The sequence below is a fragment of the Cryobacterium algoritolerans genome, from assembly GCF_004402785.1.
GTDB lineage: Bacteria > Actinomycetota > Actinomycetes > Actinomycetales > Microbacteriaceae > Cryobacterium > Cryobacterium algoritolerans.
This window is the reverse complement of sequence record NZ_SOFP01000027.1, coordinates 1-55,112: the sequence shown is the minus strand read 5'-3', so window position 1 is coordinate 55,112 and position 55,112 is coordinate 1. Positions and strand designations below refer to the sequence as shown.

The window sequence follows — 55,112 nt, the reverse complement described above, 5'->3', positions numbered from 1 at the left end:
TGATCGTGATGGAGAGATGCGGATGCAGGGCGAGCACGGCGCGTTGCGCGCTGACCTTCTGCACGAGGGCGAGGGTGATGCCGCCGTTCGGGAAACGCGTGGCGATCGCCGCGTTGGTCGGCGGCTTGACCTCCACGTTGAGCCGGTGGGTTGGCACGTCGAGCGCACCCTGCACCCGCTGGCCGGGCACCAGGGTCCAGTCCAACGGCACGGGTGGGTAGGTCAACTCCTGCCACACGGTGGCCATCCCGCCGTCGTCGAGTTCGACAAGGGCGCGGGAGCCGCGGAGCAGGAAACCCTTCACGGTGCCGGTGACCGTGATGACGGATGCCGGGGCGAGCGCGAAGAGGCCGGCCTGGTGGGCGTGGGCGAGGGCATCCGTAACCAGCTGGTCGGTGGCGTGCTGCGGGTCGCCGTGCGTGAAACGGAGGCGGGAACGGGAGAGGTCGGCAAAGGCGCCCGGGCCGATCGGGTAGGAGCGCCCCGCGCTGCCGTAGACCTGGAATTGTGGCGGCAACAGGTCGCCGAGCTGGCGGGTGAGTTCACCGGTCTGGATCAGGAAGACCTGGGCCACGTCGCCGATCTGGGTCGACAGCTGGTCGATCCCGATTTCGGGCGCAGCCGTGCCGAACGGTGACGAAACGACGACCCACGGCCGATCCCGGGCGGAATCGTGCAGTCCGATCGCTAACTTTTGTACGGCGGTACTTGACTCAACACGGGTGTACACCACTGTCTCCCCTCCCGGCGTTCGTGACGAACCGTATATCGAGGGTACGCCCGACGGCTGGGAGAACTGCCCCAGCCGTTAATATTCACGCTGTATACGGTGCATTCTGCTCTCCTTCGAGCCGTCCGGATACGGGATCCGACATCGCGCGGCGTGGGCGCTCCGGGGAACGGTCAGCCGCCGAGCAGGCTGCCGATCAGCCCGGCGGAGACGCCGATCACGCCGGCGAACACGGTGCCGCTCAGGGCGAGCTCGAGCGGGCATAGCACCCGGCGTTGGAGGTGGGCTGCGCGCACCTCCGCCTCCAGGGCGGTGAAGCGTTGCATCAGCCCAGCTCCGCTGTCGACGGGCAGGTCGCCCCACATGTCCGGGTTATCGAGAACCTCGATGATGCCGAGCCGCGCGGCCGGGCCGAGGGTGACGGGTAGATCGGTCAGCCACTCGACCAGATTGCGGGCGTCGACGACTTTCACATCGTCCGGCAGACTCCGGTAGTGCAGCGAGCGCGGGTTGACGAAGACGACCGCCGGGTGAACTGGGTGGGTCAACGGTCGGCGGTCCTGAAGCAGGAGCGTAAGGCGCTCGGCCTCGAACCTGGCGTGTCGAATGTAGGGAACCGAGCGTTCGCCGACGAGCACCGTGCGCCGCTCCACCGAGACGCGCTGTCCCCGGTGTTGCTTGGTGTTGATAGTGACGACCCCGCCGGGACCGACGAGCACGTGGTCGATGTCCCAGCCGTGACCGCCGATCGGGAGGGCGTGGAACACAGCCCACTCCGGCGGAAGCGTCGCCAGCCGCGCGCCGACCTCGATCTCGCCCTCTGCGCCGTCATACCAGCCCACGCTGGCGGGGGCCAACGGCGTGCGGCCGAGGAAGCGGTCCAGCCTGCCGCGCGGCGGCTTGGTTCCCTGCTCACGGAGAAGCTTCTCGATAATGAACTGTGCGGCGAATCGCTGCCGCATTCTGGTGCTGCTCAAGGCCATCACGGTATTCCCCCAGTGGCCAATATTACAGAGCAATCCCACAATCGCGGATAGGCCCGGGCGTGGCGGCTACCGGGGGCGAGCCGTCGCGAGCTGTTCGGGGGTGATAACCGTGATCGAAGAGGTGTCCTCCAGCGAGCGGCCTTTGGTCTCTTCCGCCCACGCGTACGTGACGACGAAGCCGATGACGGTCAGGACCGCCCCCACCAGCATGACACCGCCGACGCCCATGTGGGCAAGGCCGATCGGCATGAGAAACGTGCCAGTGGCCGCGCCGATGCGGCTGATCGCCACGACAATGCCGACGGCCGTGGCACGGATCTCGGTCGGGAACAGCTCATTGGGGTAAATCCACTCCATCAGGCTGGGGCCGCCGGAGACAAACGCGTAGAAGCAGAACGCGAGGATGACGAACCACACCGGCCCGCTGGGCAGCAGCCAGAGCGCAATCAGCGGCACGGACATGAGCGCGAACGGGATGACCGTCATCGGACGCCGGCCGAGCGTCTCGACCGGCCGCAACGCGGCGATGTTCCCGAGAACGAAGAGGAGGCTGATCACGGCGGTCCCGATGATGTCCAGGCTACCTCCCTCCAGACCGAAGGACATCAGAATCATCGGTCCGAAGATGTAGATCGCATACTGCGGTGTGATCTGGGCGAAATACAGCACGCCGCACATGATCACGCGCTTGCGGTACTTCCTGCCCAGCACCAGGCGGAGAGCCCGGAAGGTCGGCAGGGTCCTGTCCTCGGTGCTGGCCGCGCGGAGGGACATGTCCCGGTGTCCGTAGACCTGTTCAATGACGTCCTCGGCTTCCTTGATCCGACCCTTCTGGATCAGCCAGCGCGGAGACTCAGGGATACCCCGGCGGATGATCACGACGATGACCCCGAGGATGCCGCCGCTCAGGAGCATCCATCGCCACAGCTCGTAGCCGCCCGATGCCTCGACCATGATCCAGCCGACGAGGAATGCGGTCATGGCGCCCAGGCCCCAGGCAAGGGCTGAGAGACCGATCATGAAGCCGCGCTGCTTCACGGGCGTGAATTCGGTGAGCAGTGACGTTGCGATCGGATAGTCCGCCCCGATCGCGAGACCGATGATGAAGCGCAGCAGGATGAGCTGCCACGGTCCTTGCACGAAGGCCGTGAGGAAGCAGGCCCCGACCAGCACCATCAGGTCGACGGCGTACATCTTCTCCCGACCGATGCGGTCGGTGAGCGTACCGAAGATGATCGCACCGAAGAACATCCCGATCAGGGAGGCAGCTCCGATCAGGCCGACCTGCACTGGGCTGACGGGAAAGTCAGCGGCGAACCCGACCAGGGCTACCCCGATGAGACTGAGGATGTACCCGTCAAGAAACGGACCCCCACAACACGCGATGAGGAGCTTTCGGTGAAACTTCGAGGTGGGGGCCTCGTCCATGACAGCAAGCGAACTCATGTGATCTCCTTTGATGATGAGTTGGGTGTTCAGTGCAGGTACCGGTGGCCCAGAGTCAGCGGAACGCGGGAAGCCCGGTGATGTGGTTGCCGATGATCAGGGTGTGCACCTCGTCCGTGCCCTCATAGGTGCGCACGCTCTCGAGGTTGTTGGCGTGGCGCAGCGGAGAGTAGTCCAGGGTGATGCCGTTGCCGCCGAGCACGGTGCGTGCCTCCCGGCAGATCTTGATCGCCTCGCGGGTGTTGCCCAGTTTGCCGATGGAGATCTGGTGTGGCTTCAGCATTCCGGCGTCCTTGAGCCGGCCCAGGTGCAGGGCGAGCAGCGTGCCCTTGTTGATCTCCAATGCCATGTCGACGAGCTTCTGCTGGGTCAGCTGGTAGCCGGACAGGGGTTTGTCGAATTGCATCCGCTCGCCGGCATAGGCCAGGGCGGTGACATAGCTGTCTCGCGCCGCGCCCATGACACCCCAGACGATGCCGTAGCGCGCCTCGTTCAGGCAGGCGAACGGGCCGCTCAGCCCCCTGGCGTTCGGCAGCATCGCCGAGGCGGGCAGGCGCACGTTGTCCAGGTCGATCTCGCACTGGATGGAGGCCCGCATGGAGAGTTTCGGTCCGATCACCGTGGCCGTAAAACCGGCCGTGTCGGTGGGCACGACGAAACCGCGCACCCCGTCGTCGGTCATTGCCCAGATCACGGCCACCTGGGCGACAGCGGCCAGCCCGATCCACCGCTTCGTCCCGGAGATCAGCCAGTCGTCGCCGTCGCGGCGCGCGAACGTGGTCATGCTGCTGGGGTCGGAGCCCGAGTTCGGCTCGGTCAGCCCAAAGCATCCGATCGCCTCACCGGCCGCCATGCTCGGTAGCCACTCGCTCTTCTGCTCCTCCGAGCCATGCTTGTGGATGGCGCTCATGGCGAGGGATCCCTGCACACTCACGAAGGTGCGGAGACCGGAGTCCCCTGCCTCGAGCTCCAGGGCGGCCAGGCCGTACTCGACGCTGCTGCGGCCCGGGCAGCCATACCCCTTTAGGTGCATTCCGAGCAGGCCGAGCTTCGCCAGTTCGGGCACGATCTCCAAGGGGAAGACCCCGTTCTCGTACCAACCGGCGATGTTCGGCCTGATGGTCGTGTCGACGAAGGCGCGCACCGAAGCGCGCAGCGCCACCTCGTCGGCGCTGAGCAGCGACTCGATGTCGATCAGGTCTGAGGTGTCGATCAGGGGCGAGGCGACGATGCCGGCGGGAGTGTGCGTCACGGCCGGGTCGATGCGGGTTGAGAGGTCAGTCATGGTTTCGCTTTCGTCAGGTTGAGCCGGAAGTCAGGGGTGGGCAGGGTCAGCCGGCCGTCGATGCGCCGGGGAATTCGCCAGGGGTTGTCGGGGTGGAGGGCCGCCGGCAGGTGCGCGGGTTCGGCATTCTGTACCGCGACCGCTCGCACGAAGCGGCCCAGCGCGCCCGCGCCGACGCTCGTCGCGTCGGACCGGGACGTGGCCGGCCACGGTCCGCCGTGCTGCATGGACCAGCTGGTGGCCACCCCGGTCGGCCACGCGTTCACCGCCACCCGGCCGACCTGCCCGAGCAGCCGGCGCACAATCTCCGCCGACTCCGGGTCAGCAGGACCCCCGGTGAAAACGGATGCGACCAGGCTCGGCTGCAACCTGGTCAGGGCGTCAAGCGCCTGCCCGGCATTCTCGTACTCGCAGACCAGCGCGACCGGGCCGAAGCATTCCGCCAGCAGGCGCGAGCCGGGATGGAGGTCCTCCAACCGCACCAGGAAGACCTGCGGGTCGACCGCATAGTCATCGGCCGGCTCCGTCGCCGTTCCCGTGGCGGTCGCCGTGGCAGTGGCGGCCTCAGCGCTGGCATCGGCGGCCTCGGCGAGCCCTGCCAGGCCGGCCCGGTAGCCGCGCGCGATCCCGGCCGTCAGCAGCGGTGCCCGGGGGGCCTGCGGGAGCTGGGCCAGCACGGCGTCGAAGATCCCGGCGCCCGCAGGGGCGAAAAGCAGCCCGGGCTTGGTGCAGAACTGCCCGGCGCCGAGGGTGAATGAGCCGACGAAGCCTGCCGCGATCTCTGCGCTGTCCACCGCGGCAGCCGTCGTGACGAAGACCGGGTTCACCGTGCCCATTTCGGCGAACACCGGCACGCCGCGCGCGGCGGCACGTTCCACGAGCGCCATTCCGCCGCCCTGGCTGCCGGTGAAGGCGATCGCGGCGACTTCGGCGGCGTCGACGAGTTGCAGCCCCGCGTCGAAACCAACGACGAGGGCGTAGCTTTCGTCGGGCGCACCGGCGGCGGCGAGCGCGTCGGCGACCAGCTCCGCCAGCCGTACGCTGAGTCGCGGGTGGGCCGGGTGCGCCTTGACGATGACGGGGCAGCCGGCGCCGAGCGCCGAAGCCACGTCGTGGCCGATCACACCGAACCCGAACGGGAAGTTACTCGCCCCGAACACCGCGACCGGACCGATCGGGGTGTTCCATCTGGCCAGGGTGGAGTTGCCGCCGATGCCCTCTGTACTCGCGTCCAGGTAGCTGCCCTCGGCCGTGACCGCGCCGTAGAAGATCGTGCTGGTGGCGCATTTGGCGAGTTCGGCGCGCAGCCGGTCGGCACCGAGTCCGGTCTCCTCTCCGGCGAGCTGCACGAGTTCGTCGGCGTGGGTCCTGAGGGACTCCGCGATCATGGTGAGCCAGCCCTGCCGGGTCGCCGGGCTGGTCCCGGCAATGCGGGAAGCCACGTCCCGCGCCCGCCGCAGGATCTCACCGACACGCTCCGGCGTCGTGTGAGCAACGCCTCCGCGCCGCCCGCCAGTGTGCGGGTCGTAACTCGGGTCATATCCGAGGTTGACGCCTGCAGCGAAGGCCGTCACCCCAGGTGCGTTCACGCGCGCACCGCCCCGGTGCCGACAGGCCAGTCGGCGTAGACGGACAGGGCGGCTTCCCGCAGCACGGCAAGTCCGTCTTCGAGCAGGTCCTGGCCGATGACGAGCGGGGGAAGCAGACGGATGACGTTCCCGTACGTTCCGCAGACCAGCACGAGCACCCCTTGCTCGTGGCAGCGCGCGGCGACCGCGGCGGCGAGCTCGGGGCGCGGCCGGAGGGTTCCGCAATCGGCGAATTCGATCGCGAGCATGGCGCCACGACCACGGAAGTCGACGATTGGGGAGTCTGCGGCCACGAGCGGCTCCAGGACCCGGCGGGCGGTGCTCTCGATGCGCCGCGCTCCGGCGAGCAGATCACCGTTTTCGAATGCCTCGAAGACGCCGAGCGCGGCCGCGCAGGCCAGCGGGTTACCGGCATAGGTGCCGCCGAGTCCCCCGGTGTGCACGGCGTTCATCAGCAGGGCGCGGCCGGTCACGGCGGTGAGCGGCAGCCCCCCACCGAGTGCCTTCCCCGTGATGAGGAGGTCCCCGGCGACGCCCTCGTGTTCGCTGGCGAACATCGTGCCGGTGCGGCCCATGCCGGCCTGCACCTCGTCGAGCACGAAGACGATCCCGTGACGGGCCGCGATGTCGCGCAGCCCGGCCAGGAAGCCGGCGGCGGGAACGATGAAGCCGCCCTCTCCCTGGATTGGCTCGATCACCAGTGCGGCGAAGGTGTCCGGGCCCTGCTCGGCCAGGACCACCTCAACCCCCGCGAGCGCCTCGGCAGTGGCGTTCTCCGCTCCGCTCGGCCAGCGCAGCGGGGCCGCCATCGGCGCACGGACGATCTCGGTGGGGAAGGGCCCGAAACTGACCTTGTATGGCTTCTCCTTGGCAGTCATGGCCATGGTCAGCAGGGAGCGGCCATGATACGCGTCGTCGAAGACGAGGACCTTCGACCGGCCGGTCGCAGCCCGTGCAATCTTGATGGCGTTCTCCACGGCCTCCGACCCGGTGGAAAACAGTGCGGTGCGCTTCTCGAAGTCGCCGGGGGTGTGTGCGTTCAGCCAGGCGCAGACCGCAGTGAACGAGTCGTACTCGGTGACCATGAAACAGGTGTGGCTGAAACGGGCCAGTTGCTCCGTGACGCGGGCCTGCACGAGCGGGTTGGCGGCTCCGACGCTGGTGACCGCAATGCCCGAGGCGAAGTCGATGATGCGGTTGCCGTCGACGTCCTGCAGGATGCCGCCGCCGGCCCGGTCGATGAAAACCGGCAGCGCAATGCCGAACCCGCTGGAGACCTGCTGCACCCGTTCGGCATGCAGCGCCGCGGACCGCGGGCCCGGGATGGCGGTGCGGACGTGTCGAGATTGGGGAACGATCGCTGTATCCATCGCATAAATGTAGGCGAGAGCACGCCGCATGACATCGTATGAATCGTCCAAGACGATGCTGCAGTTTGGCTAGAATATCCAAGATATTGTCCGATTCAGAGTCGAAAAGGATCCCCATGGTGACGATCAGCCTGGCGCAGCTTCAGGAACGACTCGGACGCGACCTTCAGCCGCACGGCGAGCGACCGGCCCGCCGTGACCTCACCGGGGTCCACATCTCCGAGCTGGACGACCCGACGCCGTATCTGGGAGGCGGGGAACTCCTGCTGACCACCGGGATCCCCGTGGCCGGAACCGACGAGCATGTGCGCCGGTACGTCGGGCGGCTCGTCGACCACGGGGTGGCAGCCCTGGGCCTCGGCCTCGGCGCGGGTACCGACCACGTTCCGCCGCACCTCGCCGACGCGTGCCGGGAGGCAGGGCTGGCGCTGCTGATCGTTCCGGACGGGACCCCCTTCCTGCAGGTGTCGCGGTCCTACTGGGACCTCGTGAGCCGCACCGAACAGGCCGACTTCGCCGCGAACCTGGGACTGCAGACCTCACTCGCGCGCGCCGCCACACGGCCGGCAGCCGCGGCATCCGTGGTGAAGGCCCTGGCCGAGGCGCTGGGCGGCTGGGCCGCATACCTGCCGGCCGACGGCTCACCGGAGTCCCTCTGGCCGCCGACCGAGAGCCGGGTTCTGCCGAAGCTGCGAGAAGAGACGGCGAGGCTGAACCTGGCCGGCACGCACGCCGCGGCGACCTTCCCGCTGCTGGGAACGGATGTGGTCGAGTACTCCATCGTGGCCGGCCGGCGAACCGCCGGGTTCCTGGCGGTCGGGGCCGGGCGCTCGCTTCGCCCGTCCGACCGCCAGCTCATGCTGACCGGGTGCATGCTGCTCTCGATCACGGCGCAACAGGATTGGGAACTTCGCCGCGCCAACGCGATTCTGGGCGGAACCACCGCGACCATGCTCCTGCACGGTTACATCGATGCCGCGCGCCTCGCCGCGGCGGAACTGGGCCTGCCCCCGTTCACGGAACGGGTTCGGGTTCTGGCCGTCACCGGCGACCAGGTGGACCTGCTCTCGACCGAGGAGCTTGCCGACGTCATAGCCGCCATGGCGACTCGCGAGGACGCCGCGGAGCTGCGGCGGAGCATCCGACGCTCGAGCCTGCGGTGCACCTTCGACGGGCTCAGCTACCTGGTCTTGGCCGAGCAGAACGACGAGTCGAATGCGGAGCCGGACGGCTCGACTGGACAGGGATGGAGCGGGCGGGGTTCGGCCGCGGTTCCGGGGCCCGGACTACCGCCGACTGCCCGCCCTGCCCGGTTCGCGGCCGCGGTGAGCGGCCCGGTGCCGCTCGGTCAGGTCTCCGGCAGCGTGCTGGAGGTGGGAAGGGCGTGCCGGCGCGCTTCGCCCGGGCAACTGGTGCCGGTGGAGAACATGCTCGATCCGCGGGCCGAGGCCTGGGTCGACGCACTCAAGGGGTACCCCAGGGCGGATCTGTTGGAAACCGTGCGGTGCTACCTGCGCCATCGCGGCCAGTGGGAGACCACCGCCAGGGACCTGCAGCTGCACCGAAATTCCCTGAGACACCGGATTGAGATTGCCTCCCGGCTGATCGACGAGGACCTCGATGATCCGGATGTGGCCGCGAACCTGTGGCTGGCCATGCGCGGCGTGACCGCACAGCCGGTGCAGCCCGTCTAAGCTCCGGGGCCGGCGAGCCAGGCGCGGATCGCGTCGCTGTGCTCGCCGAGGGCCGGCGGCGCGCTGGTTCGTGGCGCCAACGGCGGCGTCCAGTTGACGGGATGTCGGATCTGGCGGCCCACGGTGGCGCCCGAGGCATTCTGCACCTCGATCGTGGGCTCCAGCCCCAGCGACTGGGCGAGCTCGATGCCCTCGGCGATGCTGGCCACCTGCCCGGCCGGCACGCCGACTGCGGTGAGCCGGTTCTGCCAGGACAGCGCCGGAGCCCCCGCGAGGCGCGTTTCCAGAAGGCCCACGAGCTCCTCCCGGTGATGCACGCGTGCCGAGTTGGTCGAGAAGCGCGGGTCGGTGGCCAGGCCCTCGTCGCCGAGCACCCCAACGAGCCTGGCGAATTGGCCGTCGTTGCCGCAGGCCACGGCCAGTGGGCCGTCCGCACAGGCGAGCAACTGGTACGGAACGATCGACGGATGCCGGTTGCCCATCCGGCCGGGCACGACGCCCGCGCCGAGGTACGCCTGGGCCTGGTTGGCCAGCGCGCCCTGCAGGCTCGACAGCAGGTTCATCTCCAGCCGCGCTCCGAGGCCGGTGGCCGCGCGGGCGGTCAGGGCGGCCAGGACTCCGATGGTCGCGTCCTTCGCCGTAAGCACGTCGACCAGGGCGACGCCGACCTTCATCGGACCGCTCTCATCCCCCGTCACGCTCATCAGCCCACCCAACGCCTGCACCATGAAGTCGTAGCCGAGCAGATCCGCCCCTCCGGCGCTTCCGAACCCGGTGATCGAGGCGTAGACGAGGCCGGGATTTTCCGCCCGGAGGCTGTCATAGCCGAGTCCGAGACGGTCCATCCCACCGGGTTTGAAGTTCTCGACCAGCACGTCGGCCTTGAGTGCGAGCGCCCGGGCGACGGCGAGGTCGGCGTCGTCGGCGAGGTCCAGGCAGAGGGATTCCTTGTTGCGGTTGACGCTCTCGAAATAGGTGGCCCCCGTGGCGGAAAAGGGCGGGCCCCAGCCGCGGGTGTCGTCGCCGCTGCCCGGTCGCTCCACCTTGATCACCCGGGCTCCCAGGTCGGCCAGCGTCACGGTGGCGAGCGGACCGGCCAGCACCCTGGAGAAGTCCGCGACCAGGATCCCGTCCAGTGGCCTCGAGGTCGCGGCCCGGCTGTGATCGACCTGGTTGTGCACTCGTGCTCCATTCGCTCGGCATCGGTATGCCCTGAATCTAGTGGCGACCCGGACCCGTGACATTGGACGGATCATCCACAGCCTGGATAAGTCAGGGTAAGGAGGTGAAGACATCCGCCCCGAACCGGGCCAGGCCAGGCGTGGCGGCGTAACCGAGATAGGGCAGGCCGAAGGCATCCTCGATGCTCGCGAGCAGGCTGTAGTGATTGTAGGGCGTGTTCGATTCGGTGCCGCCCGCGATGAACGGGGAGAGCACCAGGGCGCCGACCCGGCCGCCGCCGGGTCCGTCGATGCCGGGCCGGGCGGCACCCGGCCCGGCCGATTCACCGCAGCAGGCGGTCGAGTCGGATTCCACGCTGTCGGACTCGTCGAAGGTGATCACGAGCATGCCATCCTGCCGGAAGGCCGGTGAGGCCAGGATCCGCGGCACCCACTCCCGCAGCCACGCGTCGGCGCCGGCCAGGCCGCCAGGCTCCCCATCGACGCAGGGCGCATCGTGGCCGTCGTGGCAGAGATTCGGGGTGATGATCGCGAGGTTCGGCGTGGTGTCGACGGCGGCGAGGTCGGCGGGCAGTGCGCCGAGGTCCAGCACGTTCCGCGCGCAGTCCGGCGAGTCGGTGATGGCGGCGAAGTAGACGAACGGGTTGTGCCGGGCCGCGTACTGGTCGCCGGACCTGGCGCGCTGGGTGTCGTCATGGGCACCGGGCGACGGATGCCGGCACGCTTCCCCCGTGTCCTCTGAGTAGCCCTTCCAGGTGCGGCCGGTGTCGCTGAGCTGGCCGGCCACCGTGGGCACGCCGGCCGGGTAGACGCAGCCGTCGCCGATGGCCTGGCCGAACGCGGCCGTACCGGTCTGTTCGAACGAGGTGTAGGTCTGGCAGTCGGACTGGGTCTGCCGGTTCGGGCCCTGGCCGGAAATCTGCGCGAGGTAGTTCGGCAACGAGTGATGCGCCACCCCGAAGTACTGGCTGAGGAGCACTCCCTCGTCGCGCAGCGTCGACGAGAGGTAGGGAGCCGGCGAGCCGGCCCCCCAGGTCTGGTCGTAGCTCTTGTTCTCGAGGTTGATCACCGTGATGTGCTGCACACCGGGGTGGGCCGACGCGTCGGGGGCGCTCGTCGGTCCGGCCCGGTTCACCGGGGTTGCGCCCCGCGGCCCGGCGACCTGCCACAGCACCGCCGCGGCGAGCGCGACCAGCACCACTACGGCCGTGGCGATGACCCAGCGCCTGCGCGGTCTTCTCATGACACCATCATCCGTCTCCAGGCGCCGCCGGGTCACCGGGTCGACGACATTGTTCGCCCCGTCGGACGGCCGGCATCGACGCCCCGCCTACGCTGGGTTGATGGTTGACAACATGACGATCGTCCAGACCCAGCTCGGCCTGCTCGAGGGCCACATCAACACGATCGAGGAGGACGGCGCCGCCCCTCGGGGGGTTGAAGAGGCCCTCGTGAGCATCTGTCGGGCCTTGGACGCCCTGACCGATGAGGTTCACCGGTGGCTTCCCGCCGAGTCCTGATCCGCAAGTCGCTCTCCCCCAGTGCGTCAAAACCCGGCCGGATCTGCCGGCATGAAGGATTTGCGTAACGCTGTAGGTTGCTCGTGCGTGTCTCCGTCCTGGCAGCTCTGCGGTCGTGGTGCCGTCAGAGCGAGCGCAGCCGTCGGGGGCCGGGTCAGCCCGGTTGACGTTCTGGTCGGGGCTCTGACTGGCGAGCATCGCGGCTTCCGCGAATCGAGTCATTGCCTCTTCTGCGCGGGCCAGCTCGTCCTGGACACGGTCGCCGAGTGGGGCGGTGAGTAGTCCCCGGTACGGATTCTGCCGATCCAGATGCGGAACCGGGCCAGGTCGGCTTCGGATTCCTCGACCTCTTCACATGTGGTTCGGCCGCGGGCTGTATCCATGCTCAGTTCGGTGAAGAACGACGCGTCCGACTGCTCTCGCCGCGCGTCATCGTCTGCCGTTCATGCACTGGTCTCGACGGGTTGTCCGGCCGGGGCGACGTCCGGGTGAGCAGGCAGGTCGGAGGCGCATTCGTAAAGTTCTCCGCAGGGAAGCTGTCCAGCAGTTGCCCGCCGGGCTGGGCCACACTGTTGAACGATGACACCGCCTTCAAGGTAATCGCCGGTCAGGGGGAAAGCATCCCCATCACCCCTGACGTCTCTGCCATCCCGGAGCCTTCGGACACCGAGCCCTGAGTCCGCACCATAGCCGCGAGCGGACGCATTGGCATGCCGGCGGCGAACTCCTTTAGGCAGACACCTACTCTGCTACTCTTCATCTGAACGTTTAATCAGATGAGGAGTTGTGATGGCTGTGGAAATCGAGGCGATCGACGCCTGTGAACTGAAAATGGTGGACCCGGGAAAGGTCGCCTGGGTCCGAGACACCCTTCCCGGCGCGCACGCCGTGACAGAGTTGGCGGACGTGTTCTCCCTCCTCGGCGATCCCGGCCGGCTCCGATTGCTGATGTCGTTGCTCGGAGGCGGAGAAATGTGTGTCTGCGACCTCGCCGCGACCACTTCGATGAGCGAAAGCTCCGTCAGTCACGCCTTGCGCCTGCTTCGCGCGCACCGGGTCGTGTCCGTGTCTCGGCGGGGGCGGATGGCTTACTACCGTCTCGACGACGCTCACGTGCGGATGCTGCTGGATCTTGGTCTGACGCACACCGGGCATACCGTGGCGGCCCACCCCGAGCATGCCATCTCACGGACGGACAGGGAGTGACCGACACCACGAAGAAGGATGCACCCCACGCGCACGGCGCGACTGCGGGCGCGGACTCCCGCTATCTCATGGTCGCCCTGGCAATGCTCCTCGGATTTATGGTCATCGAGGTGATCGTCGCGATCATCTCCGGCTCCCTGGTGCTCCTGTCGGACGCCGGTCACATGCTCACGGACGCGGCCGCGATCGCCGGGTCTCTGCTCGCGATTCGCTTGGCCGCGCGGCCGACAAGCGCGAACTGGACCTTTGGTTTCAAGCGAGCCGAGATCCTCTCGGCCGCGGTGAACGGCATCACCCTCGTCGTGATCAGTGCGATCGTTGCGATCGAAGCTATTCGCCGCCTGATCGATCCGCCGCCCGTCCAGGGCGGCCCGGTCTTGTTCGTGGCCCTCCTCGGCGTCGCGGTGAACCTCGTTGCTGTTTGGGTTCTCGCGAAAGCGAACCGGACCAGCTTGAACGTCGAAGGGTCGTTCCAGCACATCCTGACTGACCTGTACGGGTTCATCGCCACCGTCATCGCGGGCCTGGTGATCCTTCTGACCGGGTTCAACCGTGCCGACGCGATCGCCTCCCTCGTCGTCGTGGGCCTGATGCTCTACGCCGCGTGGGGGCTCCTGCGTGACTCGGGTCGCATACTCCTGGAAGGGACACCCGAAAACGTTGACCTTGCCATGATCCGCGGCCACCTGTTGGAGCCCGCCCATGTCCTCGACGTCCACGACTTGCACGCCTGGACGGTGACATCGGATCTTCCGGCTCTGTCTGCGCACGTCATCCTGACCGACGAGTGCTTCCACGACGGTCACGCCCCCCGCGTCCTCGATGAACTGCAGGCCTGCCTCGTGGGCCACTTTGACGTCGAACACAGCACCTTCCAGCTTGAACCCGCCACGCATCTTGCGCACGAGCGAGGCGCCGACCACTCATGACTCAGGACACCTACCTTCACCAGGATGCGGCCCTGCCCACCCCCAGGACCCTCGTTCTTCGCCGCCGAATTCGGTGGATCGTGGCCGTGACGATCAGCTACAACGTCCTCGAAGCCATCATCGCGATCACCGCCGGCAGCGTGGCCTCCTCCGCCGCTCTGATCGGGTTCGGTTTGGACTCCATCGTCGAAGTGCTTTCCGCCGCCGCGATCGCCTGGCAATTCTCCGCGCCAGACCCCGAGACCCGTGAGAAAACGGCGTTGCGTCTGATCGCGGTGTCGTTCTTCGCCCTCGCCCTGTACGTCACTATTGACGCGGGCCTCTCCCTCGCCGGGATCAACACTGCAGCCCACAGCACCCTCGGAATCATCCTGACCGCGCTGAGCCTGCTGATCATGCCGTTCCTCAGCTTCATGGAACGGCGGACCGGAACCGAGCTCGGTTCAGCGTCCGCCGTTGCGGATTCCAAACAGACCTTGATCTGCGCCTATCTCTCGGCGGCCGTTCTCCTCGGCCTATTGCTCAACAGTCTCTTCGGCTGGGCCTGGGCCGACGCCATCGCGGCCCTCGTCGTGGTCTTCTTCGCCGTCCGCGAAGGCGTGGAAGCCTGGAAAGGCGAATCCTGCACGGTTCCCATCTCAGCCCTCACAGGCGAACTCGAAACAGCCGACGAGCACCAACACTGACTCGGATCGCCCCAACGACGAGAAAGGAACTATGCCTTCCGCACTGTCCACCGATGTCGCCGCCGATCTCTTGCGCAGGGGAAGGTCGCTGGAATGGATCACGCTGGGCTGGAACATCATTGGCGTCGGCATCCTCGCTCTGCTGGCGTTCGCAGCTTCCTCGGTGGCTCTTGCAGGGTTCGGCCTGGACAGCCTCATCGAGATCGGAGCCAGCACAGTTGTCCTGTGGGAGTTGTCCGGCACGGGTCAGGCTCGCCAGCAACAGGCGCTGAGACTGATTGGCGTTGCTTTTGTCGGTCTGGGTGCCTATCTTGCAGTCCAGTCAACGATTGCGCTGATCAGCACGCACCGCGCGATACCCAGTTGGGAAGGTGTCGTCTGGACCGCGGTGACAGCCGTGGTGATGTTTGTCCTGGCGGCCGGTAAACGTAGCACCGGTCGGGCACTGGGCAACCCCGTTCTGGAAACCGAAGGACGCGTGACCTTCATGGACGGTCTCCTTGCGCTGGCAGTCCTTCTGGGCCTTTCCCTCAATCTGGCATTGGGATGGTGGTGGGCAGACCCACTGGCTGGCTATGTGATCGTCTTCTATGCAATCCGTGAGGCAATACACATCTTCAGACCGCAGGCCAACTAAATTCTGCCCGCCGGCACGACCTGGAAGTGCTGGAACGCGGGTTTGACCGCTTTGACGATGGCTCCGTGCATTTCGGGTGCGACCTCGTGGGTGTAGTCGACGCTCACGTCGACGAACCCGGCCGCGGTGAGAGCACTGACGTATTCCTGATGGGAGAGCGCTCCGGCGATGCAGCCTGCGAAAGTGCCGCGCTGGATGCGGTCCTCCGCGCTGAGCTGGTTCTCGGCAACGACGTCAGAGATGCCGAGGCGGCCGCCTGGCTTCAGGGTGCGGAACATCTCGGAAATGACGCCGTTCTTATCGGCGGAGAGGTTGATGACGCAGTTGGAAGCGTTCCCGGACGTGCTCGATGATGTCGGACTTCTCGGTCATGGCTTCGCCCCTTTCTTCGATGTAGCGCTGCGCTCCGGCAACTTGGAGACCGGCGAGGTTGGCGACGCGGCGTTGTGGGTAGAGGACGCTCACGAGCAGGAGGCCGAGGGCGCTGCCGCGACCGCGGGCGCGGGTGTTCTGGCGCGGACCCGGAGGCGATGACAATCACGGCGAGCAGAGCGCTGCCGAGGAACTCACTCAGCGTGCGGCGAGCCGATGGTGCGTCGCTCACGCGCTGGTCAGCAGCCGTGCGACGGAGTCCAGAGCGCCCGGGACGAGGGCGAAGTGTGCCCAGGTGCCGCGCTGGCTTCGGCTGAGGAACCCGGCATCAGTCAGCACCTTGAGGTGGTGGGAGACGGTCGGCTGGCTCAGTCCGACCGGTGCGGTCAGGTCGCAGGCGCAGGCTTCCTGACCTTCGGAGGCCGCGACGATCGAGATCAGGCGCAGCCGCGTCGGGTCGGCCAGGGCCTTCAGCGACCGTGCAAGGCCGTCGGCTTGCGAGGCGCCCAGCGCCTCCCTGGTGAGCGGCGCACAGCAGGCTGCGGAATCGGTGATCGGAAGCGTGGTGGTCGACATGGGACCATCGTAGTACCGTATTGACATCCATCGATATAGCCTGACATGCTGAAGTATCGATAGAAATCGATATACCGAAGCGAGGAGAACCAAATGGCTGCCATTCGAATCTACGAGCCGGCCCTGTGTTGCGCGTCCGGTGTCTGCGGCACCGACAGTGACCCGTCGCTGGTCACAGTGACCGCCGCTGTACGCAACCTCAAGGATCTCGGCGTCGACATCGAGCGACACAACCTGGCGACCGACCCGATCGCGTTCACCACCGACGACACCGCGCGCGCATTCATGCACACAGTTGGTTCGACGGGGCTTCCCCTCACGGTCGTCGACGGCGTCACCGTCGCCACTGGCAGTTACCCGAGCCGCGCCCAACTGCTCGACTTCGCCGGCCTCGGCAGCGCCTCGAAGGGGGCCCCGGCTCCGGCTCGGGCAGAGTTGGGCTTGGCCGAGAAATCGGGCGGATGCTGCGGCGGCACGACCGGCTGCTGCTAGGCCCCTGATGAAATTCCTCAAGAACCCTCCCCGCTTTCTTTTCTTCACCGGCAAGGGCGGCGTCGGCAAGACGTCCGTGGCTTGCGCCACGGCCCTGAACCTCGCCCGTGACGGCCGGCAGGTGCTTCTGGTCAGCACCGATCCGGCCTCCAACGTCGCGCAGGTCTTCGGCATGACGATCGGCAATACGGTCACGCCCATCGACGAGGTTCCCGGGCTGTTCGCCCTCGAGATCGACCCGGAGCAGGCAGCAGCAGCATACCGGGAGCGCATCATCGCCCCCGTGCGCGGGCTGCTGCCCGACGACGAGCTGGCCGGCATCGCCGAGGGGCTCTCGGGCTCCTGCACGACTGAAATCGCGTCCTTTGATGAGTTCACCAGCCTGCTGGCCGACGAGAGCGTTTTCGGGCGATACGACCACATCGTCTTCGACACGGCCCCGACCGGGCACACCATTCGACTGTTGCGGCTTCCCGGGACCTGGACCGAGTTCCTCGACACAGGCAAGGGCGACCCGTCGTGCCTTGGCCCGCTCTCCGGACTGGATAAACACCGCTCGATGTACGCCGCAGCCGTCGACGCGCTGACCGACCCGGCGCTGACGCGCCTCATCCTGGTCAGCCGGCCCCAAACCTCTTCCCTGGCCGAAATCGAACGCACTTACCTGGAGCTGAACCAGATCGGGATATCCCGAGGCTATGTCGTTATCAACGGCGTTCTACCCGAGGCAGCCGGTGACGAGGAGCTCACCCGGGCCGTGCGTACACGGGAGGGTGCTGCGATGAGCGCCATTCCGGCAGCCATCGCTGGGCTTCCGCGCGACGTGCTGGAGCTGAAGGCGACCAACATGGTCGGCGTCCCCGCGCTGCAAACCCTGTTTGCGGCATCCGGGCAGGCCGGCATCCGTGACCGGAAATCGCTAGCACTGGACGTTATCGACGCCCCACTGTGCGCCCTGGTGGATGATTTGGACCTGGATGATCACGGACTTGTGTTGTGCATGGGCAAGGGCGGGGTCGGCAAGACGACGATCGCCGCGGCCATTGCGGTCGCCCTGGCCAAGAGAGGCCACGCCGTACACCTGACCACAACGGACCCGGCCGCGCACCTCACCGAGACGCTGCACGGCAGCGTCCCCGGGCTGGAGGTGTCCCGCATCGATCCGGTCGAGGCCGTCCGGACCTACCGCGACCATGTGATGGCCACCAAGGGCAAGAATCTCGACGCGGATGGCCGAGCTGCCCTTGCCGAAGACCTGCTGTCGCCGTGCACGGAAGAAGTCGCCGTTTTCCAGCAGTTCTCCCGGGTGGTCCACGAGTCCCGCCGTAAGTTCGTCGTCGTGGACACCGCTCCCACGGGGCACACGCTCCTGCTCCTGGACGCAACGGGGTCCTACCACCGCGAGATGGCCCGTCAGATCGAAGACTCCCTGTCGTTCACAACCCCGCTCATGCGTCTGCAAGACCCAGATCAGACCAAAGTCATCCTCGTCACCCTCGCCGAGACAACGCCGGTGCTCGAGGCTGAAATCCTGCAGGAAGACCTCAAGCGGGCGGGAATTCAGCCGTGGGCGTGGGTGGTGAATAGCTCTATCGCCGCAGCCCAGCCGGAGTCACCCTTCCTGCGTGAGCGCGCCGCGAGCGAACTCGAGCAGATCACCAGGGTGCGCTCCTTGTCGGGTCGCGTGGCTATTCTTCCCTTGCTGCCCACAGAGCCCATCGGGGAGGACCGGCTCGCCGCGCTCACTGCGCTCAGCCCGCAACCGGTCTAAAACCCGCCACCCACCTTGGTGGCCCGTGACGCGCGGTCGACGGTCAGGGACGTTCGCATAGACTCACGTCTATGCGTACCGATGCCGATGGCGAGGCGAGCCTGAGTGAGGCGCGCGCACTCGACCGTGCCGCCGCCGAGAACATCGCCCGGAGCCTTCGCGCGATGGCCGACCCCACGCGGGTTCAACTGCTGGGCCTGATCGTCGCCGGGCCGGGCGGCCGCGCCCTCGTGGGCGAACTCGCCACAACCCTCGGCTTGACCCAGCCGACCGTGAGTCACCACATGCGCATCATGGCCGAGGAAGGGCTGCTCGCCCGCGAGCAGATCGGGCGACAGGCCTGGTACTCCGTCGTTCCCGACCGCATCGCGGACGTAATCGAATCCACACGGCGCCAGCACGACCCGGTCGCCGCAGTCGTCGCGCCTCACGTTCTCGCACGGATCACCGAGGACCTGGCCATCCGATTCCACGGAGTCTTCTCGCCCGAGACGATCGGCCGCTACGTGCAGGAGAGCTACGAACTCCTTGACCGGCAGGCGAAGATCACCCGTTACCTGCCCTCGCTGACCGCCCGTTTCGCCGGCGACCGGCTGCGGGCGCTTTCCGCGGCGGACGGCAAACTCACCCACACCGTTCCTGAGGTGTTGTTCGTCTGTGTGCAGAATGCCGGCCGCTCCCAATTGGCTTCGGCCCTCCTCCGGTCCTTGGCCGGCGACCGGGTGCGCGTCCTCACGGCCGGTTCGGAACCCGCGGGAGCCGTCAACCCGTTGGTCGTCGCAGCGCTCGACGAGATCGGTGTGCCTCTTGCCGGGGAATACCCCAAACCCCTCACGCACGAGGTGGTGCGGGCCGCCGACTATGTGATCACCATGGGCTGCGGCGATGCCTGCCCCGTTTTTGCGGGCCGTACCTACCTTGACTGGGACCTGGCGGATCCGGTCGGGCTGCCGATGGAGGGTGTGCGCGTCATTCGCGACGAGATCGATGTCCGCGTGCGTGCGTTGCTGGTCGTGATGGGTATCCGAGCCGCTCCGGCGACGTGATTGCCGGGTGAACTCTCCCTCTCGAGATGGCCAATCCATAGATAAGCGTCTATGCTTTGGGTAATTCGAGAGTTAGGAAACCCGCATGTCTGAGAAGCCCACCGTCCTGTTCGTGTGCATCCACAACGCCGGCCGTTCACAGATGGCCGCCGGTTACCTGCGGGCCCTCTCCGGCGGCGAGGTCGAAGTGCGCTCTGGTGGCTCAGAGCCCGGAAACCAGATCAATCCGATGGCCGTCCGGGCGATGGCTGAAGAAGGCATCGACATCTCGCAGGCCGTTCCTCAGCTGATGACCACCGATCAGGTTCAAGCTTCCGAGGTCGTCATCACGATGGGCTGCGGCGACGTGTGCCCGATCTTCCCCGGAAAGCGCTACGAGGACTGGGAGCTGGCCGACCCGGCCGGCCAAGGTCTCGACGCTGTTCGGCCCATCCGGGACGATATTAAGGCGCGCGTCCAAGCCCTCCTCGCTGAGATCCTTCCCGCAACCGTTTAGGGCACCGACCATGACGGACGTGAAAGGCCGGCGCGGGCTCCCGGGCCTGACCTACCCGGAGGACTACCTCAAACGCCTCGCCGACGACCTGGCCCGCAGATTCGCCGGGATCTTCGGCCCAGAAACGGTCGAGCGGTACGTGCTCGAGTCCCACGCCGCACTCCTCCGCACAGCGACGGTCAAGGCGCACCTGACCAGCAACACCATCCGGTTCGCCACCGACCGACTGACCGCCCTCGCCCAGGTCAAGGGCGCAAGCGGGAGTCCCGTGCCAGAGGTTCTGTTCGTCTGCGAGCAGAATGCGGGCCGCTCCCAGATGGCGGCCGTGTTGACAAACGCCCTCTCCGGTGGGGCCGTGCACGCGCGCTCCGCCGGGTCCGCACCGGCGCACCAGTTGAACCCGGCCGTCGTGCAGGTCATGAACGAGCTCGGCCTCGATCTCAGCGAGGCCTTCCCCAAGCCACTCACGGATGACGTGGTTCAGGCGGCCGACGTCGTCATCACGATGGGCTGTGGCGATGCTTGTCCGATCTACCCCGGCAAGCACTATCAGGACTGGGCCCTCGCCGACCCGGTAAGCCTTCCCATCGAGGAAGTGCGAGTCGTGCGGGACCAGATCACAACCAAAGTCACGGAGATGCTCGAACTCCTCAGCGTCGAACCGAAAGGCCTCACCGCAACCGCAGCAGGGACCGGCTGCGCCGCAGCGGCCGACGCCGAACACCACCTGGCCATGACTGAGACCCCTGAACCGGCGCTGGTCCCCGAACTCTTGGTCGTCGACGTCGAGCGCAGCCTCGTCTTTTGGCGCGACGTGTGCGGTTTCGAAATCCGTCACTCGCGCCCCGAGGAGCGCTTCGCGTATATCGCGCTCGGCTCGGCCCACCTCATGCTGGAACAGATCGGAGTCGGTCGGAACTGGATCACTGGCCCACTCGAAGCCCCACTCGGTCGCGGAATCAACTTTCAGATCAATGTCCCGAGCATCACGCATCTGGTCTCCGCCCTCGCGCATGCCGGTATCGACCTCCTCATGCAGCCCGAAACGAAGTGGTACCGCGTCGGCAACGAAGACGCCGAAGTGGAACAGTTCCTCGTTACCGATCCTGACGGCTACCTCATCCGCTTCCAATCGCCTCGCGGCCGCCGACCTGTGTCCCCTCCGCCCAGCTAACTCGCAGGCACTTTCGACGGCGCTCAGGTATCCACGTGTGAGAAATTGCTTCGTTCATAACCAATCGTTCGATGATCTGGATCCGAGCCCAGTTGGTTGAATCATCGGCCTTGAGACTGACGGCACACGTGAATTCGAAGCCGATCTACCAGAGCCCGAGAAAGCACATGCGATGATCCGTGCTCGCCATTCCTGACAGCGCCACCCACAGCGCTGGCGGCTTGATGATAAAGGACCGGAGTATCACTCTCTGGATCATCCCGACGTTGCCGTTGGCCCGGCCGGACGCATCGTGGGCGACCCCATCACCGTATCCACGACGATGTCGATCACGACCCGGGTCGGATTTACGCGGGGCTGCTTGTAGCGCCCGGCATAGAGTGCCACCGCCCGGGCGACGGCATCCGGGTCGCGGATGATGCGCGCGGGGCCGGCGAACGAGATCCAGCGCCGCCCGTCGACCTGGGCGACCGTGGCCTGGCCGCCACGCTCCACGTTGCGCACCTTCTGGGTACCGTCGGAGGTGATGATCCGCACGACACCACCATCAAGGGTGAAACCGACCGGTACCGAGTGGATGCTGCCCCGCGGCCCGAGGGTTGACAGGACACCGAGGTGGCGTTCGGTCAGGAAGCCGGCCGCATCATCCGTCAGGTCGCTGTTCACCCTGCCCAACCTAGCCTGCCGCGAGAGGACTCGGCCGGTCGCGGCGCGGCCGGCCTTCGGTGCAGCCGGGTCAGCCTCCGTTGTAGACGTCGAGGCCGAACCGGTTGAGCCCCGGCGTGGCCGCGTAGCCGAGGTAGGGCAGCGCAAAGGTGTCTTCGATGCTCGCGAGCAGGCTGTAGTGGTTGTACGGCGTGGTCGACGTGGTTCCGCCGGCCACGAACGGCGACAGCACCAGGGCACCCACCCGGCCGCCACCGAGCCCGGTGATCCCGGGCAGCGGACTGTTTGGCCCCGGGCCTTCACCGCAGCAGGCGGACGAATCGGACTGCGGGCTGTCGGATTCGTCGAAGGTGATCACGAGCACGCCGTCTTTCTTGAACGCTGGTGACTCCGTGATCACCGGCACCCATTCCTTCAGCCAGTTGTCGGCGCTGGCCAGTCCGCCCGGCTCGCCGTCGACACAGGGCGCGTCGTGGCCGTCGTGGCAGAGGTTCGGGGTGATCATCGAGAGGTTCGGGGTGGTGGCAACCGTGGCCAGGTCGGTCTTCAGGGCGCCGAGGTCGACGTCGTTCCGGGCGCAGTCGCGCGAGCCGGTGATGCCCGCGAAGTAGACGAACGGGTTGTGCCTGACCGCGTATTGGTCGCCGACCCTGGCCTTCTGGGTATCGTCGACGGCTCCGGGCGACGGATGCCGGCACGCCGTGCCCATGTCCTCCTGGTAGCCCTTCCAGTTGCGCCCGGTGTCGCTGAGCTGGCCCGCGACCGTGGGCACGTCGGCCGGGTACACGCATCCGTCGCCGACGAACTGGCCCGGACTGGCTGTTCCTGTGCCGACGAACGGGGAGTAGGTCTGGCAGTCGGCCTGGGTCTGTGGGTTCGGCCCCTGCCCCGAAAGCTGTGCGATGTAATTGGGCAGGGAATTGTGTGCCACCCCGAAGTACTGGGTGAGCAACACGCCTTGGCCGCGGAGGGTCCCCGACAGGTAGAGGGCAGCCGAGTTCGCACCCCAGGCGCTGTCGTAGCCCTTGTTCTCCAGGTTGATCACGAAGACGTGCTTCGCCCCCGGGAGGTAGCCGGCCGCGGCCCGCGCGGGCGCCGCACCGGCCTGGGCCTGGCCGATCGTCTGGCCGGCCCCGGCGACGGCGAGCAGGATCAGCGCAGCGGCGGCCACCCACCGCAATCCGAAGAGCCGACGCAGTCCGAGGGCGAGCCGCAGAGAACCACGCTGCGGCCTCGCGTAGGTGGCCCGCTTCAGGCTCATCAGAGCACCCACCCATCTGCGACGGCCTTCTGCCGGAGGGCGGGCCACTCCTCGACGGAAGGGGTACCCACCGGAGTGCACGGCGCCCCGGCCACGAACGGGGGCACCTGGTAGCCGGGAGCGCTGAGGTTCACGGGTGTGTAGAAGTCGAGGACCTCGGCGATGTTACGGGCGGCGGCATCCCGGCTGGTCAGCGGTGCGAGGCCCCAGCGCCATTCGATCGCCTTGAGCACGGAAGTGTGGTCATACGTGTCATGGGCGATGTGGCCTCGCCTGGCGCGCGGCGAGATGACGATGGAGGGTACCCGGAAGCCGCGTAGGGCGTTGCCCGGGTCGGCATCCGGGGCCGTGGCCGGGGCGACATGGTCGAAGAAGCCGCCCCACTCGTCGTAGTTCACGACCAGCATCGTGCGGGCCCAGGCCGGGCTGCGGGTAACGGCCGCGTACACCTCGGCGAGGAAGAGCTCGCCCGAGCGGATGTCGGCGTGCGGGTGGTCGTCGCCCGACGTGCCGGACCCCTCGTCGCTGAACCGGGGGTCGACGAACGATACCTCCGGCAGGGCACCCGAGGCGCAGTCGGCCAGGAAATCGGCGTGCGGGTGGGAGATTCCCAGGTATTTCGTGCCCCACAGTGCGGTGAAGGGCACGTCGCCGAAGTAGTACTTGCCGCCCAGCCCGGCGTCGGCCAGGCGGTCCCAGATGGTCGGCAGCGTGCTGGTGACCGTGGAGTTGTGGGTGCGGTCGGTGGCGGCGGAGTGCTGGTAGAACCGGTTCGGGTAGGTCTCGGCCATGGTGGCGGCGAAGTAGCGGTCGCAGATGGTCCAGTCCGGTGCGGCCTGGCGCCAGAAATCGAGGTCGTCGGCGTCGTAGTAGCCCACGGCGAATTCGTCGCTCTCGCCGGCTTTCAGCCAACCGTCGCAGGCTCCCCCGTTGAACTGGATCCGCCCGCCCTCGTAGGAGTGGTCGGGGTCGGGATGACCGCAGCCCTGGAAGTCGGCGAGGTGATAGGTGGAACGCGGCAGCCCGTAGCGGTCGCGGTAATTCAACCCGGTCTGTTTGCCGTCGGCACCTGGCACCCAGCCCAGGAAGTGGTCGAAGGAGCGGTTCTCCATCATCAACACGATGATGTGGTCGATGCCGGAGTCGGCGGGGTTCGGCATGCTCGAGGCGGCCATAGCGCCTGCGGCACCGGTCGTGACACCGGTCACAGCCTGTGCGGCGATGGTGCCGCCGGCGACGAGCGCCCCGGCCGCCACGGTTCCCGCGGTCGTGATGAATTGTCTTCGTGTCGCATCCATTCGCCCGAGTAGATCATGCCCGAGTGACGAGAACGCCCCCGTTCAGGGGGTGTTATCCGATCGTTGGTGTGCCGTTCAGGCGCGCGGGCGCCGACTCAGCCGACGATCTGGCTGGCTTCGAGGGCGTGCAGCACGACGATGCTGACACCGATCGCGGTGGCGGCACCGACCAGCACCCAGAGCAGGCGGCGGATGCCGGCCGACCGCACCTGCGCATCGAGCGCGGTGAAGCGCTCCATCAGGTCGTCGTCGGCAGTGGGCAGGGGCAGCGGTCGCCAGGTGTTCGGACTGTCGACCAGGTCGGAGACCTCCTGCACCTCCCCGGCGCTCAACACAGGGTGGAGCTTCACCAACCATCGGCGCAGGTCCTGGGCATCGATCACCTTGACCTGCTCCGGCTTGTCCGCGATGGTCAGGCGCTTCGGGTCGACCAGCGCGATCACCGGTTGCACCGGCGTGAGCAGCGGCATCCTCTCCCGGACCAGGTGTGTGACCCGCTCGGCCTCGCACTCGGAATCACGCAAGTGAGAAACCTTCCGGCCGGCAACAAGCATGATGCGTTTGCCGACCCAGACATCGGCGCTGTGGCGTGTGGCGCCGACGTGGCACATCGAGGTGATGGTGAAGATGCCGCCCGGGCCCACCACGAGATGGTCGATGTCAGAATTGCGACCGGCGATGGGGATGGCGTGGAAGACGATCCATTCCGGCGGGAGCGTCTCCAGGAGGGCGCCGACGGTGATCTCGCCCTTCGCACCCAGGTACCGAGGCACCCCCTCGACGCCGAGCGGAGAACCACCGAAGAGACGGGCGAGCCAGGACAGGGGTGGCATGCTCCCCTGCTCATACAGCAACTGCTCGATGACCGACTGGGCCGGGAAGCGCTGCCGCACGGCCGAACTGTCTGTCGTCATCGTTCTCCCCAGCTGCTCAGTCGAATCTAGCGAGTCGCCGCCTGCCGGCAGCAGTCCCCCGAACGGGGAGATTCCGGTGAATCACCGGGCGTGCCGGGTTCGGGGATGCAGGTGGAGTGTCGTTCGCTTGACCCTGCCTCACTCGCCAGCGTGCGCAGGCTGAGAAGCGAGTAATTCTCGGCGCGGCTGTCATCCGAATGCGCGGTCTGTCCCCCACACTGGGGGGCATGAGTATCATCACGTCAACCCGGGTGCAGAAGCGAACGTGGATAGTCGCCGCCGTCGTGGGCGCGTCCGTCATCCTCGCGATGGCCGGAATCGCCACCGTTGGCAGCACCGACGACACACAACTCACCGGCACGGTGCTGGCGCACGCGAGCGACGCCGCACTGGCCGAACTGGGCCCCGGCACGGTGACGGATGCCCACCGCCGCACGGCCCCCGGCCCGCCCTATGCCGTGGAGACCCGGCTCGCGAACGGGGTCGAGGTGACCGTCGAACTCGACAGGTCATTCACCGTGGTCTGGGTGAGCGCGCCCGGCTGGCTCGGCGACGTCGCAGCAGGGCTCCCCGCACGCACCCTGGACAGCGCCGAACATGCCAGCCTCGAGCGCACCAGCGCCGGGCAGGTAGCCCTCGCCGAGGTGGGTGGCGGCACCGTGACCGGGTTCGGCCGCAGCAGCGCCGTCGATCACGCGTTCGAGGTGGAGGTCACCCTGGCGAACGGCACGAAGAAGGTCATCGAGCTCACCCAACGCGGCGAGGTCGTGCGGCCGTCCCGCGCGAACGGATGACCCGGGCGCCCTGCGCCTGCTGCTGCGGGCGCACGGCTATTCCCAGAGGGCCTGGTGGTCGATCGCGAATTGCCGGAACGAGGTCGCCGGCGTGCCGGTCAGCTTTCGGATGGCACGGTTCGGGAACGCGGACACCTGGAGTCGCACGATCCGGTAGATCATTTGCTGCACCGCGATGAAGTCCGCGGTGGCGCCGCGGGCCGCCAGCCGCGCGCTGTACTCCGAGGCGGTCGGTCGGGCGTAGGTGATCCGGCGTCCGAGCACCTCTGAGAGGACGCCCGCGACCTGGTCGTAGGTCAGCGACTGCTCGCCCGAGAGCGTGTAGGCCTTGCTCAGATGCCCGGGTTCCGTGAACACGCGAGCGGCGACCCGGCCGATGTCCCTGGCATCGATGAACGCCGTGTGAGCTCCGGCCGCCGGCAGGTAGATCTCGCTGTCGTCGCGAATCTCGTCCCGGTAAACGGTCGAAAGGTTTTGCATGAAAAAGTTCGGCCGCAGGAACGTGTAGGGCGCCTTCCGCTTCTTCAAGTGTCTCTCCACGGCGTGGTGCGGCGTCATGGTGTTGAATTGCACTCCCTGCATGGAGAGGAACACGATGTGACGGATTCCGTGCTCCAGCGCCCGGTCGATCACCGGAAGCAGAGTCTCCTCCACATTCGCGATCGCGGGAGGGCGCAGCAGGAACAGGCGGTCGACCCCGGTGAAGGCCTTCGCCCAGCCGGACGGACCGCTGAAGTCGAACCCGCGCGCCTCGCTGCCCGGCGTGATGGAGACCCCAGAGGCGTCGCCGCCGGACGCAGGATCACGCACCGCGGAAACGACGTGCTCACCGGCCGCCACAAGAGCGTCGGCCACCGCCCGCCCAACCGTTCCGGAGGCCCCGGTCACGAGGATGCTGCCCATCAGGTGCTCATTTCTCTTCGCCCGCCGGCTTTGGCCTCTCGCCCGCCGGCCCACGCCCCGGGATCCGTCGCTGGCCTCCCAGGTCGCGGACGTTGACCAGCCCGTCCACGGTGAGATTTCGAAAATGACTCTCGACTGTCACCTGCACACTCAACCACAGTGCTGCGACCAACGATGGACCCCAAGGCCATCGAAACCGAATTCGACTCCGGCGCGCGCAGCAGCTGTACCGAGACCACGACCCCACGAGGTAGACGGGGCAATCAGATAGCCCAGCTCGCGTTCCACCCGGCAGCTCCCCTACAGGTCCTGATGGCCGACCGGGTTAGGGCGTTTGAGCCCGAGTAACCGAATAAGTTGCGGGTCAGGATCAGATCTCTGGTCCTGCCACCAACCGGCCGCCTGTTGTCGGGATTCGCTTGGCCGCCGTCCCGCCTGTGCGCAGAAGAGCGCGTCCGTTGGGCGACCCAAGCCGGGCCGGGCCGGGTCAGCCCGAAGGCGTCGGCTTAGGTGTGGGGATCCGGGCCCCGTTGCTCGTGTAGAGGGAGATCGTGGCGCCGCGTGGCGCGGTGCCGGACGGACTCGTGGCCGAGACCAGTCCGGCGGGGAGCTCGGAATCCTGTTGTCCGGCATCCGTGACGCCGAAGCCGGCCGCCTCGAGAATGCGCCGAGCGTCTTCCGGTGCCTTGCCCACCACCTCCGGGATGCCTGCCCGCACGACGCGCAGGGCGGACGCATCGGGTTCAGCAAATGCGCCACCGCCCCAGGCATCGTCGGCGACCTTCATGATGCGCGGCCAGATCCGGTGGCGGGCGGTGGCCGCCTGGCCGCTGTCGAACCTCAGATTGCGCAGGTTGGCCTCGCCGGTGACGTTGCCGACCCACACCGCGGTCGCCGCCTTCGCGCTGGCCCCGATCATCCAGGTGTCTTTGGCGGAGTCGGTCGTTCCGGTCTTCCCGATGTGGGGCACGCCGGTTCCCGTGTTCGAGGCCGTGGCCGTTCCACCGCCCGCGAACGTCTGCTGCATCGCGTATGCCATGGCGTTGGCGACATTGGCCGGCACCGCCTGCGTGCAGTCACGGGCCGGAGGCGCAATTTCCTTGTCGAAACGGTCGACGATCCGGTCAATGGCGGTCGGCGAACAGGTCACGCCGCCGTTGGCAATTCCCGCGAACGCCTCGGCCATCGTGAGTGGAGCGACCTCCTGGGTGCCGAGCACGTCCGACGGGAACATTTGCAGTGGATCAGCGTCGGCCCGGTGCACCCCGAACGACTGCGCAAGCTCCTTGATCTTGCACAGGTCGAGCTTGCTCGCCATGGCCACGAAACTGGAGTTGACCGACCACTTCGTCGCGTCGACGGCATTGCTGGCGATGCGCCCATCGTCGTTGCGGGGTGCGAAATTGCCGCTCCAATCGCCGTCGCAACTGTTCGTGAAATGGGTGAAGGTGCGCCGGCGCCCGTCGAAGTTCTCGCGAAGTGAGTGGCCCGCGTTGACCCACTCTCCGAGGGTGAACGCCTTATAGGTGGAGCCTGGCTGGAACCCGCTGGATCCGCCGTAGTCGATGTCGGTGTTGTAGTTCACGGATGTCCATGACGGCCCGTTCGCCTTGAGCACCTCCGGATCGTTGCTGAACGTCTTGTTCTGGGCCATCGCCACGATGCGGCCGGTGCCCGGCTGCACGGTGACGGCCGTGGCACCGACGTCGAAGCGCGAGTCCGTGCTGGGCACATTCTCGTTGATGGCGGCTTCGGCGGCGGCCTGCAACCCGAGGTCAAGGGTTGTGTAGATGTCCAGCCCGCCGCGGCGTAGCTTCTCGACGCGTTCGTCTGCGGTGGCGCCGAAGGCCTCGTTGGTGCGGATGCTCCAGTAGACGTAGTCGCAGAAGAAGCCCGCCCCGCCGGCCGCCTCGCATCCGGTGGTCGGCGGCGTGATCGTCGGGACGACCGGTGCCGCGATCGCCGCCGCATACTGCTCCGCCCCGATCTTCTGGTAGGTGAGCATCTTGTGGAGGATGTAGTCGCGCCGGGACTTGTTGTCTGCGTAGCCGTTGGCCGCGCCGTTCTTCACACTGTCCGGACGGTCGAGCCGGAACTTCTCGGGATAGTTCACGATCGCCAGCAAACTCGCGACCTGCTCCAGCGTGAGGTCCTTGGCGCTGACGCCGCCGAAATAATACTTGCTGGCCGCTTCGATCCCGTAGACGGTTCCACCGAAGTAGGCGATGTTGAGGTAACCGGCGAGGATCTGCGTTTTCGTGTAGTTCTTCTCCACGCCGATCGCGAGGCGGATCTCCTTGAGCTTGCGATCCGGGGTCGGCTCGGTTGCCGCGTCAACGGCATCCTCTCGCTCCTTCGTCGTCTTGGCGTTCATCACCGCGTTCTGCACCTGCACGTTTTTCACGTATTGCTGGGTGATGGATGACCCGCCGCGACCGCCGCCGCGACCCAGTGCGAGTTGGACAGCAGCCTTCAACGTTCCCTGGGCGTCGACGCCGCCGTGCTCGAAGAAGCGAGGGTCTTCACCAGAGACTGCGGCATCCTTCGCAAATTGAGGAATGTCCTCCCACGCGATCTCCTCGCGATTCTGCTCGTAGAAGGTGGCCAGCTTATGCAACGACCCGTCGGCCGCGGTGGCGTAGATAGTGGACCCCTCGGCAAGCTCGCCGATCTTGAGGTAGTTCGGGAGATTATCAAACAGCGTGATTGCATTGGTCGCCGCAAGTCCCGAGACGGCCATGGCCGGGGTCACCGCCGCGGCGACAAGCACCCCCGCGACGACGCTCATCGCAATGAATCCTAGAAAGCCACCGGTCACACCGGCAGCGGCGCGCCCGGAGTCACTCATCGCGGTGGCAAGCTCGCCGTGCCAGGCGAAGCCCCAACACACTTCGCCGGCCAAGCCGATCCAGATCCGTCGTCACACTAATCCCCCCAGATTGACGAGCCGCCAGACGAGCACGGCCCCCGTGCTACGTGCTACGTGTTTCGTGATTTGCCTCTCCCGCGGAGCATAACAGAGGTCAGCTCTGAGTTTGACGGATGAAACTGTCGAGTTGATTTGGCCCCGGGTCGGCACTTCGGTTCCACCTGGGGCCAGGGTGCTCTGGCTGAGCGGGATCTGGTTTGGGATGCTTGTGAGGTGGTAGGACCGGGTGCCAGTGTTGATGATGGAACCCGGAAGGTGAGTCGGTCCTCGATCGCGGCGGCGAGTCGGGGGTCGGTGAAGGTGTGGCCCCGCCGTCGTCAGCGAGGTTTGGGGCTGACCGTCGGCGACGTGACCGACCGTGAGGTCGCTCGACCATACTGGTTCTATGTATTCGGGATTGCGAACGGAGCCGGTGGTTCTCGCACTTCCGTTTCGCGGCCGGTGGCGGGTTGAGAATAGTCCGGTGCGTCGTGTGCCCAGCCACGGTACGACCGCATTTGGGTCATCGTCTGCAATCGACTTCGTCAATGTCGACGAGAGTGGTCGCTCGGCACCATTCACCTGGCGAAGCACCGTGGCTGCTGAACCGCCGGAACGATTTCTGGGTTTCGGGGTGCCGATCCTTTCGCCTGTGACCGGGAGAGTGGTAGCGGCCCATGATCAAGAGCCCGACCATGCCGGGCGCCGTTCCCAGCTGGTTCTCTTGCCTTACATGTTGGGCCAGGCCAGACGGGCACGGGAAGGCGCTGCGGGCCTCGCCGGCAATCACGTTGTGATCGCAGTCAGTGACCGCGGCCCGTTCGTACTTGTGGCTCATCTCAAGAGCGAGAGTGTGCGGGTGCGTGTCGGCGACAAGGTCAGCGCACTCGACGCCATCGGCCGGTGCGGTAATTCGGGCAACAGCACGCAGCCGCACGTGCATGTGCAGGTTTCCGATTCGACGGACTGGGCGCGCTCGAATGGGGTACCGCTGGCGTTCCGTCGCGCCGACGGCGCCGTCTGGCTCCCCGAAGAATCCGAAATCGTCCGAGCCTGAACCCGCGGACGGCCTGCTGATTGTCCAGTGCGAGTACCTGTTCCGAAGGGGGCGTGACTTGCTCACGCGAAAAACCGGACAGCCGGGGCCACCTCAAACCGCTACCGTTGTTGCCCCCATCGGGCTGCTCACCCTGGAATGCTGTTGAAGAGGCTCCCCCCTGCCGGTCCCAGAATTCGCGATGCCAAAGAGAACAAGAATCACCTTCAACCCGACTTGGGCAGCGCATGCGCTGCGAAACCGTCGCCCGGGACCCGGCCATCGCCCCTGAGTCTCCCGCGACACGAACGGACCGGTCCTCGACACCATCCTGGTCGCCGGGGCGGATACTGGACGTCATGGGATTCAACGAACGCCACCGGGAGATGTACCTGGGCGGCAGACCAGGAACAGCAGCCAAGCGGGCCAATCGCACGATGGCCCGCCTCGCGGCGTCCGGCCTTACGGGATGGTGGCTGATTCGCCTTGATACCGTCAACCCCAAGTCCGGGACCGTACTCTCCCTTCCCCTGGTGACTGCCAAAGTCGACGGTCGACGCTACGTCGTCTCAATGCTCGGCCAGGGCGCCCGCTGGGTGCGCAACGTGCTCGCCGCAGACGGTCACGTCGTCATCAGTGCGGGCAGAAGTCGAGACGTCGTTCTGACCGTGGTCGACGTGAATCTCCGGGCGCCCATCATCAAAAACTACCTTCAGCGCGCACCAGGAGGGCGGCCGCATATCCCGGTCGACAAAGACGCCCCGCTCGCGGACTTCGAAGCCGTTGCGGCCGCATTCCCGGTATTCGAAATTCACCAGGCCGAACCGCGGCGCACATTGCGGTCGTAATGACAGCATGACCTAAGCCGAACATTGGCCGCACCGGACTCGCCTGGGAGACCGTCGAACGGGCCCCTTTTTCGACGGCACTTGATGCGGGGCTTCCTGACAGTCACCGGTTCACGAAGCCAATCGGGGCTTCCTGGTCCCAGCCAGATCAATGGCCTCTGCGGTGACTGCCACGCTTTGATCTCCGTGAGGATCCGACCCGGCGGATTGACGACGAATGCGCCGAGGGCCGTGTCGATGATGTCTTGGGCTCAGGTTCTCTGATCCTGAACGCTGAGCAGCATGATCCAGGGAAACGGTCGCGCGAGGCGATCCCCCAGTGTGCCACGGTCATCCAGCGATACGGCGATTAGCTGCGCGGCAACCTCGAGGATTTGTTCATGGACCGCCGCTTCACGCTTCGTGGTGAGAACCAGCGTTTCGCCGTCGCGACGGGTGACTTGGACGGCCGCTTCTTCAGCGGCAGCGAAAACTGCAGCAGAACGACGGGACAAATCCGATGATTGTACGACGCGTCGCTGCGCCGGGTTGAATGTTATTGAAGCCATGATCTCGTTGTATTCCGAATGTGTTCTGAATTGGCGGGCCGGCGATAAGGGCGGATAACATCCGGAATTGAAGGACCTACGGCGGGCTGCGTCGCGGAGCTCATCGACCGACTGGAGATCAACCGTCAGCGACATCATGGTCTCGCGCCCGATAGGGAACCCCTCGCGGGGCAGGGTCCGCACGCGGATCCGCGACCGGTCAATCTTCTCGGTGGGTGAAGGAGAACCAGGTGAGGATGCTGTAGAGCCAGACGGCGCCGAGCACAAGCGTCAGCAGCAGGATATGCAGCCACGGCTGCGGGGCAAGCCAGCCGATGAGGAGGGCGACGACGGCCGCGGCCCCGAGGGCTACCGACACGGGGCGGTAGACCGGCGCGAGGTCCCGCCAGTCGGCGAGTGAGGTCGCGATCAGGATGAGGGCCAGAACTCCGACCGCCACCGACAGCGACAGCGACATGGCCCCGGGGCCCGGGGCGTGGCCTCCCGAAGCCTGCTCGATCATGCTGACCATCACTCCGCCGGTCGCGGCGATCGTCATCGTCACCAGGAGGTGGCCGACGAGCCACCGCGCCAGGGCTCCGCGATCGGCGGCTACCCGTCGACCTCCCACGAGGTCGAAATAGGTCCACCAGTATGCGAACCCGATCCCTAGCCCCAACATGCCGGTGACGACAGCGATCGGCGTGCGGTTGGCATCCGCGATACCGTTGACGACACCGACGACCACCTCCCCCAGAACGATTATGGTGAACAGGTCGAACCGCTCGATCATCGACTCGCTCGGATTGAGGCGAGGGGCCCCGGAGGTCCCGTTCCGCCGTTGGAGAAACGACATTCCGGCGAGCCAGAAGACGACGAGGATTGCCCAGACCGCGAGGCGCGCCTCGTTCGGCACCAGGGCGCTAACCCCGACGATCGCGGCAGAGCCCAGGACGCCGACGAGGTAAGGGGTCGTAACAGGACGCAATGCGGGGTCGTCACGACGCCGCACCGAGTACCAGAGCCAGCCGAGGAGGAACAGGTACGCGCTGTAGACGATGGCGAACGCCGGGCCGTCGCCCGAAGTCGCTTGGCCAGTGAACACCGCGAGCAGAACGAGCACGCCCATCTGGGCGAAGACGTAGAACCGTGTCCGCGCATCGGCCCGTCCGTGCAGGTCGTGGTAGACGGCCCCGTTGATCCAGGCGAACCAAATCAGCCCGAACACGACAGCGAACTGGCCCACCCCGGCCCACGTCATGTGCCCCGCAAGATGGTGGGCGGCCTGGGCTATGACGACGACATAGACCAGGTCGTAGAAGAGTTCAAGGAAGCTGACCTCGCGCCCCTCGATGACATCGCCGTGGGCTCTTGGCGGCTGCCAGAAGTGGCGGCGAAACGCCGCGGCGTACGCCCGGGAAAGGGGGGAACTCCCCCGTGGGTGCGGCATAGGACCTCCTGGGCTTGGCTGCCCTTGGTAGAAAGATCATTACCCAGATGCGGGCCCACGGCCGCCAACGCTAACAGTATGGTCTTCGTCTGTCCCGAGATGCAAAGACCGCGTGGCTCTGGCATTTCGATCTCGAAAGCCGAGTAGGGCGAATGATCAATCTTTTTTGGAGGCTCTACGATTTTTCCGACTTCGAATCGTCAATTCTGGGCGCGAAGGTGAGGCTGCACATCCGGAACAGTGGTGATGCAGATCAGCGCCCCGGATCCACTTGGCTGACTCTCGGCGAAGGTCCCATCGCCGTCGCCGTCGATCATCTGCACAGTCGAAATTCCTGCCCGCAAACCGGACGATCAGCGGGCGGTACTTCCCGCAGCATCGAGAGCGCGATCGAAAGCACTTTTCGACCCGATCGGGTGCCCTCAAGGGAACCCTATTGACCATGAAGGCCCGCTGCGCAGCGGGCGTACGCTCTGCGGTAGAGATGATGGACCTGGCTGGACGTTTGAGGGTTGACACGCGGAAAATGGGCAAGATGATCGGGGACTCGGTCGAGAGCGTTCAGGTGAACGAGCGTGGGCCAATTGTCGCAGTCCCGTTGGATCGCTGGCGAGCCTTGCCGGCTCGGGTGAGAGTGGAAGACCAGAGTACGTCCTCGCCAGCTTCGGACGCGTCGAACCCGCAGGGCGGCAGGAACCCCGACAATGACTGGCTCCTCCGGGGCGTGTGAATCCCATCAGGCCACGGGCGGTTGTGGTAGAGCGTCATCGGGTCAGGGCCGTCGCTGCCCTCCGGACCGCAGCCCTCAGGGTGACCCGGCGGCACCGAGGATGCTGGCGACGCGCGCTTGGAGGGCATTTGCGGCCACGCGTGACACCACGGTGAGGCGGCGGGGATTCTGCCGCGTAATCGCCCACAGGCTTCGGTTGAGCATGATTGGGCTGTGTCCTTTGTGGGTCGCTCCCTGTTCTCGCTTCCCCGGTTGTAGGCCCATGCCTGTTTAGTTGATGCGATTTGTGTAGCGTCTTCGAGCCAGTAAGCCTGGTCCGGGTCCTAGCCTTCACGGACGCTCGCTAGATCACCTGCGACAGGAACAACCAGTCCGGCCGACGTGAGGTAGCCACCCACCGAGAGGACAGGGGTAAGTCGAAGAACTGCGGCGGGCCTGCCCGCGAATTGAATGCTCCTGGGCCCCACCCGCATGCGCAGCCCCGATCGAACCATTTGCCTGAGAACGCCACGGGCGCATGATGGCGTGACCGATGATCCACCACGGCCGGGCAGGCCCAAGGAGGCATCATGGACAGATCCCTGCTCCGCGGCAGGACATCGTGGGTGGCGGCGATTGCCACAGCACTGGTCACCTGATCGCGCTCTCGCTCACCGGCATACCCGTGGCGGCCGCGACCGCGACCACGGCTCAGGCCGTGACGATTACGACGGCGAAACCATCCGGGCCGGTGCCCGGGACCTTCGAGGCCACAGGCGCGTTCACGGACTCCGGGACGTTCGCGAACACAAGGTTCGCCTTTGGCGCTCTGGGAGCACCCACGCTCGTGAGCATTCACGTTACCCAGGTCTTCCACGGGACCCAGGGAAGCTTCACGCTCCGCGCCGACATCAAAGTGACCCTGACGCAGGACCCGCTGGTACTCGTTGACAGCGGGACGTGGGCGGTCATCGACGGGACGGGCGCCTACAAGACCTTGCGAGGCCGTGGGACAGTCACGGGGACGGCAGATGAGCACAGCGTCGTGATCAGCCGGACGTACACCGGTGCGGTGCTTTCCGACTGAGTAGCCGGTCCATTTCCACGATGCGTGAATCGGTGAGCTCATCGACTCTCGACTGTGAGGCTGCGACTCCGGCGTTAGCGACGAACGGCGTTAACGTGCCGAGTTTGTCTGCGGCCTCGAATATCGCCGCTATGCAGTGCTCTTTCGCCATGTCTACGCGGATGAAGGACGCGAGACCGCCTACGGTTTGAATCGTCTCGACAAATTTGACAGCTGCTTGCTCATCGTGTTGATAGGTGAGGAGCACTGGCCAGCCAGCGGATCGCAGGCCGGTGGAGCCTACTGGCAGGCTGTGTGTGCTGGTCGCGTAGCCAGGACTATTCGCGCTCGTCGTCTTTCGTCTCGAACAGGTTCGGAGTTGACCTTTGAGTCGAAGGTCGCTCAAGAAGCCCGACGTACCCAATCGTGCCGATTAGAGTGATGGCGTAGAGGATCGGGCTCGGAGTGATGAACCCTAGGAGCGCTCCGATGACGACGACCGCGAAGAGGACATTCCGGTATCTGCGTCGGCGCTCTCCAGGCCCTGCTGCGGGATTAGTCAACAATCCTCACCCCTAGTCTCTTACTGGTCCCCAGAGAGAAATTTCCCCGCAATGGTTACTTGCCCGACCTGATTGGCAGACGTTGACCATGCAAGAATCTGGCTTTCACCTATTCTCTTGCGTGGCGCCGACGACGATGTTCTCGTCAACTCTGGTTGTCAAAGAGCGTACTCCTGAGGTGATCTCGAGCTTTTGAAAGCCAGTGGTCAACATGAGCGGACGGTTCCCTCCGATAGTCGAGAAGAAACGGCCCTGTTCGAGGACACGGCGCAATCCTGCCGACGATGTTCATCGAGGGACTTTTGCCGGAAGGTTGCGCTTCGGAACCAGTTTTACAGGGGCAGTCACGAAGATGTCCCCCCCAGCAGTTCCTTTCGAAACCACCGGTTCGCGTGCGGGCCTGCATTGTGTGCTGCCAGTCAATGAGGCCAGGCGACGCAGACAGGCCCCGCGTCTCCCGGAGATCGAAGCGCGTGTCCAACCGCAAGGTATTCAGTCCCAGCCCGCCGATTCCGTGGTCGTCGACGAACTCACGCAACGTAACGGAATCCTTTTCCGGCCGGTGCAAAAAGCAGGCTGGGGACCTCATGGATTGGCTGGCCCGCCGAGCGCCTCGGCATCACATCACTCCATTCGCTTTGCCGCGACGATGTCACACGCCAGAGCAGTTCGGACACCGGCGCGTCGACGTCGAAGAACACCGTGCTGCCCTACGCTGACGCGCATGTCCAGCTTTCCACGTCCAGCGTTTGACCGCCGATCAACATGAGGGCCGTCGTCTACGACCGGTACGGCCCTCCCGACGTACTGAGGGTCGAGGAGGTTCCGTTGCCGTCGCCGGGCGCGAACCAGGTGCTCGTCGAAGTCGCGGCCACATCCGTTAATCTCTCGGACTTGGAGGGGCTCCGGGGATCTCCGATGTATGCGCGGATCGGAGGGCTACGCGCCCCGGCGCGACGAGTGCGCGGCTCCGACATCGCCCGACGTGTCGCAGCCGTCGGCTCCGGCACCACTAGGTTCCGCCTGGGCGATGAGGTGTATGGCGACAATCTGGGGCTCAAGGGCGGTTTCGCCGAGTACGCGGTGGCGCCCGAAACGGCTCTCGCGCACACGCCTGCGGAGTCGACGTTCGCCCAGGCCTCGACGCTGCCCTAGTCGGGCTCGATCGCGCTTCAGGGAACCGCCGGAGTGATCCGCGGGCAGCGCGTGCTGATCAACGGGGCCGATGGCGGTGCCGGCTCGTTCGCCATCCAGTTCGCCACGCTCTCCGGGGCGCACGTGACCGAGGTCGATAACACGGGCAAGCGCGATTTCATGCGACAGCTCGGCGCTGACGAAGTGGTCGACTATCACACCTCGGACTTCACCCGGCTCGGACCATACGACCTCGTTCTCGATCTCGTCGCGAACGGATCCGTGTTCGCCTACCGGCGGGCGCTCTCTCGTGGCGGCCGCTGTCTCTGCGTCGGCGGAACCATGCGAACGCTGCTGAGCGTCGCGACGGTCGGGGCCGCGCTCGGATGGCTCACCGGGCGCCGGCTTGGGGTCCTCGTGGCGCGGCAGGGGCCCACCCGCAACCGCTATGCGTTGCTCATACCAGCCGATCGCTTCGGCTTCTTCGGAGAGGCTCGCGCACATCCTCAGAAGGTGCGTACCTCAGGAGAAAGTTCCTGAGGCGGCTCATGATATTGATCGGTGGGCACAATCTCTTCCCGTTTCCGCCGGGAACCTTCCGACGAGTCGCCGAGTACGCCTAAAACCGTCTGCTTGAGAGTGATCATCTGAAACCACCGGGAGGAGCAGCAGTTTCGGGACGCAGTAACTCCCGGATCCACGGATACAACGTCGCCCGCGACATCCCTAAATCCCGAGCGACGTGGGTGGCAGGTTGGCCAGTTTCGAACAACTGCGTGGCGCTCTTGATCTGACGTTCCGTGAACGACCGGCGCCGCCCGCCGAGATCGAGTCCAGCCGCGCGCCGCTTCGATACCGAGTCCCTAACCCGTTCCTTTTCCCGATGGTCGACATAGCTTCGAGACGCCCCCAGCCCAGCAAATATCAATAGCCGGGATCGGCCAGCGAGACGTCTTATAACCCTCGGGTGACGACGCACGGGACTGCTGTCGGTTAGGTTGAACCATGACTGATGAAAACAAGACCTGGCACCAAAAGCACAAGGACTCGCTGACCAGGGGCCAACGGGCCGCCGACCTCATGCGGAACGGGATGGGAAGCTGGCCCTTCGTCGGAGGCTTTATTGGCTTCATGATCATCTGGGCCGCCATCAATACCTTGGTTCTTGCGTCCAAGGCCTGGGATCCCTATCCGTACATCCTGCTCAACCTCTTCCTCTCGATGCTGGCCGGGCTACAGGGCGCCATTCTGCTCATCGCCGCAAAGCGCCAGGATGCCATCGCCGGCGTGATGGCGCAACACGACTACGACACGAATCTGAAAGCCGAGAAGGAAATTCAGGCGCTTATGACGATCAACCGCCAACAGCTTGAGATCCTGGCCGAGCTCAAGGCTCTGGGAGACACCCCGCGGACTTGACAGCCACTCCATCCGCGCCACCCAGACCGTCGCCGTCGAAAGCCTCACCGCGGCGATCGGATTCGTCAGCGAAGGGTGAACCAACGCTGCCGCGGAGACCGTCGTGGGGCTATCCGAGAACGAAGCAATCGGCAAGGACTTGCCTTGCGCAACGGCACTGAAGGGGGCTGCCGAACGTCGGACGGATCGTCTTCGATTTGGTCAGCTGGTACAACAACGCCCGCCTCCACAGCTTCCTTCGGCGAAACCAGCCGTTTGAAACCCAGGATGCCTCAGGGTGAGGGCCGTAACTCATCTGGCAGCTGAACGCGGAAATGCCAGCGACGCTATTTCGAAATGGAATAGTGGAGATTGTTTCGGAAGAGCGTTCCTCGGGCGGCGTCGACGACCTCGGGTCTCAGCGTGTCGAGCTGATTGACCACCTGGATGCGTTCGCACTGTGTGACAAACCGGTCGACACGGCGGAATATGCAGCGTCACCAGTCCGGATCAGGAACATTCGCGTCCGCAGTTGCTGCAGGTAGTCGCCGAAGTGCTCGGGAGTCCAGTGACGTCCCGAGACGAGTAGCGTGAAGTGCTCGAATCCGGCGTTGGCCCAGACGATGTCGGCCACGTACTGGTTCGTGAGCTCGGGTCGCAGCTCTCCAGTATTTCTGAGGTCTGCCGCGAGCTCGAGCATGTTCGCAGCTCGGCTGGAACAGATCTCGGTGTCGAGGCTCGCGCACTCTGGATCGGTCCGTGTCGCGTAGGGCTTTCAAACTAGGTGCGGTGCGGGGGCTCAGCGCCGCGACGGCATCGGCATAGATGCGAATCTTGGCGTCTGCCCCGGCGGCGGCGAGCATGCGCCGCACATAATCCCGCGCCTCCGCAACCACGGTGTTGTCCCTTCCCGAGATTGCCGACTCGACCACCTCGCGCAGCATGAGTACCGAAGGGTGAGGGAGCACCTCGGCCCTGTTCCGCTCGCGGGCAAATTGCTCCACCTCTGCAAGCGATGGGAGGACGGCGGATTGCGGTACATCGATGTCTGGGACTCCGAACAGAACTATAGCCGGGCTTTCGCCGACCGCATCCACAAGGCCGTTGATTCGGCCTTCGGCGGGGCTCGCCCCCGCACCGGGACGAAGGTGTGGGTGCTCAACGTGCTCGAGATCACCGGATCAGTCAACTCGTGACTGTGCTGGCATCCGTCTCCGTCGCGCAATCGAGGCTGTGTCCTCGGTGCTGAAGATTGGATGAATCATGAGACTCGTGCTTGTTTCGGGCAGTACTCGGAAATCATCGACCAACAACGCCGCGTTGGCAACCGTGCGCCAACTAGCGCCGGTGGGCTCTGCCGCAATTCTGTATCAAGGCCTGTCTGCATTGCCCTCATTCAACCCGGACGACGACCGCGACCCTGTCCCGGCCGCGGTTGCCGAGCTGCGGGAGCAGATCAGTCACGCCGATGCCATGTTGTTCAGCACGCCCGAATACGCCGGCACCTTGCCTGGCAGTTTCAAGAACCTCCTCGATGGCCTGCATCGACCTTCCCCTTGCTCGGGACATGGTTGAGTCGGGGATTGTCGCGTCGCTGCTCGAACGCGACGCCCTGGCCCGCTGGTGGGCCACGATGCACGGTCAACTGGAGAAGTCCGAGTAAGCACGTTTCTCGACGGCCAGCATCGCATGTTCACTCGACATACTCGGGGCCCTGGACGCCCGCGGACTCACTGCCGGACTTTTACGTAGTCGAGCGCCAGGTCCGTTTGCGTGAGTGAGGCGTACGATTTCTCCCCGTTCATGGCGGTCACCAGACGGGGAAGTCGACACCGAGTTCGGATGGCGGACGGGGTCCGAAGATACGACGCTCGGTCTCGGCGATCCGGTGGTCGTTGATGGATGCCTCGCGGCGGCTCATCAGGCCGTTGGACTCGAACTCCCACAGTTCGTTGCCGTAGCTGCGCCACCACTGGCCGCGGTCATCGTGCCATTCGTACTGGAAGCGGACGGCGATGCGGTTCTCGCGGAAGCCCCACAGTCCCTTGCGGAGTGCATAGTCGTGCTCGCGTTGCCATTTCGCGGTGAGGAGCTCGATGACGGCCGGACGGCCGATGACGTGCACGTCGCGGTTGCGCCACACCGAGTCCGGTGTATATGCGAGGGCGACCTTCTTGGGGTCGCGGCTGTTCCAACCGTCTTCGGCTGCCTGTACCTTCTGGAGCGCAGTGTTCAGGTCGAAAGGCGGGAACGGAGGGCGGGATTCGGTCATCGAAACGTGTCCTTGTCAATCGGTCAGTGCGGGGTTGCTCGGATAGGGCTTGTGGGCAGTCTCCCGAGCAGGGAACAAATGTCCAGCCACGAGGCGCTGCAGGGTGAACCGTGCAATTCGGCCGGTGTGTCCGTCGTCTCCGGGCCGGTCGGGTTCTCCCCATTCAATCTCGGTCGTGCCGGACAGGTGCAGGGTCCGTCCGGTGGCAAAATCGAAGAACAACAGGGCGGCTTCGGGATTCAGGGCGAGGTTGCCGAAGCTGTTGAAGAGATTGTTGCCCGGGTAGTCGGGCCACCACAGCCCGTGCTCGTCGACGCGTACGACCCCGGGTGGGCCGCCGCGGTGGGACGCGTCGGCTCCCCGATCGGGGTTCGCGGTGCCGAGGAAGAACGTATCGGCGCCTCGGATGAGCTCGCGATCTTCCGGCCCGAGTGTGGTCCCGTGTCGGATGTGATCGCGGTTGGCCCGGTTGAAGTTGGCGGTTGCAAGAAGGCGTTGATGAATGTACTTCGGGCAGTTGCCGTAGGCCTGCTCGACCTCAATGAGAAAAAGATTGCCGCTACTCAGGATGAGCATGCCGTTGATGCGCACCCGGCGCCGGGTGGCGAATTCTACCGTTGTCATTCCCACCTTCTGGCCTGCGGGCAGCCCGTGGAGTGGGTCTCCAGCGGGGATCACGGCATGGATCGCGACGGTGGTGTCGGACTGCACCTCAAGGAACCCGCGTTGGCCGACCAGAGGGGACGTCCAGAGCTGTCCTGCGGCGTCCCTCCCGGAGATGACGAGGAACGTTCGGTCGCTGAGGAATCTTGAGATGCCTCCCGTCAGGGCGACGGGTTCGAGCATTCGGGACAGCCGGGCCGCATCTTGTTCGACCCCGGCTTTGCGCTGCACGGCAAGCTCGCCGGCATGGAAGCCCACGTCGGCGAGCTGCTGCGTCCCTGTAATCGTCATCATCTCGGTGAAGCTCCAGTGGAGGCCTACAGCCCGACGACGGGCCAGTCGTTCTCTACATTGGCGAGCACGTTGAAGTAGTTGGTCAGGATATTCAGCGCGAGGTTGGCGACCAGCTCGCCGATCTCGGGGTCGGTCACGCCGGCGGTGCGGGCCGCTGCGATCGCATCGTCGTCCACGTCGCCCGCGTTCTCGGCGATCGTGTTGGAGAGCTTCAGCAGCGCGGCCACATGAGGGTCGCTCGACTCGGCGCGGCGCGCGGAATCCAGCTCGGTGGAATCCACCTTGGCGATATTGCGGCCGATATAGGTGTGGGCGGAGAGGCAATACTCACATCCGTTCAGCTGCGCGGTGGAGATCGCAAGGCGCTCACGCACCGCCGCGGGAAGGCTGCCAGATGCGACCGCAGAGGAAAGCGCGAGGTAGCCCTTGAGCAGCGCGGGGCTGTTGGCCATGACCTTCGTCATGTTCGGAACGAGTCCCAGTCCCTTCTGGACCTGGTCGAGCAACTCCTTGGCCACACCTGTGGCGGTCTCAGGCTGGATGGGGGCAAGGGTGGCGCGGGTGGTGGTGGCGGCGGCGGCGGTCATGTGCTTCTGTCTCCTATTTTGTCTCACGGATGAACTTGTGTACTTCCGTTAGAAGTTATAACACGATTGTTCTAACGCATGCAAGTAGATTCTTCCGTGATAGATTGGCTTTATGGAAAAGAGAGGGTCACAGCGCACTTGGGTCCTTGCGGAAGAACCGACACCGGTGCGATTGATGGCGACTATCTGGGCGGACACGGAGGGTCTGCACGATGACTTCGCGGCCCCGTCGGACGTGGACTCATGGCTGGATGCTGTCGGCGTCGACCTTGAGGGTGTCACGGCCACGCAGGAGGAATTCCAGAGTGCACTGGATCTGCGAGACGCGGTGCGCAGACTGGCAGCCCACGTCACCGACGATCAGCGTTCCGAGGCAGCATCGACCGTGGCACACGTGGATGATGCTGCCCGAATTGTAAACGCGACGGCCAGCGAGCGTACGATCCCGCTGCTGCGGCTCAATGACGGTCGTCTCGAACTTGCGGCCGATTCCGTAGCGTCACCGGTGGGTGCCGGCCTGGCCGAAGTGGCCTATGAAGCCCAGCATCTACTTGGCGCGAACGGCTCCCAGCTGCGAGCTTGCTACGCGCCAGGCTGCGTGCTCTACTTCTTGAAAACACACCCACGACGGGAATGGTGCTCTGTTGCCTGCGGCAACCGCGCCCGCGCGGCACGGCACTACCAGTCAATACGTTCCGCGCGCGTCGGACTGGAGCGCGCGAGCCGCTGACGCACGCGCGATCCGTGAACTCCTTCTCGACGATCAAGAAGGCGGGAGTGCGATATGCAGGCCCGCCTTCGACCGGCGGTGTCGGCATGAATGCCTATCGTTCATGCACGAGATACGTGATGGGCCGGTCATCGTTCCGGCGGGAGCGAATGATCCGATCGTTGCGCAGCGGCCATCGGAAAGTGAGCACTATCAAGCTGCTGACGATAAGGCCTACCCCCGCCCATCCCAGGGTTGGGAGCCGTTCCCCCACGATTACGACGGCGAGCAGGGCCGCGACGACGGGCTCGACGAGGGTGAGGACGATCGCTGTGCTGGCGCGCACCCGGGCGAGGCCCATTCCGAAGAGGACGTAGCCGGCGAACATCGGTATGACGGCCAGGTAAATCCCCACGGATGCAGTAGACCACGAGGAAAGAATGGGGAAACCCGTGGCTAAAGCGACGGGCATTAGAAGCACCCCGGCGACGCCAAAAATCAAGCCCATCGCGGGACGTGCCGGAACGCCGGTCTCGATGACGCGGTGCGCGGCCCATGAATACAGGGCGTAGGTGAGCCCAGCGAACAGGCCAAGACAGGTACCCAGCTCAGAATCGAAGGCGCGCCTTGCTGCGGGAGTCACCGACTCGGGGTAACCGAACGACTGCTTCACAATCCGTCGCCCAGCTCGAGAGCGAGCTGTTTGGCGACCTTGAGTTTGCGGCCATCGCCGGCGAGACCCGCCATAGAGCCTTCCAGAAGAAACGAGAGATGTCGGGTGAGCTTGTTGATACGGTCGCCAGCGTCAAGAGCAGCCAGATGTGAGCGAAGGGTGTTCTCGACCACGTCCTTGTGGCAACGAACAAGTGCCCGGCCAGCATGCCCGGCGGGAAGCTCGGCGGCCGCATTGAGTTGGCCGCAGCCGCGGAACCCGTTCTCGTACGCCAGTTCTGTATGGTCCAGGTGCGCATCGACAACAGCGCCAATAAGTGCTCTGCTCCCCGATACCGCTTTCGCGCGATCGGCGTAGAGTCCTAACCAGTCTTCTTGGCGAGCTTGAAGATATGCCTCGACGAGATCCGCTTTAGAATCGAAGTTGTTGTAGAGGCTCATCTTGGCAACACCGGCGTCCACGGTGATGGTGTCAATACCGGTCGCAGCGATCCCGTCCGCGGAGAAACGGCGAGCCGCTGCGTCCAGGAGGCACCCACGCGCTGAGCCTCGCCGTCCGTGCGGATCTGAATCCGGCGTCGCCGCGTGACTCCTAGATAGGTAGATCCACCTATTTTTTAGGCTGTTCGTCGTCAGAACGGAACCGTCAAAAGACGGGCGCCCACAAGCAGGCTCTGAGTTTCATCACTCATGGCGTGTCCCTCTGCTCTCGAGGATGGCGCGGTAGCCCTCGCGATAGCTCGGGTAGGTGAAGCCGAATCCCGTGTCGAGCAGACGCTGATTGCGGAGGCGTTTGTCGCCGCCGCGCCGACTGTTGGTCTCCACGACGATCGGCACCGGCAGACCAAGCTCGCCGGCGAGAAAGTTCAGCACATCAATGCCGACGACCGGGGCGCTGTCCACACCGATGTAGAGCTGAGCCGGCGGTTCCACACGCGTCATCAGGTGCACGATCGCGGCTGACGCATCGTCACGATGGATGCGGTTCGTGTGACGTGACAGCGCCGACACCGTGGCGCGTCCCGCGCGCACCTGAGTGATCAGTCGTTCTCTGCCTGGTCCGTAGATGCCGGCCAATCGGAGCACGACGGCCTCTGGAATGCGTGTGTGCAGCATCCGTTCTGACGCCAGCAGGACGGCCGCGGTACCCGGTCGGGGATTCGTCGGCGTCAGCTCGTCGACCCAGCTGCCGTCGTTCACGTCGTAGACGGCCGTTGATGACACCAGCAGCACGCGTCGCGGCGTGACCGGGGCCTCGTCGAGGGCATCGAGGAGGTTGCGCAGCCCGTTGACATAGGCCGTCGTGTACGACTCCGGCGTGAGGCTGTCGGCGGCAAGCGCCACGATGACGATCTCGGTGCCCAGTGGCACGACCGGCTTCTCCAAGCTGAGGTCGATCGACCTCCCCGAGATGGCCGAGGGTAGCCGGGAAGCGTCGCGGCGCAGGCCCACCACGTCGTGCCCGAGTTCCACGAAGCGCAGACCGACCTCGGTGCCGAGGTCACCGCATCCCGCAATGAGTACCGTCATATCTCTCCTCCGGTCGCCCGGGCCTCGCCTGCCTGGCCGAAGGTCGGTGACACGGCAGCAAGAACGTACGCTCAGTGTATGAGCCTGCTGCGCCCCGCCGAACCGTCAGATATCCTCGAAATCCTTCGGCTCGTTCTCGAACTCGCCGTGTACGAGAAGGAACCAGACGTGGTCGAGGCGACCGAAGACGGATTCCGGGCGGCACTTTTCGGAGAGAGCCCGGCCGTCTTTGCGCTCGTCGTCGATGGCGCGGAAGAGGGCACCTTGGCCGGGGTGGCGATCTGGTATCTCACGTTCTCAACCTGGGAGGGCGTGCATGGAATTCACCTCGAGGACCTCTATGTGCGGCCCGCGTACCGGGGAAGTGGGTACGGCAAGGCATTGCTGGCCCGCCTGGCCGCGATCTGTGTAGAGCGCGGCTATGCCCGGCTCGAGTGGGACGTCCTGGACTGGAACGAGCCGGCAATCGGCTTCTACCAGTCGCTCGGGGCTAGCCCGCTCGATGGCTGGACCACGTATCGGCTCGACGGCGACCCCCTGCGTCACGGCGTTTAGCGTGGGGCTTCCGGCCCGCACGGGCATCGACCTCGCCGTTGTTTCGCCGGCCACCCGAGCTCGGAGTATGTGGGACCTGATCGCGCTTCTCACCGGCGATTCGGCGTCGATGCCTACCTCGGCGTTCGCCGTCATCGGGCTGACCGGGCCATATCATCTTTCGTGAAAGTGAGCACGGCCATGTTGTGCGGCAGAGCCCCGGTGGTCAGCACTCGTTCCGGACTCACGCCGTGCTCGATCGCGCGGCGGGCATTGTGCCCCCGCGCAGCTGCCGAAAGATGACCTGGTTCCAGAGTGACCCCACTGAGGTTTTCGCGAGAGCTTCGCGTCCCACGGGCGATCTCGTCGCGGATTATCTGCGTGTACCGTTCGAATTCGGTCTGGAACTCGCTCTCGCTGTCGTAGGCAGCGACGACGACGTTACGACGCTCGCGCCGTGCGAGGTCGAACCGGTAGTGATGGAGCACCCATCGCCAGATTGTGTCGTCGTTACGGTCGACCTCGGCCACTAGCCACTCCTCCTAGGTAAACACTCGTTCCGTGCTTGTGGGTAGTGGGGTGAGGACTGGTTGGAAGCCGAGGGATTCCATCCGCCGCAGCAGCCCGGATCCTGTTAGGGAGCTCCTTGAGGGGTTCGCCGCTATCTGGCCACCGAGCGTGGCCTGGTGGAAAGTTCGATAACGGCCAACGTTCGTATCGCGGAGAGTTTCTGCCGCACGTGCGGCACCCCGCTGGAGGACTTGTCGGCGAAGGAAGTCACCATTTATATTGCGCAGTTCTGCGCACGCTCCAGTGTGGGGTGGTCAAAGAAGGCGGTGACCGCGATGGCATCGTTTCTGCGGTTCCTCCACATCACCGGCGTCACTTCCCGGTCGCTGGCCGAGGCACTACCCCGGGTTGCCGGGCACCGCCACGTGGTGCGTTGTGAACTGACCGAATCGGATTTTGCCCGAATGCTGGCCGGCTGCGACTGCAGCCGAGACGTCGGGTTGCGTGACAGCGCGATCCTGGCGATCCTCTGGCGGTTGAGGCTGCGCCGCAGTGAAGTAGCCGGGTTGCGCGTTGATGACATCGACTGGCGCCATGGACTTTGCCGACCTCGACGCCCCAACCATCGGGGCGGTTTTGAGTTATCTGGAAGCGGAGCGGGGCAACAGTACACGCCGCCGAAATGCGCGCCTGGCCGCGATCCATTCCCTGTTTCGATTCGCCGCCTTGCAGCATCCCGAACACGCCGATTCGATCTCACGGGTTTTGGCGATCCCGCCGAAACGCTTCGATCACGGGATTGTGGAGTTCCTCAGCAAAGAAGAAGTGGAGGCGATCCTCGCCGTCCCCGACCGCGACACCTGGCTTGGTCGTCGCGACCACACGTTGCTGAGCCTTGCCGTTCAAACCGGAGCCGCCACGGCACCGCCCTGAGCAGCGACGCCGTCGAGTGGATGGTGAGCTGAGCAAATACGCTGCCGCTGCACAAACATGCCGGTCCGCACCCCAACTCGGCATAATCACGTCCCCCCGCTATAGCCGCTGAAAGGGTTGTCGTTTGCCCCAGGAAGACTGCCGAATGACTTCCCGCTGGCCGTGCGAAGCGCAGATAGTCCACATCCCTGGCTTCTTCCGTCGTCCGCCTCGCAGTCGCGGCCGAAACAAGCGCCGCGTGGTCGGCTTTTCCGGTCGTCAAAAAGTTGCGCGGGCAGCGAGATAAAGCGCTCCAACGAGTTCGGCTCGGCTTCCGTGTTCTGCCGCTGCAACGGTCATTCCTTGAGCTGTTGCAGGTTGCGCATACTGATCGATACCCAGTCTGATGCCGGTGAGAAGCGCAGGATTGGCCGTTCCGAGTGTGCCGCCGACCACTAGGAGACTGGGGTTGAGCAGGTTGCACAGCGAGGACAAGGCTTGACCCACAGTTCGACCGGCGTCGCTGAAGATGCGGTCCGTGATTTCGTCTGCGAAGGGGAGGCTGTCGATTCGGTCGATGGTGACGCCTTCATGACTGTGGGCTAGCTGCGCGACGACACTGTCGACTGAAACCACTGCCTCAAGACACCCTCGGCTACCGCAGCGACACAGCTCCGCGTTGTTTTCGAGACGATTGTGTCCTATCTCACCAGCTAATCCTGCTGAGCCTTTGTAGATTCGGCCTCCCAGAATGAGTGCCGCTCCGATGCCGTCGGAAATTTTCACGTAAAGAACGTCATCATGCCCGGATGCCACACCGCGACGATGTTCTCCGATCGCGCCGAGGACTGCATCATTTTCGACCCTCACGCTGTGCCCCAAGCGCCGCTGCAGCTCCGCAGCCGGATCAAGCCCGACCCAGCCCGACAAAACCGTGGGGGATCGGACCACTCCGCGTTGCGCGTCCACGGGGCCCGGGATACCCGCGACAATCGTGACAAGATCGCCGACTTCGTATTTTTTACATAACCGGTCGAGAAGCTCGCAGGCCGCATTCATTGCCTCCTGCGCGTTTATGTCGACATTCAGCAACGTCATGGCGCTCCCAATCTCCGCGCCAGAACCATCAGCCAGTGCCACGGAAATGTGCTTGTGTCCAAAATCGATACCCGCTACCCATCCCGACAATGGAGTCGGGAGCAGACGTAGAGCTGGTCGACCGCTCCCCGATCCCTTACCTTTCGCGAGAGGGTCGACCTCCACCACACGGCCTTCGCGTAAAAGCCTACGCACCAGGAACGTGACACCGCTTGGGGACATCGACGCCGATGAGGCTAGTTCTGAACGAGAAAGTCCCTCGGGGGCAAGCCGAATACGGTCGTAGAGGTCTTCAAGGGCCCTATCTCGCGGGGCGACAGCTCTGACATCGATCACCTGATCAGCATAGGCAGTATGGCGGTACTAAAAAAATCTTTTTTGCGATAAATGGCCAAAAAAAGGTAGAAATACAGTCTTTCAGGCATTGACTGACATGAAGATTCGCGCTTGACTTTCGCCAACCTCGGTTTTCGTGATTCTTCTGCGCAAAGCAGCAAAAAGACGCCGAGGATGCTTGCTTCCGGGTCGGAGACGACTCGGGAGAGCTGGATCAATCCTGTAATGGTGTCAGAGAGGACAACCGTGAATCAGATCAGCAATAAAGGGCGACGTGACAGGAGGGTCGAAAAGACCGCGCTGTCCATGTGCGCAGGGGGTATCGGCATTGCACTGGTGTTGAGTATGGCCTCAGGAACACTGGTCGCGGCCGCCGCGCAGCCAACCCCGGCGACCACCCCCGGGCTCTCACCGGCTACCGCCTCGGATGCCCCATTCACGAAGACTGTCTCATATCTTCTTTCCCAGATGACCCCGGGCGAAGAGGTTGCCGTTATCGAGCATGGCGACGATCCAGATAACCACGGCCAAGCTGGCTACCTGGCCGGGGTTCCCCGACTTGGCGTCCCCGCGATCCGGCACGCTGACGCCCTGGGCATCAACGTCTACGCCGACGGAACAGCGTTCCCCACCCGACTTGGTCTCGCCTCTTCCTTCGACCGCGATGCGTACAACGTCCTCGGTGAAGAAGTCGGAAAACAGGGGAGGGCTCTGGGCGTAGATCTCGTTTACGGTCCCCAGGTCGATATGGCGCGCTACCCTTCCTGGTCTAGGAATTTGACCACGAACGGCGAAGACGCGTACGTCTCCTCCCAATTCTCCGCGGCCGAGATCAACGGCATTCAGAGCACCGGTCTCATGTCACAGGTCAAACACGTGTCGTTCTACAACGGCCAAGATCGAGACACGCCGTCGCTGGTCGGATCACAGGCAGCCCACGAGCTTTACCTCGCACCAGCACAGTCCGCAATCCAGCAGGGCGGCGTCAGCTCGCTGATGTGCTCCTACGCGATCTTCCAGATTGTCGGCGAGCAAAGCGCACCACAGTACGCCTGCTCGAACTCCAATCTTCTCAACAACATCGTCAAGAACCAGTTCCAACTCAAGGGTTTCATCACGTCCGACTACAACGCCAGCAAGGCTACGTCGGACGTCCTCGCTGGGATGGACAATGAGTTCCGCTCCAGCTTCCTGTCGGCGTCCAAGCTGGTCCCACTCATCGACGTGACTTCATCATCGTTCAGTGCGCCATATGCCGCTGCGACGGCCAATGCGGTCGCGCGCATGCTGTACCAGTACGAGCGCTTCGGCCTGCTTGACAACAGCAAGATTCCCGCTGCCTACCAATCGGGAGTATCACAGCACGGCGATGTCACATCCACCTACAACGGCACGAGCGTTGACAAGCAGAGTGGCGGTAATGTCGCTCTGGCGCTGGCCGAGGAAAGCGGCGTTCTCCTGAAGAATGACAAGGATGCTCTTCCCCTGTCGACGAACAAAACCGTCGCTGTCGTCGGCCCCACCTCGACGCTCCTGCCCGCAAGCCCTGGCGGCGAACGAGCTCGCGGCTTTGGCGACCAGGTCCAATACACCCCGCTCAAGGCCATCACTGCGCAGGTGGGTTCGGCAAACGTCACCTCCGCACCGGGCGTGGACTGGATCGGGGACACCGTCCCCACCGCCAACCTGAGAACGACGAACGACGCAAACGCCCTGCCCGGCCTTACCCGCACGAGCACCGTCGGCTCCACGACCGTGGATAGCACCATTGACGGCCAGCAGACGACCCTTGCCAAGGGCGTCAAGTACACCTGGACCGGTTACCTGAACGTCACCACAGCCGACACCTACGGGCTGCTTCTTCAGCGGCCATACGGGATCGACACAGGCAACAAGTCGGCGTATAACGGCGGCATCCAGCAGGAGGCCAGGTTCAACGCTCCGCCGGAGCCGCTCAGCCTCAGCGTTGATGATGCTGTGCAGACGATCGTGAACCCCGGAGGAAACATCCTGCAGAACGCATTCCCAGGCGGGGAGCGAGCGTCCAATGGCCAGTACCTCGGCAAGCAGAACCTGGGTGTGAGCCTGGAACTATCGGTCGGACTGCACAAGGTCAGCTTCACCTACAAACCGACCGTCACAACACCCACGGCACCAACGGTCCGCTTCGCCTGGGCCCCCCTGGCACAGAACACAGCCAAAGCAGTCTTGGCGGCGAAGACGAACGATGAAACTGTCATTTTCGTCGATGACTCCACCCCGGGGATCAACCAGGGTGCCGGACCGAACTCGTCTACGTCGGCCGCCCTTCGGAACCTCAACAAGACGCAGGTGGAACTCATCAACACCGTGAGTGGCGCAGCCCATGCGGCCGGCCACAAAGCCGTTGTCGTCCTCAACTCCGGAACCGCCGTGGCGATGCCCTGGGTCAATAACGTCGATGCTGTCCTCGAGATGTGGTACCCGGGCGAACGGGGCGGCGAGGCAACATCCAACCTCCTCTACGGGCTGGTGAACCCATCCGGCAAACTCCCGATGACGTTCCCCAAGAACGACGACTCCACGCCCTTTTCCAGCAACCTCGAGCGCACCACCGGGACGCAGACCGGAACGGAGACCAGACCTTCAATCAAATGGACAGACGGAGTCGATGTGGGCTACCGGTGGTACACCGACCCGACGGCGAACGTAAATGGCTATAAGCCGCTTTACCCGTTCGGTTTCGGGCTCTCCTACACGACGTTCCGGTACTCCGGTCTTCACGTGAAGAACGCGGAGGACGGCGGGCTTGACGTCACGTTCAACGTCAAGAACACAGGCAAGAAGGACGGAGCAGACTCACCTCAGGTGTACATCGGAGCTTCCCCAGATCTTGCCGTGCCGACTTATGACGCCAATGGCATCGTGACTGGCGGGTTCCAACAGTCCGCACAGAAGTTGGTGCAGTTCGACCACATCCAACTGGCCGCCGGTCAGTCGAAGACGCAAACCCTCCACGTCGACCGGCAGCAGGTATCCGCCTGGGACACTGTCGGTCAGAAGTGGGTAATTGGATCGGGTGACCGAACGATCAGCCTTGGCGCCTCATCCGAAGAACTCGTTTTATCGTTCACCCGGAAAGTGCGGTAATCCGTGTTTGCTCCCACGGTGTGGCCGCGGGAGGACAACGGCTCGCGCTCGACAACGTCTCACTGATCCTCGCGTAGCTCCTGTGGCTGGGCGGCCCACGCAAAGGTCGCCCAGCCACATCATTACCTCGGGGTTGTAAGCCTCCTACCGCCGGCCCAACACGGCTCCGCCTTGGGCCGGTGTGGTCTTGACCCCGTTCGGATGACGCGTGACCGGTTGAAGGATTACCCATTGATGTCGGCGGCGAGCCGGGATCTGGCACCGAAAGTGATCATCGGAGCGGAGACGCTGCGGAACGTGGGTTACCCACTCAGGTCATGTGCGACCGCAAGCGGACGATTTCAGCTGTGAGCTTGAAGGTTCGTCCAGATTCCGCCCACGGTGAGCCAGTTCCCTTCATCTATGCCCGTGCCCCCGGTGGCGGCGTCGGTTGGTATCGAGGATCTTCAATCCGCACCGCTCGCATTTCGTCTCAGGGTGACCCCGCGTTCTCTTTCACGTCGTTGCCGTGCCTGTCGAAGAGCGCCGTTAGTCGTAGAGGTGGGGCGGTGTTTGTGGGCATTGCCTGGCGGCAAGTGGACTGGAACCGACGTGGGCGGAGACCCTCCATGCCGGGCCGTGCGGGTATTCGGCTAGGAAATTCTCGAGTGTTTCGGGTGGGTCGACTTCGATGCCGGCCGCCTCGAGGCAGGTCGTAAGCTCGGTTGTGTCGTAGGCGTAGATGTAGCGGACCTGGGATTCGTTGAGCGGCACCATGAACTTGGGGTCGTTCGGGTACTGCGTGCCGCAGGTGTAGGTGGCCAGGGCGGTCGCGTCGGCGTTCTCTGGGCTGACGTGGCCCCCCAGGCCGCCGTCTGCGGAGGCCACCGCCTCAACGCCCAGCGCGTTCATGCATTCGGCTGTCACTTCGGCCCAGTTCTCGAGGGTTGTGTACCTGACGAATGCGACGTCCGGAAAGGTGAAGCCCGGAACCGCGTCCAGAAGATTCTCTCTCAGCTGTGCCTGTTGCTGATCCGCGATGATTTTCAACTGGATCGCTGAGGCGACATCCGCCGTCGGCAGCGGAAGCGGGATGGCAGTATCGACTGTCGCGGTGGTCGCTGGGGAAGGCGTTGCAGGCGACTGCGCACCTCCGCTCAGAAGGATCACGGCCAGTGCCAGACCGGTAACGGTGAAACGTTGGTTCATGGACGTATCTCCTGGCTTAGCGGTAGAAGGGGAACGTGCCGAGAATGGTGGTGCCGTTGCTGCTGTAAAGCGGGAGGGGCTGTCCGCTGGGATACTCCGCATGGAAGTCGGCCAGCCAAGACATGAACGCATCGCCGGTCAGGCCGCTCGGGCCGGCCGTGTCCGTGGTGAGGACGTACCCCTGCACGGGTGCCCCGCCGGCGTCGATCCCGACCGCGAAGAGCAGGTCGGGCGGGGTCGTGGTGTCCGGGGCCGGTGCGAATTGATTAGAACGGGTATGAAACTAGTTGCGGGGATGGTCTCGTGTGCCGTGGCCGTGTTCAATTCTGGATGCGCCCATACTTTTTTGGAGAGAGGACACGTGGGCGGCCGGTGATACCGGGCATGATCCGGTGGACGCGCAAACGAATTTGTCACGTTTGGGCCTGAACCAGACATGAATAGGTATGGACGATCCAATGGACACGGTAGAGGCCCGCATCCGGGCGTTAGGGCAGATTCGGCTCTCCGAGGAAGCCCACGACGCGACAGACGCACTGAGCGTGATGTTTGAAGACCCAGAAGTGCGCGCCCTGGTCGAGCCAACACGTCGACGGCGCTTCAGCGCCTTGTCCCGGAGGCACCGCGTCGTGATCGGCAGCCTCGTCGCGTTGGCCGGCGTGGGCGTGGCTGTACCGGCCGTCGTCATCACTTCCTCGTTGCTCGCTCGCACCGGGGAGTTCGGTGATCCGTCGACGAGCACTGAGGTGGACGACACGGAATGGATTGCTCTCGGGGCTGCGGATGCCCCCCAAGTCGTCGTCGATGCCTACCCTGATTATCTGACGCTGCCGCAGGGAACGCCAAAGGAAATGGCCATCGCGGATGTCTCTCGCATCTTTGCGAGGATGAGTGCTGAGGCTGGCGGCCAGGCCCGGGCGCAGGAAGGTCTGATGACACAAACGTACGAAACCTTCGCGATGTGTGCGTGGACCGAAAAATGGCTGACCGCGCACAAGTCCTCCGCCAAAGCAGATGAAGCCCTCGCCACGTCCTGGCTTGGTAACTTTGACAATTTCCGGACGTTCGTAGCCAACGACGGTGGCGGCGTCAAGGATCGGCTGACGGTTGTCGCTGCCGCAGCAGTCGACGGCGATGTGGAGACCATGCAAGATTCATCCGGTGAGCTAGGTTGCGACTCGCGCCTCCGCGGGGGAAATCGGTGAGTCACGAGTCCACGGCGGAAGTGACCACTCAGGCCGACGCTGCGTGCATTGAAGCTTTCATCCGTACGGTTGCGGATGAGCTTCTCAGATACTTTGCGCGTCGCGTGTCACCTCACGAGGACGCAGCCGACTGCCTCTCCGAAACCCTCTTGGTCCTGTGGCGGCGGCGCGAGCGTCTCCCCATCGAACACCGTGAGCGGAGAGCGTGGAGCTACGGGATCGCTCATCGTGTTCTGGCCGCTCACCGGCGACACAGCGTGCGGCAGCTCTCGCTGACACACCGCCTCCGGGAAGAGCTCCGTCACCGTCCAATCGCCGCTCAATCCACTGATGACAGTGCCATAGNAGGAGGTCGTTTACCCCGGCGCAGAAACTTGATCATTTGGCCGCGTATGAGGCCGCCATCCAGAACAGCGGAGGTGGTGCCTACCTGCGGGAGCAGGGGATCTATTCCTCGCAGATCACAGAGTGGCGAAAACTCCGCGATGCCGGTGTGTTGGCGGGGAAGAAGCCCGGGGAGAGGATTGGCCGGTTGACGCCGGAGCAGGCCGAGATCGCACGGTTGCGGCGCAAGTTGGAGACGACGGAACGGCGCCTGGCGAGAACGGAGGTCGTCTTAACAATTGTGGGAAAAACACAAGAGCTGTTGGAAGATCTTTCCAGGAGCTCGCGGGACGAACGACCGCACACGAAGCCGTAATGCGCGCCTACCGGCAGATCACAGCTGCGGGCTGGCCGACCCGTGACGCGGCCGAACTCGTCGGCGTCGCCCGGGCCACGGCGACCCGGAAACCTACCGTCCCGGTGCCCGT

The 55,112-nt window shown here is 65.0% G+C and carries 58 protein-coding genes and 1 pseudogene (1 of these 59 running past the window's edge); 28 read left to right on the top strand and 31 right to left on the bottom strand.

From position 1 onward, the window contains the following. From E3O19_RS05615 to E3O19_RS05590, 6 genes are all read right to left on the bottom strand, one after another. Nucleotides 1-730, bottom strand: part of the annotated coding region (locus E3O19_RS05615) for a hypothetical protein (RefSeq protein ID WP_198413865.1) (this coding region is incomplete at its 3' end). Its footprint begins 469 nt before the window's first position; 730 of its 1,199 annotated nt are in view. A 173-nt stretch (nt 731-903) separates the two neighbouring features. Continuing rightward, a complete protein-coding gene (locus E3O19_RS05610; protein WP_166804481.1) occupies nt 904-1,707 on the bottom strand; it encodes a nuclease-related domain-containing protein in 804 nt (267 codons plus the stop codon). A 75-nt stretch (nt 1,708-1,782) separates the two neighbouring features. Further along, nucleotides 1,783-3,162, bottom strand: coding sequence for an MFS transporter (locus tag E3O19_RS05605; protein ID WP_198413864.1), 1,380 nt, complete (start codon nt 3,160-3,162; stop codon nt 1,783-1,785). A 55-nt stretch (nt 3,163-3,217) separates the two neighbouring features. Next, nucleotides 3,218-4,447, bottom strand: a complete 1,230-nt coding sequence (locus E3O19_RS05600; protein WP_134565993.1) for an acyl-CoA dehydrogenase family protein — start codon at nt 4,445-4,447, stop codon at nt 3,218-3,220. Then, entirely contained in the window at nt 4,444-6,036 is a 1,593-nt protein-coding gene (locus E3O19_RS05595) for an aldehyde dehydrogenase family protein (RefSeq protein ID WP_198413863.1), read from the bottom strand. Before E3O19_RS05595 ends, E3O19_RS05600 begins: the two co-directional genes overlap by 4 nt. Further along, the gene (locus tag E3O19_RS05590) at nt 6,033-7,406 is read right to left on the bottom strand and encodes an aminotransferase class III-fold pyridoxal phosphate-dependent enzyme (RefSeq protein WP_174776900.1); all 1,374 of its coding nucleotides are present in this window, start codon (nt 7,404-7,406) and stop codon (nt 6,033-6,035) included. The genes E3O19_RS05595 and E3O19_RS05590 overlap by 4 nt, the downstream gene beginning before the upstream one ends. Before the next feature lie 116 nt (nt 7,407-7,522). Between E3O19_RS05590 and E3O19_RS05585 the strand changes: the two genes are divergently transcribed. Continuing rightward, complete coding sequence (locus E3O19_RS05585; protein ID WP_166804480.1) at nt 7,523-9,100, top strand: PucR family transcriptional regulator; 1,578 nt, start codon at nt 7,523-7,525, stop codon at nt 9,098-9,100. Here the strand turns inward: E3O19_RS05585 and E3O19_RS05580 are convergent. Beyond that, nucleotides 9,097-10,281 carry a CaiB/BaiF CoA transferase family protein gene (locus E3O19_RS05580; protein WP_241981219.1) on the bottom strand — a complete coding sequence of 395 codons (1,185 nt, stop codon included), beginning with the start codon at nt 10,279-10,281 and terminating at the stop codon, nt 9,097-9,099. The genes E3O19_RS05585 and E3O19_RS05580 overlap by 4 nt on opposite strands. 91 nt (nt 10,282-10,372) lie before the next feature. Then, a complete protein-coding gene (locus E3O19_RS05575) occupies nt 10,373-11,524 on the bottom strand; it encodes an alkaline phosphatase family protein (RefSeq protein WP_134565988.1) in 1,152 nt (383 codons plus the stop codon). Nucleotides 11,525-11,624: 100 nt separating this feature from the next. On the opposite strand from E3O19_RS05575, the gene E3O19_RS17720 reads away from it, so the two are divergent. The 5 genes from E3O19_RS17720 (at nt 11,625) to E3O19_RS05555 (ending at nt 15,259) form a co-directional block, all read left to right on the top strand. Then, nucleotides 11,625-11,801 (top strand): hypothetical protein, encoded by a 177-nt coding sequence (locus tag E3O19_RS17720; protein WP_166804479.1) that lies wholly within the window; start codon nt 11,625-11,627, stop codon nt 11,799-11,801. 789 nt (nt 11,802-12,590) lie between these two features. Continuing rightward, entirely contained in the window at nt 12,591-13,007 is a 417-nt protein-coding gene (locus E3O19_RS05570) for an ArsR/SmtB family transcription factor (RefSeq protein WP_241981218.1), read from the top strand. Next, nucleotides 13,004-13,936: a cation diffusion facilitator family transporter gene (locus E3O19_RS05565; RefSeq protein WP_241981217.1), complete on the top strand. Its 933-nt coding sequence runs from the start codon at nt 13,004-13,006 to the stop codon at nt 13,934-13,936. Before E3O19_RS05570 ends, E3O19_RS05565 begins: the two co-directional genes overlap by 4 nt. Continuing rightward, nucleotides 13,933-14,622: a cation efflux transmembrane domain-containing protein gene (locus E3O19_RS05560; RefSeq protein WP_134565986.1), complete on the top strand. Its 690-nt coding sequence runs from the start codon at nt 13,933-13,935 to the stop codon at nt 14,620-14,622. The genes E3O19_RS05565 and E3O19_RS05560 overlap by 4 nt, the downstream gene beginning before the upstream one ends. A gap of 31 nt (nt 14,623-14,653) precedes the next feature. Then, on the top strand, nt 14,654-15,259 hold the full coding sequence (locus E3O19_RS05555; protein ID WP_134565984.1) for a cation efflux transmembrane domain-containing protein: 606 nt from the start codon (nt 14,654-14,656) through the stop codon (nt 15,257-15,259). On the opposite strand, the gene E3O19_RS05550 is transcribed toward E3O19_RS05555, so the two are convergent. After that, nucleotides 15,256-15,576: a class I SAM-dependent methyltransferase gene (locus E3O19_RS05550; protein WP_338145075.1), complete on the bottom strand. Its 321-nt coding sequence runs from the start codon at nt 15,574-15,576 to the stop codon at nt 15,256-15,258. The two genes, E3O19_RS05555 and E3O19_RS05550, sit on opposite strands and share 4 nt — an antisense overlap. On the opposite strand from E3O19_RS05550, the gene E3O19_RS05545 reads away from it, so the two are divergent. Beyond that, entirely contained in the window at nt 15,575-15,793 is a 219-nt protein-coding gene (locus E3O19_RS05545; protein ID WP_134565981.1) for a hypothetical protein, read from the top strand. The two genes, E3O19_RS05550 and E3O19_RS05545, sit on opposite strands and share 2 nt — an antisense overlap. A gap of 66 nt (nt 15,794-15,859) precedes the next feature. Here the strand turns inward: E3O19_RS05545 and E3O19_RS05540 are convergent, their stop codons facing one another. Next, nucleotides 15,860-16,207, bottom strand: coding sequence for an ArsR/SmtB family transcription factor (locus E3O19_RS05540; protein ID WP_134565979.1), 348 nt, complete (start codon nt 16,205-16,207; stop codon nt 15,860-15,862). A gap of 93 nt (nt 16,208-16,300) precedes the next feature. Here E3O19_RS05540 and arsD point away from each other — a divergent pair, with 93 nt between their 5' ends. The 5 genes from arsD (at nt 16,301) to E3O19_RS18660 (ending at nt 21,186) form a co-directional block, all read left to right on the top strand. Next, the gene (arsD, locus tag E3O19_RS05535; protein WP_134565977.1) at nt 16,301-16,699 is read left to right on the top strand and encodes an arsenite efflux transporter metallochaperone ArsD; all 399 of its coding nucleotides are present in this window, start codon (nt 16,301-16,303) and stop codon (nt 16,697-16,699) included. 7 nt (nt 16,700-16,706) lie between these two features. Then, complete coding sequence (gene arsA, locus E3O19_RS05530; RefSeq protein ID WP_134565975.1) at nt 16,707-18,470, top strand: arsenical pump-driving ATPase; 1,764 nt, start codon at nt 16,707-16,709, stop codon at nt 18,468-18,470. Nucleotides 18,471-18,541: 71 nt separating this feature from the next. After that, entirely contained in the window at nt 18,542-19,516 is a 975-nt protein-coding gene (locus E3O19_RS05525) for a metalloregulator ArsR/SmtB family transcription factor (protein WP_134565973.1), read from the top strand. 85 nt (nt 19,517-19,601) lie between these two features. Beyond that, complete coding sequence (locus tag E3O19_RS05520) at nt 19,602-20,012, top strand: arsenate reductase ArsC (protein WP_134565971.1); 411 nt, start codon at nt 19,602-19,604, stop codon at nt 20,010-20,012. Between the two features lie 10 nt (nt 20,013-20,022). Then, complete coding sequence (locus tag E3O19_RS18660; RefSeq protein WP_134565969.1) at nt 20,023-21,186, top strand: arsenate reductase/protein-tyrosine-phosphatase family protein; 1,164 nt, start codon at nt 20,023-20,025, stop codon at nt 21,184-21,186. Between the two features lie 255 nt (nt 21,187-21,441). On the opposite strand, the gene E3O19_RS05510 is transcribed toward E3O19_RS18660, so the two are convergent. From E3O19_RS05510 to E3O19_RS05495, 4 genes are all read right to left on the bottom strand, one after another. Then, on the bottom strand, nt 21,442-21,852 hold the full coding sequence (locus E3O19_RS05510; protein ID WP_198413862.1) for a TIGR03618 family F420-dependent PPOX class oxidoreductase: 411 nt from the start codon (nt 21,850-21,852) through the stop codon (nt 21,442-21,444). Nucleotides 21,853-21,922: 70 nt separating this feature from the next. Continuing rightward, nucleotides 21,923-23,113, bottom strand: coding sequence for an alkaline phosphatase family protein (locus tag E3O19_RS05505; protein WP_134565965.1), 1,191 nt, complete (start codon nt 23,111-23,113; stop codon nt 21,923-21,925). Then, on the bottom strand, nt 23,113-24,411 hold the full coding sequence (locus E3O19_RS05500) for an alkaline phosphatase family protein (RefSeq protein ID WP_134565963.1): 1,299 nt from the start codon (nt 24,409-24,411) through the stop codon (nt 23,113-23,115). Before E3O19_RS05500 ends, E3O19_RS05505 begins: the two co-directional genes overlap by 1 nt. 95 nt (nt 24,412-24,506) lie before the next feature. Then, nucleotides 24,507-25,325 (bottom strand): nuclease-related domain-containing protein, encoded by an 819-nt coding sequence (locus E3O19_RS05495; protein ID WP_134565962.1) that lies wholly within the window; start codon nt 25,323-25,325, stop codon nt 24,507-24,509. Nucleotides 25,326-25,552: 227 nt separating this feature from the next. On the opposite strand from E3O19_RS05495, the gene E3O19_RS05490 reads away from it, so the two are divergent. After that, nucleotides 25,553-26,119, top strand: coding sequence for a PepSY domain-containing protein (locus E3O19_RS05490; RefSeq protein ID WP_134565960.1), 567 nt, complete (start codon nt 25,553-25,555; stop codon nt 26,117-26,119). A 36-nt stretch (nt 26,120-26,155) separates the two neighbouring features. Here E3O19_RS05490 and E3O19_RS05485 read toward each other — a convergent pair whose 3' ends face one another. The 3 genes from E3O19_RS05485 to E3O19_RS05475 form a co-directional block, all read right to left on the bottom strand. Next, the gene (locus tag E3O19_RS05485) at nt 26,156-27,022 is read right to left on the bottom strand and encodes an SDR family oxidoreductase (protein ID WP_134565950.1); all 867 of its coding nucleotides are present in this window, start codon (nt 27,020-27,022) and stop codon (nt 26,156-26,158) included. Nucleotides 27,023-27,172: 150 nt separating this feature from the next. Further along, entirely contained in the window at nt 27,173-27,310 is a 138-nt protein-coding gene (locus E3O19_RS18790; RefSeq protein ID WP_134565948.1) for a GNAT family N-acetyltransferase, read from the bottom strand. Between the two features lie 199 nt (nt 27,311-27,509). Continuing rightward, on the bottom strand, nt 27,510-29,810 hold the full coding sequence (locus E3O19_RS05475; RefSeq protein ID WP_166804478.1) for a transglycosylase domain-containing protein: 2,301 nt from the start codon (nt 29,808-29,810) through the stop codon (nt 27,510-27,512). 604 nt (nt 29,811-30,414) lie between these two features. On the opposite strand from E3O19_RS05475, the gene E3O19_RS05470 reads away from it, so the two are divergent. Both E3O19_RS05470 and E3O19_RS05465 read left to right on the top strand, forming a co-directional pair. Beyond that, complete coding sequence (locus tag E3O19_RS05470) at nt 30,415-30,987, top strand: M23 family metallopeptidase (RefSeq protein ID WP_241981216.1); 573 nt, start codon at nt 30,415-30,417, stop codon at nt 30,985-30,987. A 338-nt stretch (nt 30,988-31,325) separates the two neighbouring features. Then, on the top strand, nt 31,326-31,814 hold the full coding sequence (locus E3O19_RS05465) for a nitroreductase family deazaflavin-dependent oxidoreductase (RefSeq protein ID WP_134565942.1): 489 nt from the start codon (nt 31,326-31,328) through the stop codon (nt 31,812-31,814). Nucleotides 31,815-32,065: 251 nt separating this feature from the next. On the opposite strand, the gene E3O19_RS05460 is transcribed toward E3O19_RS05465, so the two are convergent. Together E3O19_RS05460 and E3O19_RS05455 are read right to left on the bottom strand one after the other, a co-directional pair. After that, a complete protein-coding gene (locus E3O19_RS05460) occupies nt 32,066-32,362 on the bottom strand; it encodes a hypothetical protein (RefSeq protein WP_134565941.1) in 297 nt (98 codons plus the stop codon). Nucleotides 32,363-32,561: 199 nt separating this feature from the next. Continuing rightward, on the bottom strand, nt 32,562-33,791 hold the full coding sequence (locus tag E3O19_RS05455; RefSeq protein ID WP_134565939.1) for a low temperature requirement protein A: 1,230 nt from the start codon (nt 33,789-33,791) through the stop codon (nt 32,562-32,564). A 1,262-nt stretch (nt 33,792-35,053) separates the two neighbouring features. Here E3O19_RS05455 and E3O19_RS05450 point away from each other — a divergent pair. Further along, nucleotides 35,054-35,587 carry a hypothetical protein gene (locus tag E3O19_RS05450; RefSeq protein WP_134565937.1) on the top strand — a complete coding sequence of 178 codons (534 nt, stop codon included), beginning with the start codon at nt 35,054-35,056 and terminating at the stop codon, nt 35,585-35,587. Here E3O19_RS05450 and E3O19_RS18785 read toward each other — a convergent pair. Next, nucleotides 35,550-35,972 carry an SDR family NAD(P)-dependent oxidoreductase gene (locus tag E3O19_RS18785; RefSeq protein WP_420898585.1) on the bottom strand — a complete coding sequence of 141 codons (423 nt, stop codon included), beginning with the start codon at nt 35,970-35,972 and terminating at the stop codon, nt 35,550-35,552. The two genes, E3O19_RS05450 and E3O19_RS18785, sit on opposite strands and share 38 nt — an antisense overlap. A gap of 922 nt (nt 35,973-36,894) precedes the next feature. Between E3O19_RS18785 and E3O19_RS18065 the strand changes: the two genes are divergently transcribed. Both E3O19_RS18065 and E3O19_RS18060 read left to right on the top strand, forming a co-directional pair. Next, on the top strand, nt 36,895-37,284 hold the full coding sequence (locus E3O19_RS18065; RefSeq protein ID WP_198413861.1) for an alcohol dehydrogenase catalytic domain-containing protein: 390 nt from the start codon (nt 36,895-36,897) through the stop codon (nt 37,282-37,284). 33 nt (nt 37,285-37,317) lie between these two features. Next, on the top strand, nt 37,318-37,803 hold the full coding sequence (locus E3O19_RS18060; protein WP_198413860.1) for a zinc-binding dehydrogenase: 486 nt from the start codon (nt 37,318-37,320) through the stop codon (nt 37,801-37,803). A 103-nt stretch (nt 37,804-37,906) separates the two neighbouring features. On the opposite strand, the gene E3O19_RS05435 is transcribed toward E3O19_RS18060, so the two are convergent. After that, nucleotides 37,907-38,242 (bottom strand): transposase, encoded by a 336-nt coding sequence (locus tag E3O19_RS05435; RefSeq protein WP_134565934.1) that lies wholly within the window; start codon nt 38,240-38,242, stop codon nt 37,907-37,909. Between the two features lie 26 nt (nt 38,243-38,268). Here E3O19_RS05435 and E3O19_RS05430 point away from each other — a divergent pair, with 26 nt between their 5' ends. The 3 genes from E3O19_RS05430 to E3O19_RS05425 all read left to right on the top strand — a co-directional run bounded on the left by E3O19_RS05430 (nt 38,269) and on the right by E3O19_RS05425 (nt 40,236). Continuing rightward, a complete protein-coding gene (locus E3O19_RS05430; protein ID WP_134565932.1) occupies nt 38,269-38,682 on the top strand; it encodes a DUF1003 domain-containing protein in 414 nt (137 codons plus the stop codon). 1,010 nt (nt 38,683-39,692) lie between these two features. After that, nucleotides 39,693-39,857, top strand: coding sequence for a hypothetical protein (locus E3O19_RS17700; RefSeq protein WP_166804476.1), 165 nt, complete (start codon nt 39,693-39,695; stop codon nt 39,855-39,857). 67 nt (nt 39,858-39,924) lie between these two features. Next, nucleotides 39,925-40,236, top strand: coding sequence for an NADPH-dependent FMN reductase (locus E3O19_RS05425; protein WP_134565930.1), 312 nt, complete (start codon nt 39,925-39,927; stop codon nt 40,234-40,236). A gap of 235 nt (nt 40,237-40,471) precedes the next feature. Here the strand turns inward: E3O19_RS05425 and E3O19_RS05420 are convergent, their stop codons facing one another. From E3O19_RS05420 to E3O19_RS05410, 3 genes are read right to left on the bottom strand one after another with little or no spacing between them, the layout of a single operon-like run. Then, nucleotides 40,472-40,933, bottom strand: coding sequence for a nuclear transport factor 2 family protein (locus tag E3O19_RS05420; RefSeq protein ID WP_134565928.1), 462 nt, complete (start codon nt 40,931-40,933; stop codon nt 40,472-40,474). Nucleotides 40,934-40,948: 15 nt separating this feature from the next. Continuing rightward, a complete protein-coding gene (locus E3O19_RS05415) occupies nt 40,949-41,890 on the bottom strand; it encodes a pyridoxamine 5'-phosphate oxidase family protein (RefSeq protein WP_241981215.1) in 942 nt (313 codons plus the stop codon). Between the two features lie 23 nt (nt 41,891-41,913). Next, entirely contained in the window at nt 41,914-42,477 is a 564-nt protein-coding gene (locus tag E3O19_RS05410; protein WP_134565926.1) for a carboxymuconolactone decarboxylase family protein, read from the bottom strand. A 175-nt stretch (nt 42,478-42,652) separates the two neighbouring features. On the opposite strand from E3O19_RS05410, the gene E3O19_RS05405 reads away from it, so the two are divergent. After that, on the top strand, nt 42,653-43,207 hold the full coding sequence (locus tag E3O19_RS05405; protein WP_198413859.1) for a CGNR zinc finger domain-containing protein: 555 nt from the start codon (nt 42,653-42,655) through the stop codon (nt 43,205-43,207). 94 nt (nt 43,208-43,301) lie between these two features. Here the strand turns inward: E3O19_RS05405 and E3O19_RS05400 are convergent, their stop codons facing one another. From E3O19_RS05400 to E3O19_RS05390, 3 genes are all read right to left on the bottom strand, one after another. Continuing rightward, nucleotides 43,302-43,859, bottom strand: coding sequence for a DMT family transporter (locus E3O19_RS05400; protein ID WP_241981214.1), 558 nt, complete (start codon nt 43,857-43,859; stop codon nt 43,302-43,304). Further along, complete coding sequence (locus tag E3O19_RS05395) at nt 43,856-44,386, bottom strand: TetR/AcrR family transcriptional regulator (protein ID WP_241981220.1); 531 nt, start codon at nt 44,384-44,386, stop codon at nt 43,856-43,858. Before E3O19_RS05395 ends, E3O19_RS05400 begins: the two co-directional genes overlap by 4 nt. 156 nt (nt 44,387-44,542) lie before the next feature. Further along, a complete protein-coding gene (locus tag E3O19_RS05390) occupies nt 44,543-45,388 on the bottom strand; it encodes an NAD-dependent epimerase/dehydratase family protein (RefSeq protein ID WP_134565919.1) in 846 nt (281 codons plus the stop codon). A 78-nt stretch (nt 45,389-45,466) separates the two neighbouring features. Between E3O19_RS05390 and E3O19_RS05385 the strand changes: the two genes are divergently transcribed. Further along, nucleotides 45,467-45,943 (top strand): GNAT family N-acetyltransferase, encoded by a 477-nt coding sequence (locus E3O19_RS05385; protein ID WP_166804475.1) that lies wholly within the window; start codon nt 45,467-45,469, stop codon nt 45,941-45,943. Nucleotides 45,944-46,074: 131 nt separating this feature from the next. On the opposite strand, the gene E3O19_RS05380 is transcribed toward E3O19_RS05385, so the two are convergent. Then, complete coding sequence (locus E3O19_RS05380) at nt 46,075-46,452, bottom strand: hypothetical protein (protein WP_134565917.1); 378 nt, start codon at nt 46,450-46,452, stop codon at nt 46,075-46,077. 574 nt (nt 46,453-47,026) lie between these two features. Between E3O19_RS05380 and E3O19_RS05375 the strand changes: the two genes are divergently transcribed. After that, complete coding sequence (locus tag E3O19_RS05375; RefSeq protein WP_174776899.1) at nt 47,027-47,365, top strand: hypothetical protein; 339 nt, start codon at nt 47,027-47,029, stop codon at nt 47,363-47,365. 258 nt (nt 47,366-47,623) lie between these two features. On the opposite strand, the gene E3O19_RS05370 is transcribed toward E3O19_RS05375, so the two are convergent. Then, the gene (locus E3O19_RS05370) at nt 47,624-48,664 is read right to left on the bottom strand and encodes an ROK family protein (RefSeq protein ID WP_134565997.1); all 1,041 of its coding nucleotides are present in this window, start codon (nt 48,662-48,664) and stop codon (nt 47,624-47,626) included. A gap of 459 nt (nt 48,665-49,123) precedes the next feature. Here E3O19_RS05370 and E3O19_RS05365 point away from each other — a divergent pair, with 459 nt between their 5' ends. Next, complete coding sequence (locus E3O19_RS05365) at nt 49,124-51,907, top strand: glycoside hydrolase family 3 protein (RefSeq protein ID WP_166804474.1); 2,784 nt, start codon at nt 49,124-49,126, stop codon at nt 51,905-51,907. A 528-nt stretch (nt 51,908-52,435) separates the two neighbouring features. Here E3O19_RS05365 and E3O19_RS05360 read toward each other — a convergent pair. Continuing rightward, nucleotides 52,436-53,095 carry a hypothetical protein gene (locus tag E3O19_RS05360; protein WP_134565913.1) on the bottom strand — a complete coding sequence of 220 codons (660 nt, stop codon included), beginning with the start codon at nt 53,093-53,095 and terminating at the stop codon, nt 52,436-52,438. A 16-nt stretch (nt 53,096-53,111) separates the two neighbouring features. Further along, nucleotides 53,112-53,282 carry a hypothetical protein gene (locus E3O19_RS17695; protein WP_166804473.1) on the bottom strand — a complete coding sequence of 57 codons (171 nt, stop codon included), beginning with the start codon at nt 53,280-53,282 and terminating at the stop codon, nt 53,112-53,114. A 271-nt stretch (nt 53,283-53,553) separates the two neighbouring features. Between E3O19_RS17695 and E3O19_RS05355 the strand changes: the two genes are divergently transcribed. The 3 genes and pseudogenes from E3O19_RS05355 (at nt 53,554) to E3O19_RS18250 (ending at nt 55,000) form a co-directional block, all read left to right on the top strand. Next, nucleotides 53,554-54,300: a hypothetical protein gene (locus E3O19_RS05355; RefSeq protein ID WP_166804472.1), complete on the top strand. Its 747-nt coding sequence runs from the start codon at nt 53,554-53,556 to the stop codon at nt 54,298-54,300. Then, nucleotides 54,297-54,542, top strand: a pseudogene (locus E3O19_RS18780) (RNA polymerase sigma factor); the annotation flags it as partial. The gene E3O19_RS05355 and the pseudogene E3O19_RS18780, both read left to right, overlap by 4 nt. A gap of 140 nt (nt 54,543-54,682) precedes the next feature. Beyond that, nucleotides 54,683-55,000, top strand: a complete 318-nt coding sequence (locus E3O19_RS18250) for a hypothetical protein (protein WP_241981213.1) — start codon at nt 54,683-54,685, stop codon at nt 54,998-55,000. Nucleotides 55,001-55,112 lie beyond the last annotated feature (112 nt).

What these genes read in the sequence shown, in the direction of transcription:
- E3O19_RS05485 (WP_134565950.1), bottom strand. Translation starts at nt 27,022, where the DNA reads ATGGGCAGCATCCTCGTGACCGGGGCCTCCGGAACGGTTGGGCGGGCG.
- E3O19_RS05560 (WP_134565986.1), top strand. Translation starts at nt 13,933, where the DNA reads ATGACTCAGGACACCTACCTTCACCAGGATGCGGCCCTGCCCACCCCC.
- E3O19_RS05375 (WP_174776899.1), top strand. Translation starts at nt 47,027, where the DNA reads ATGGACTTTGCCGACCTCGACGCCCCAACCATCGGGGCGGTTTTGAGT.
- E3O19_RS05405 (WP_198413859.1), top strand. Translation starts at nt 42,653, where the DNA reads ATGGCGACTATCTGGGCGGACACGGAGGGTCTGCACGATGACTTCGCG.
- E3O19_RS05410 (WP_134565926.1), bottom strand. Translation starts at nt 42,477, where the DNA reads ATGACCGCCGCCGCCGCCACCACCACCCGCGCCACCCTTGCCCCCATC.
- E3O19_RS05360 (WP_134565913.1), bottom strand. Translation starts at nt 53,095, where the DNA reads ATGAACCAACGTTTCACCGTTACCGGTCTGGCACTGGCCGTGATCCTT.
- E3O19_RS05520 (WP_134565971.1), top strand. Translation starts at nt 19,602, where the DNA reads ATGTCTGAGAAGCCCACCGTCCTGTTCGTGTGCATCCACAACGCCGGC.
- E3O19_RS05495 (WP_134565962.1), bottom strand. Translation starts at nt 25,325, where the DNA reads ATGACGACAGACAGTTCGGCCGTGCGGCAGCGCTTCCCGGCCCAGTCG.
- E3O19_RS05570 (WP_241981218.1), top strand. Translation starts at nt 12,591, where the DNA reads ATGGCTGTGGAAATCGAGGCGATCGACGCCTGTGAACTGAAAATGGTG.
- E3O19_RS17720 (WP_166804479.1), top strand. Translation starts at nt 11,625, where the DNA reads ATGGTTGACAACATGACGATCGTCCAGACCCAGCTCGGCCTGCTCGAG.
- E3O19_RS05460 (WP_134565941.1), bottom strand. Translation starts at nt 32,362, where the DNA reads ATGGCTTCAATAACATTCAACCCGGCGCAGCGACGCGTCGTACAATCA.
- E3O19_RS05555 (WP_134565984.1), top strand. Translation starts at nt 14,654, where the DNA reads ATGCCTTCCGCACTGTCCACCGATGTCGCCGCCGATCTCTTGCGCAGG.
- E3O19_RS05540 (WP_134565979.1), bottom strand. Translation starts at nt 16,207, where the DNA reads ATGTCGACCACCACGCTTCCGATCACCGATTCCGCAGCCTGCTGTGCG.
- E3O19_RS05355 (WP_166804472.1), top strand. Translation starts at nt 53,554, where the DNA reads ATGGACACGGTAGAGGCCCGCATCCGGGCGTTAGGGCAGATTCGGCTC.
- E3O19_RS05505 (WP_134565965.1), bottom strand. Translation starts at nt 23,113, where the DNA reads ATGAGCCTGAAGCGGGCCACCTACGCGAGGCCGCAGCGTGGTTCTCTG.
- E3O19_RS05390 (WP_134565919.1), bottom strand. Translation starts at nt 45,388, where the DNA reads ATGACGGTACTCATTGCGGGATGCGGTGACCTCGGCACCGAGGTCGGT.
- E3O19_RS18660 (WP_134565969.1), top strand. Translation starts at nt 20,023, where the DNA reads ATGACGGACGTGAAAGGCCGGCGCGGGCTCCCGGGCCTGACCTACCCG.
- E3O19_RS05500 (WP_134565963.1), bottom strand. Translation starts at nt 24,411, where the DNA reads ATGGATGCGACACGAAGACAATTCATCACGACCGCGGGAACCGTGGCG.
- E3O19_RS05590 (WP_174776900.1), bottom strand. Translation starts at nt 7,406, where the DNA reads ATGGATACAGCGATCGTTCCCCAATCTCGACACGTCCGCACCGCCATC.
- E3O19_RS05475 (WP_166804478.1), bottom strand. Translation starts at nt 29,810, where the DNA reads ATGAGCGTCGTCGCGGGGGTGCTTGTCGCCGCGGCGGTGACCCCGGCC.
- arsA (WP_134565975.1), top strand. Translation starts at nt 16,707, where the DNA reads ATGAAATTCCTCAAGAACCCTCCCCGCTTTCTTTTCTTCACCGGCAAG.
- E3O19_RS05370 (WP_134565997.1), bottom strand. Translation starts at nt 48,664, where the DNA reads ATGTCCCCAAGCGGTGTCACGTTCCTGGTGCGTAGGCTTTTACGCGAA.
- E3O19_RS05525 (WP_134565973.1), top strand. Translation starts at nt 18,542, where the DNA reads ATGCGTACCGATGCCGATGGCGAGGCGAGCCTGAGTGAGGCGCGCGCA.
- E3O19_RS05465 (WP_134565942.1), top strand. Translation starts at nt 31,326, where the DNA reads ATGGGATTCAACGAACGCCACCGGGAGATGTACCTGGGCGGCAGACCA.
- arsD (WP_134565977.1), top strand. Translation starts at nt 16,301, where the DNA reads ATGGCTGCCATTCGAATCTACGAGCCGGCCCTGTGTTGCGCGTCCGGT.
- E3O19_RS05545 (WP_134565981.1), top strand. Translation starts at nt 15,575, where the DNA reads ATGACGCAGTTGGAAGCGTTCCCGGACGTGCTCGATGATGTCGGACTT.
- E3O19_RS05385 (WP_166804475.1), top strand. Translation starts at nt 45,467, where the DNA reads ATGAGCCTGCTGCGCCCCGCCGAACCGTCAGATATCCTCGAAATCCTT.
- E3O19_RS05600 (WP_134565993.1), bottom strand. Translation starts at nt 4,447, where the DNA reads ATGACTGACCTCTCAACCCGCATCGACCCGGCCGTGACGCACACTCCC.
- E3O19_RS05450 (WP_134565937.1), top strand. Translation starts at nt 35,054, where the DNA reads ATGATCCACCACGGCCGGGCAGGCCCAAGGAGGCATCATGGACAGATC.
- E3O19_RS05490 (WP_134565960.1), top strand. Translation starts at nt 25,553, where the DNA reads ATGAGTATCATCACGTCAACCCGGGTGCAGAAGCGAACGTGGATAGTC.
- E3O19_RS05455 (WP_134565939.1), bottom strand. Translation starts at nt 33,791, where the DNA reads ATGCCGCACCCACGGGGGAGTTCCCCCCTTTCCCGGGCGTACGCCGCG.
- E3O19_RS18065 (WP_198413861.1), top strand. Translation starts at nt 36,895, where the DNA reads ATGAGGGCCGTCGTCTACGACCGGTACGGCCCTCCCGACGTACTGAGG.
- E3O19_RS05430 (WP_134565932.1), top strand. Translation starts at nt 38,269, where the DNA reads ATGACTGATGAAAACAAGACCTGGCACCAAAAGCACAAGGACTCGCTG.
- E3O19_RS05365 (WP_166804474.1), top strand. Translation starts at nt 49,124, where the DNA reads ATGGCCTCAGGAACACTGGTCGCGGCCGCCGCGCAGCCAACCCCGGCG.
- E3O19_RS05575 (WP_134565988.1), bottom strand. Translation starts at nt 11,524, where the DNA reads ATGAGAAGACCGCGCAGGCGCTGGGTCATCGCCACGGCCGTAGTGGTG.
- E3O19_RS05425 (WP_134565930.1), top strand. Translation starts at nt 39,925, where the DNA reads ATGAGACTCGTGCTTGTTTCGGGCAGTACTCGGAAATCATCGACCAAC.
- E3O19_RS05605 (WP_198413864.1), bottom strand. Translation starts at nt 3,162, where the DNA reads ATGAGTTCGCTTGCTGTCATGGACGAGGCCCCCACCTCGAAGTTTCAC.
- E3O19_RS05420 (WP_134565928.1), bottom strand. Translation starts at nt 40,933, where the DNA reads ATGACCGAATCCCGCCCTCCGTTCCCGCCTTTCGACCTGAACACTGCG.
- E3O19_RS05585 (WP_166804480.1), top strand. Translation starts at nt 7,523, where the DNA reads ATGGTGACGATCAGCCTGGCGCAGCTTCAGGAACGACTCGGACGCGAC.
- E3O19_RS05415 (WP_241981215.1), bottom strand. Translation starts at nt 41,890, where the DNA reads ATGATGACGATTACAGGGACGCAGCAGCTCGCCGACGTGGGCTTCCAT.